This window comes from Terrimesophilobacter mesophilus (genome assembly GCF_014200375.1).
Lineage (GTDB): Bacteria > Actinomycetota > Actinomycetes > Actinomycetales > Microbacteriaceae > Terrimesophilobacter > Terrimesophilobacter mesophilus.
Genome location: NZ_JACHBP010000001.1, coordinates 1,136,025 through 1,190,037 on the forward strand (window position 1 = coordinate 1,136,025; position 54,013 = coordinate 1,190,037).

A 54,013-nucleotide genomic window follows, 5' to 3' on the forward strand; every position below is an offset into this window, starting at 1 on the left:
GGCGCAGCCGCAACGTACGGCTCGAACACGTACGGGGTTCCGTTGTAGGTGAGGCCCGAGACGACTGCAGCTGCACTCGCCTGCACGCCGAAGCCGAGCAGCCTCAAACTGCCCTGCGTATTGAGTGCCGCAATGATGTCCGAGAGCGGGGTCGCTACGTTCTTGGCGATGACCGGCGTTCCCGTGTTCGGGATGTTCGCACTCGACACCCAGTTGCTGCTCGTCGTCCAGGTGTTGGTCCCCGTGACCACATCCTGCGACCGCAGCGTCGTGTAATCCTGCGGGTTCCCCGCCCCGAACCACAACGGAATCTGGAATGTCGGTGTTCCGGACACGACGTCAACCGATGACGCTTCGATGATCGCCTGAAGTTCTGCCGCCGTGGCCGAAACCGGTGCAGTTCCGTTCAGGATCTGCGACGGGCTGTTCGTCCCGAAGTGCAAGCCGTCGCCTGCAACGTAGTACTGGCGGGTGGTGTTGTTATAGCCCTCATGCCAGCCTTCGTACACGGCTTCGCTGTTCCGGATGTCGTTCCCGGTAACCGTCATCGGCGCCACAGTGGCATTCGCCGGCGCGACCATGACGAGAGAGACACCGCTGAGCACGAGTGTCGCGGTCGCGATCGCGCTGACAAAACGGGTCGACGGAGAGATTGAAACGGACAAGAGTGTCCTCCTAGGTAAGCGACCGCACCGGAAATCCGGCGCAAGACGGGAGTCGAGGCATTTTCATACCTCCACTTGCCGCTCACTATAACCTCAGGACGCGACGGCGGATAAGGGGGCATCTCGACGGGGGCGTTGAGTTTTCCCCGGTAAATCGGGGTCTCGCACCCGCCCACCCCCCGAACTGGGGTCAAACAACGAGTCTGTGGATGACTACTTCGCGACGGTGATGTCGGGCGCTTCGAGGCGCACCCGGTCGGCCGACGCGTCATCCGGCTGCTCCTGGCTCGCGCGTTCCGCGGCGACCCGCTTGAGGTAGAACCGCACCTCCTGCTTCACCCGCGCATCGTCCCAGCCGAGGACGTCACCCATGAGGCGCGCGGCAACGGGCGCAGCGGATACACCGCGATCCCACGCCTCGATCGAGATTCGGGTGCGCCGGGCGAGCACGTCATCCAGGTGAAGCGCGCCCTCGTGCGTTGCCGCGTAGACGACCTCCGCCTCGAGATAGTCGTCGGCTCCGGGCAGGGGGTGGTTCAGCTCCGGCCGTTCCCGGATGAGATCGAGCAGTTCGTCGGTGAGCGTCCCGTAGCGATTCAGCAGGTGTTCGATGCGCACCCTGTGCACGCCGAACGCCCTCGCGATCTTCGACCGCTTGTTCCACGCCGCCTGGTAGCCCTCCGCCCCCAGCAGCGCGACATCCTCCGTCGTGCTCGGCGGCACCTTCCCGTCCAGGGCGGCGACGGCCTCGTCGATGGCGTCCTTCGCCATGATGCGGTACGTCGTCCATTTGCCACCGGCGACGACCACGAGCCCCGGAACGCTGTGCGCGACGATGTGCTCGCGTGACAGCTTCGACGTCTCGTCGCTCTCACCCGCGAGCAACGGGCGCAGTCCGGCGTAGACGCCCTCGACATCCTCCCGCGTCAGCGGAACGTTGATGACCTTGTTGACGTGCCCGAGCAGATAGTCGATGTCGGCCGCCGTGGCAGCGGGATGGGCCTTGTCGAGGTTCCAGTCGGTGTCCGTCGTGCCGATGAGCCAGTGCCGGCCCCACGGTATGACGAAGAGCACGCTCTTCTCCGTGCGCAGCAGCAACCCGATCTTGGACTGGAACCGGTCTCGCGGAACGACGAGGTGGATGCCCTTCGACGCGCGCACCTTGAATTGGCCGCGTTCTCCGACCATCGACTGCGTGTCATCCGTCCACACGCCCGTCGCGTTCACGACCTGGCGAGCCCGGATGTCGAACCGCTCGCCGGTCAGCAGGTCGTGAGCCTGCACTCCGACGACGCGTTCGCCCACCTTGAGGAAGCCCTCCACCCGCACCCGGCTCGCGACGTGCGCACCGTAGAAGGATGCCGTACGGGCGAGGCTCGACACGTACCTGGCATCGTCCACCTGGGCGTCATAGTAGGTGATCCCGCCCACGAGCGCGTCATCGCGCAGGCTCGGCATGATCTTGTGCACCTGCCGCTTGGTGAGGTGACGGTGGTGCGGGACGCCGGGCGGTCTGCCACCGCTGTAGCTGAACAGGTCGTAGAGCAGCATCCCCGCTCCGATGTAGAGGCGTTCGATGATCGGCGTCGTGAGCGGGTACAGGAACCGAACCGGCTTCACGAGGTGCGGCGCGAGACGCTGCAGCAGCAGTCCGCGCTCGATGAGCGCCTCCCGCACGAGGCGGAAGTTCAATTGCTCGAGATAGCGGATGCCGCCGTGCACGAGCTTCGACGACCGGCTCGACGTGCCGCTGCCCCAGTCGCGTGCTTCCACCATCCCGACGCGCAGGCCGCGGGTGACCGCATCCATGGCGCTGCCGGTACCGACGATGCCGCCACCGACCACGAGAATGTCGAGTTCCTTCTCCTTGAGCGCCGCGATCGCGGCCGCCCGTTCCTCCATGCCGAGCTTGGCTGAACGGGTGACTGTCTTCTTTGCCATGGTCTTCCCCTAGGCGTGGTACGGAGCGAGGACGACCTCGACCCGCTGGAATTCCTTGAGGTCCGAATAGCCGGTCGTCGCCATCGCGCGCTTGAGTGCGCCGATGAGGTTCACGGTGGCGCCGGGCACGCTGGAGGGGCCGAACAATATCTGCTCGAGCGGCGCGACGGATCCGACCTCCACACGGTTTCCGCGCGGCAGTTCCGGATGGTGCGCCTCAGCGCCCCAGTGCATGCCGCGGCCGGGCGCATCAGTGGCGCGAGCGAGCGCGCTGCCCAGCATGACGGCATCCGCCCCCACCGAGAACGCCTTCACGATGTCGCCCGAATTGCCGAGTCCTCCGTCGGCGATGACGTGGACGTACCGGCCACCGGACTCATCGAGGTAGTCGCGGCGAGCGCCGGCGACATCCGCCACCGCCGTGGCCATGGGAGCGTGGATACCGAGGCTCGCGCGCGTCGTCGACGCTGCCCCGCCGCCGAACCCGACAAGGACCCCCGCCGCGCCCGTACGCATGAGATGAAGCGCCGGCGTGTATCCGGCCGCCCCGCCCACGATCACCGGAACATCGAGTTCGTAGATGAACTCCTTGAGGTTGAGCGGCTCCTGGTTCTTCGACACGTGTTCTGCGCTCACGGTCGTGCCGCGGATGACGAACAGGTCGACGCCGGCCTCGACGACGGTCTTGTAGAGCTGCTGGGTGCGCTGCGGGGAGAGGGCGCCGGCGACGGTCACGCCGGCCGCGCGGATCTCCGCGAGCCTGCTCGTGACGAGTTCCGGCTTGATCGGCTCGGCGTAGATCGCCTGCATCCGCTTCGTCGCCTCATCCGCCGGCAGTTCGCTGATTTCCTTAAGGAGCGGTTCCGGGTCGTCGTAGCGCGTCCACAGGCCCTCGAGGTTCAGAACACCGAGGCCGCCGAGCTGGCCGATGCGGATCGCGGTCGCCGGCGAGACGACCGAATCCATGGGTGCGGCCAGCACAGGGATGTCGAACTGGTACGCGTCGATCGTCCAGCTCACGGAGACGTCTTCCGGGTCGCGCGTTCGCCGGTTCGGGACGATGGCGATGTCGTCGAATGCGTAGACGCGGCGTCCGCGCTTCGACCGGCCGATCTCGATGTCGCTCACGCCCTCAAGCCTAGCTTCACCCTCACGCTGGGCTCGGCAGAGATGGCATGCTGGGGTCATGGACGTGACGGCAGATCCGATCGACAGGCTCCGGCAGCGCACGAGCATGAAGTGGCGTGCGTTCCCGGATGACGTGCTCCCCCTCTTCGTGGCCGAGACCGACTACCCGCTGGCCCCGCCCATTGCGGAGGCGGTCGTCTCGGCCATCCGGAATTCGGACACGGGCTATGCCCCGCCGACATCCGAACTGCCGGAGGCGTTCGCGACCTTCGCCGCCTCCCGCTGGGGCTGGACCGTCGACCCCGCCCAGGTCTGGACGACGACGGATGTCGGTGTCGCCATCGTCGAAACGCTGCGGCGTGTCACGAAGCCGGGCGAGGGCGTCATCATCAACCCGCCCGTGTACTTCCCGTTCTTCGACCTCGTCGCCGAGTCCGGCGCGCGCGTCGTCGAGGTGCCGCTCGCCGGCGGCATCGACGACGGCTGGTCGCTCGACCTTGAGGGCATCGAGCGCGCATTCCGGGACGGCGCCACCGCCTACCTGCTCTGCAACCCGCACAACCCGGTCGGCCGCGCGCACTCCGCCGACGAGCTGCGCGCTGTCGCGGACCTCGCGGCGAAGTACGGTGCCACGGTCGTGAGCGATGAGATCCACGGGCCGCTCACCTACCCGGATGCCGTGTTCACCCCGTTCCTCTCCGTATCGGACGCCGCCCGCGAGGTCGGCGTGTGCGTCACCGCCGCGAGCAAGGCGTGGAACCTCGCGGGTCTCAAGTGCGCGATCATGGTGACGGCCGGCGGTCCGAACCAGCCGATCATCGGGACGATGCCGGACGAGGTGTACTGGCGCACGAGCATCCTCGGACTCAAGGCGAGCACGGTCGGGTATCGGGAGGGCGCGGGTTGGCTGGACGGCATCCTCACCTCGCTCGACGCGAACCGCCGCCTGATGTCGACTCTGCTGGCTGAACACCTGCCCACCGTGAAGTACCGGATGCCGGAGGCCACCTACCTGGCGTGGCTCGACTTCCGCGGGCTCGGCTGGGGCGACGATCCCGCCGCCCACGCGCTCGAACACGCGAAGGTCGCCCTGAGCAATGGGCCGCCGTTCGGGACGCCCGGCGTCGGCTTCGCGCGGCTCAACTTGGCCTGCTCGCCCGAAACGCTCACCGAGGCTGTCACTCGCCTGGCGCGCATCCGCTGACCGTTCCCCGAGGAGCGCGCCGCACATAGCGGCGAAGGGAACCGACGAGCTACCGCGGCCGGGCGACCCTGCCCTCGTCCCAGACCGGCGCATCCGACTCGTAGACCCTGCCATCTGCACCGAAGACGAGGAACCGGTCGAACGAGCGCGCGAACCACCGGTCGTGCGTGACCGCGATGACCGTCCCCTCGAACCGTTCGAGGGCGTCCTGCAGCGCCTCTGCCGACACGAGGTCGAGGTTGTCGGTCGGCTCATCCAGCAGCAGCAGCGTCGCGCCGGAGAGCTCGAGCAGCAGGATCTGCAACCGCGCCTGCTGCCCACCGGACAGCGACTCGAATACCTGCTCTGCAGCCCCCGCCAGCCCGTAGCGGTCGAGGGCACGGGATGCCGCCTCCCGCGCCATCCCGCTGCGATTGTCGTCACCGCGGTGCAGGATGTCGAGAAGCGTGCGCCCGTGGAGCGACGGATGCTCGTGCACCTGCGCGAACCATCCGGGCACGACGCGCGCTCCGAGCTTCGCGACGCCCGTATGGGCGACCGGTGAGAGCGTCGCGCCGACCGAGGTGAGGTGCCCGGCGCGCGGGTCGGGATCGGTCCCGCCGAGCGCGAGCAGTCGGAGGAAGTGCGACTTCCCGGAGCCGTTCGACCCGAGCGCAGCCACCCGGTCGCCGAACCACACCTCGAGATCGAACGGCGCCATGAGCCCCGTGAGCTCGAGCTGCTCGCACACCACGGCTCGTTTGCCGGTGCGATCCCCGCGCAGTCGCATCGAGAGATCCTGGTCCGCCGGTCGTTCGAGCGGAGGTCCGGCCTCCTCGAACTTCCGCAGCCGCGTCACGGCCGCGTGATAGCGGGAGGCGAACTCGTCGCTCGCCGCCGCCTTGACTTTCATCGCCTGCACGAGCTGGCGCAGCTTCGCCTGCTGCTCGTCCCAGCGGCGTCGCAGCTCGTCGAGTCGGTCCATGCGCGCCTTTCGCGCATCGTGGTAGGTCCCGAATCCGCCGCCGTGCGTCCACGTCGTCGCCCCGGCGCCGCCCAGCTCGAGGGTGATGATGCGGTCGGCCGCGCGCGCGAGGAGTTCGCGGTCGTGGCTCACGAGCAGCACGGTCTTCTTCGACGCACGCAGCGTCTCCTCGAGCCAGCGCTTCGCCGGCACGTCCAGGTAGTTGTCCGGCTCGTCGAGGAGGAGCAGGTCATCCGGCCCGCGGAACAGCGCCTCCAGAACGAGCCGCTTCTGCTCCCCGCCGGAGAGTGTCGTGACCTCGCGGTACTGGGCCCGCTCGAACGGGATGCCGAGCGCCGCGGTCGTGCACTCGTCCCACACCGTCTCCTGCTCGTAGCCGCCCGCCTCCGCGTACTCGGCGAGCGCGCTCGCGTAGGCCATCTGCGTCTCGAGCGCGTCGTTCTCGATGATCGCGAGCTCGCTGCGGTCGAGTGCGATCGCAGCCGCGCGGATGCGCGCCGGCGCCACCGACACGAGCAGGTCGCGCACCGTGGAGGCGTCCCGCAGGTGACCGACGAACTGGTCCATGATGCCGAGCGCCCCGTCGATCGAGACGGCCCCCGCATCCGCCTTCTGCTCGCCCCGGATGATGCGCAGCAGCGTCGACTTTCCCGCGCCGTTCGCGCCGATGAGTGCGCTCGTCGTGCCCTCGCCGACGCGGAAGCTCACGTCGTCGAGAAGGGGGCGGCCGTCGGGCAGCGACAGCGAGACGCTGTTGACGTCGATGTAGCCCATGTGTGTGGTCCTCGGTTTGCGACTCCGGATGCCGGAGGCCCACCACAGGCGAGCCGACCAGACTACAGGAATTGCGGACGCACCCCGCAGAACTAGTGCCGGTAGTTCGGCGCCTCCACCACCATCTGGATGTCGTGCGGGTGCGACTCCTTGAGGCCCGCGGCCGTGATCCGCACGAACCTGCCTTTCGCGCGAAGCTCATCGATCGTGTGCGCCCCGGTGTAGAACATGGACTGCCGCAGGCCGCCGAGCAGCTGGTACACGACGGAGGAGACCGGCCCGCGGTACGCGACCTTGCCCTCGATGCCTTCGGCGATGAGTTCGTCGTCGTTCGGCACGTCGGCCTGGAAGTACCGGTCGCGCGAATAGGAGGTGCGCTTGCCGCGGGTCTGCATCGCGCCGAGCGAACCCATTCCTCGGTACGACTTGAACTGCTTGCCGTTGATGAAGAGCATGTCGCCCGGACTTTCATCGGTTCCGGCGAGCAGCGACCCGAGCATGACCGACTCCGCACCGGCGACAAGCGCCTTCGCGATGTCGCCCGAATACTGCAGGCCGCCGTCCGCGATGACCGGGATGTTCGCCTCGCGCGCGGCGAGGGAGGCCTCGTACACCGCGGTCACCTGCGGCACCCCGACGCCGGCGACGACACGGGTCGTGCAGATCGATCCTGGCCCGACGCCCACCTTGACGGCATCCGCCCCTGCGTCGATGAGCGCCTGAGCGCCGGAGCGCGTGGCGACGTTGCCGCCGATGATGTCGACGTTCGCAAAGGCCGCATCGGCCTTGAGCCTGCGGATGATGCCGATCTCGCCCTCGGACTCCCCGTTCGCGGTGTCGACCACGATGAGGTCCACACCGGCGTCCGCGAGGGCCCCCGCACGCTGCCAGGCGTCACCGAAGAATCCGATCGCGGCTCCCACCCGCAGCCTGCCCTCGTCATCCTTCGTGGCGTTCGGGTACTTCTCCGTCTTGTCGAAGTCCTTGACCGTGATGAGTCCGGTCAGCCTGCCGTTCGCGTCGACGAGCGGCAGCTTCTCGATCTTGTGCTGCGCGAAGATCGCGATGGCGGCATCCGGGTCGATGCCCGTCGGTGCGGTGATGAGCGGCATCTTCGTCATGACGTCGCGCACGAGGGTGGTCTGCTTCTCGAACTGCGAGACGAACCTCATGTCACGGTTGGTGATGATGCCGACGAGTCTGCCGTCGCCTTCGACGACGGGAAGGCCGGAGACGCGGAACTGCCCGCACAGCGCATCCACTTCGGCGACAGTCGCGTCCGGGGTGGTCGTCACGGGGTTCGTGATCATGCCGGATTCACTGCGTTTGACCTTGTCGACGAATGTCGCCTGGTCTTCGATCGACAGGTTCCTGTGCAGGATGCCGAGGCCGCCGTGGCGCGCCATCGAGATGGCCATCCGCGCCTCGGTGACCGTGTCCATCGCCGCGGAGATGAGTGGGGTCGCCACCCGGATGTTGCGCGTGAGCCTCGACGACGTGTCGGCTTCGCTCGGGATGACATCCGTATGCCCGGGCAGGAGCATGACGTCGTCATAGGTGAGTCCGATGAAACCGAACGGGTCTGGCTGCTCCATGAATCTCCGAATCGTTATTCGCCGTAATGGGGAGGCCGGGCGCGACGCTGATTCCGGTAATTAATCGTAGCGTTTGTGGCTCCGGTTCGCCCGTCCTCAGGGGCCTGTGTGGAACTGAGCCCCCGATTACGACATAATCGGCAAGTACTGTCAACGATGACGGCAGCCAGAACCCGAGAGCCTCCCATTCTCCACCTGGTCCGTCTTGGAGGTCTCGTGGTTCCTGCTCACCGGTCTCGCTCCCTGTCGAAGCGACCCATAGTCCTCCTGTTCGCAGCGCTCTTCGCGGCCCTCGCCTTCTCCATGACGGCGGTTGTTCCGGCCCACGCCGATGAGACGAACACCGACAAGTACCAATACATCTTCAGTGGCAACGTCAAGTACAACGACAAGCCGCTGGACGCGGTCAAGATCACGGTGTCCGGGGGCGGATACTCCGCCGACGTCCTCACCGATGAGAAGGGCCAGTGGAAGGTCGGCGTCCCCGACAAGAAGAAGTACGACATCACGCTCGACGAGTCGACCCTTCCCAAGGGTGTCATCGTCACCGAGGGCAACACGATCGAGGCCGAGTTCGGACTGACGAACAACAAGACGGTCAACTTCTTCCTCGGCGAAGGCGTCCGCCAGACCGTGAGCTTCTTCGACCAGTTCGTCAGCCGCGTCATGAGCGGGTTGAACTTCGGGCTCATGCTCGCCCTCGCCTCGATCGGCCTGACCCTCGTGTTCGGAACGACCGGCATCGCCAACTTCGCGCACGCCGAAATGGTGACATTCGGGGCGCTCATGGCACTCACGTTCGGTGTCGTCCTGAGCTGGCCGCTCTGGATCGCCTTCCCGCTGGCGGTGGTTCTCACCGGAGCACTCGGCTGGGCGCAGGACGTCGGACTCTGGAAACCATTGCGAATAAAGGGCTTGAGCACAGTCCAGCTCATGATCGTGAGCATCGGGTTGTCGCTCGGCCTTCGCTACATCTTCCAGTACTTCTATGGCGGCAAGACCTACCAGCTGCCGGACTCCGGATCCACCAAGATCACTCTCCTCGGGCCGATTGCCCTGTCGGCCACCGACATGGTCAGCATGGCGATCAGCATCGTGGTGCTCGTCGGCGTCGCGTACTGGCTGCAGAAGACGAAGACCGGCAAGGCGACCAGGGCGATCGCGGACAACGCGACCCTCGCATCCGCATCCGGCATCGACGTCGACCGCGTCGTCCGGTTCGTCTGGATCTTCGGTTCGGCTCTCGCCGGCCTCTCCGGCATCCTGTGGGCGTACTTCCGTCCAGGGATCAAGTGGGACATGGGATGGCAGATCCTGCTCCTGATCTTCGCGGCGGTCGTGCTCGGCGGACTCGGCACCGCCTACGGGGCACTCGTCGGTTCGATCATCGTCGGACTCCTCGTCGAGCTCTCCACGCTGTGGATCCCCTCCGACCTCAAGTACGTCGGAGCGTTCGTCGTTCTCATCGTGGTCCTGCTGTTCCGACCGCAGGGTCTCCTCGGTCGACGCGAGAGAATAGGTTAGGAGTTTTCATGGACTGGGGCGCAATCTTCTCCAACACCGTCGTCTGGATCATCAGCCCGGAGACCATCGCCTATGCGCTGGCAACGGTCGGCCTCGCGGTGCATTTCGGCTACGCCGGACTCCTCAACTTCGGGCAGGCCGGGTTCATGGCTCTCGGCGCCTACGGCTACGCCATCTCGATCCTGAGCTTCGGCTTCCCCTGGTGGGCAGGCATCCTCGTCGGGATGGCCGCCTCGGTCGTCTTCGCATTGATCCTCGGTATCCCGACGCTTCGTCTCCGCGCCGACTATCTCGCCATCGCGACGATCGCGGCAGCGGAAGTCGTCCGTCTGCTGTTCCAGACAACGGTGTTCGATGCGTTCACGAACTCCGCGGATGGCCTCGGCGGCTACCACGAGGGCTTCCGCGCGGCGAACCCGATCCCCAAGGGGGTCTACGGCTTCGGCCCGTTCACCTACAACGAGACCGACTGGTGGGTACGGATCTTCGGTATCCTGCTGCTGGCCGTCGTCATCCTGCTCACCTGGCTTCTCATGCGCAGCCCGTGGGGCCGCGTCGTCAAGGGAATCCGTGAGGACGAGGATGCCGTGCGCGCGCTCGGCAAGAACGTCTTCTCCTACAAGATGCAGGCGCTCATCCTCGGTGGCGTGTTCGGCTCCCTGGGCGGTGTCGTCTTCGCGCTCCCCTCCGCGGTCGTCCCCGGAGCCTACGTGCCGTCGCTCACGTTCTTCCTCTGGACGGTGCTCCTCCTCGGCGGCGCCGCGACGATCTTCGGGCCGGTCGTCGGGTCCGTCCTGTTCTGGATCATCATGTCGTTCCTCGCGAACGTGCTCCCCCGCATGGCGGACGCCGGCTGGCTGCCGTTCATGACGAACGCGCAGGCGAGCATCGCGCGCTACATCCTCGTGGGCATCGCACTCATGCTCATCGTGGTATTCAGACCGCAGGGAATCCTCGGCAACAAGAAGGAGTTGACCTTCAATGCCCGCTGACACCAACACCACGCGATCGACAGGGCTCCACGTCGGAGAGATCCGACCCGGTGTCCCCAAGGTGGATCCGATCATCGTCGCCGACAACATCACCCGCAGTTTCGGTGGCCTGAAGGCCGTCGACGTCGAACACCTCGAGATCCCGCGCAACGCGATCACTGCCCTCATCGGCCCGAACGGCGCAGGCAAGACGACGCTGTTCAACCTGCTCACCGGCTTCGACAAGCCGGACACGGGCAGCTGGAGCTTCGACGGGAAGGCGCTGGCCGGCGTGCCGGCCTTCAAGACGAGCCGCATGGGCCAGGTGCGCACATTCCAGCTCACGAAGGCCCTCGCGATGCTCACGGTGCTCGAGAACATGAAGCTCGGCGCGAAGGGCCAGGCCGGCGAGAACTTCTGGGTGTCGCTCCTGCCGTGGCTGTGGCGCAAACAGGATGACGAGATCGAGCAGAAGGCGCTGAAGCTCCTCGAGCGGTTCAAGCTCGACGCGAAACAGGATGACTTCGCGGCGGAGCTCTCCGGCGGCCAGCGGAAACTCCTGGAGATGGCCCGCGCGCTCATGAGCGATCCGACGCTCGTCATGCTCGACGAGCCCATGGCCGGTGTCAACCCCGCGCTCACGCAGTCGCTCCTGGACCACATCCTCGGACTCAAGGCGGAGGGCATGACCGTGCTCTTCGTCGAACACGACATGCACATGGTGCGCCACATCTCGGACTGGGTCATCGTGATGGCCGAGGGTCGGGTCGTCGCCGAGGGGCCACCGGATGTCGTCATGAAGAACCCCGCCGTCATCGATGCCTACCTGGGCAGCCACCTCGACAGCGACATCGGAGTCGTCACGGGCCGCGTAGGGGTCGTCAAGGAGAAGAAGAAGTGAACGCAGCGGACAACGCCCAACTCGTCGTCAGCGTCGAGGATCTGACCGCGGGCTACCTCCCGGGGGTCAACATCCTGAACAACTGCTCGCTCACCGCGAAGCAGGGCGAACTCATCGGCATCATCGGACCGAACGGCGCCGGAAAGTCGACGCTGCTCAAGGCGATCTTCGGCCAGGTGAAGATCCGCGGAGGACGAATCGTCCTGAACGGCGAGGACATCACCGGCCTGCGGGCGAACAAGCTCGTCGCGCGCGGAGTGGGCTATGTCCCGCAGAACGACAACGTGTTCCCGAGCCTCACGATCGAAGAGAACCTTCAGATGGGGCTCTATCAGAACCCGAAGATCTACGACGAGCGCCTCGAGTTCGTCAGCTCGATCTTCTCGGAGCTCACCACCCGCCTGAAGCAGCGTGCAGGCTCGCTCTCCGGCGGTGAGCGCCAGATGGTGGCGATGTCGCGCGCTCTCATGATGGAACCGCACGTGCTGCTCCTCGACGAGCCGTCTGCCGGCCTGTCACCCGTGCGCCAGGACGAGGCCTTCATCCGCGTCTCCGACATCAACAAGGCTGGAGTGACCACGATCATGGTCGAGCAGAACGCACGGCGCTGCCTGCAGCTCTGCGACCGCGCGTACGTCCTCGACCAGGGCACGGATGCCTACACGGGCACGGGGCGCGATCTGCTGCACGATCCGAAGGTCATCAGCCTCTACCTCGGTACGCTCGGCGAGGACGCCGCGTAACCGGACCTGAACAGTCGAAAGGCCCCGACCTTGCGGTCGGGGCCTTCCTCACTTCAGTGCGTCAACTCAGTTGATGCGCTTGTGGTGGTTGGTTGCGTCGTACTGGAAGATACCAATGGTCGCTTCCGTCGGGTCGCCGGCGTCGTCGAACTTGACGCCACCGGAGTAGCCGTCGTAGTCCACGACTCCGCCACCGTTGATGATCGTGGCCGCCGACTTGAAGTCGGTCGCCTTCTCACCGTTGCCCGAGCCGCCGGAGACTTCCTGCAGCTTGGTCGCGATGTCTGCACCCTTGACCGACTTGGCCGCGAGAGCAGCCAGTGCGAGGAGCACGACGGCGTCGTACGACTCAGCTGCATAGCTGAAGTCATCGCCCATGTCCTTGCCGTTGTTGGCCTCGGAGTACGCAGCCTTGACGCGCTGCTGGAAGTCGTCAGTCAGCACGGGACCAGGGGTCGTACCCTTGGCACCGGTCATGACGCCTGCCGGGAGCTGGTCGCCGTACTGCTTGAGGTTTCCATCAACCAGGTACAGCTTGCTGGTGTCGAATCCGGCATCCTTCAGCGCGGGGATGATCGTGAGCGCCTCATCGAAGGTGATGAGAGCGATCGCGTCCGGCTTCTGCGCCATGATCGTCGAGATCTGCGACGTGAAGGTGGTGTCACCCGTGTTGTAGAACTCGGTGGCCACAACCTTGCCGCCCGCTTCCGTGAACGTCTTGTCGGTGACCTTCTGGAGGCCGGTGCCGTAGGCGTCGTTGATGGCGAGGATGCCCAGCGTGCTGGCGCCGTCGGCAGCAATCAGGTTACCCAGAACCTCACCCTGGAGGAGGTCGGACGGAGCTGTACGCCAGTACAGGTTGTTGTCATCCCACGTCGTGAAGTCCGGGGATGTGTTGGCCGGCGAGAACTCGATGACGCCCGCACCGGTGATCTGGTCGATCACGAGCTTGGACACACCGGATGCCGCTGCGCCGACGATGGCCGAAACACCCTCGCTGAGGAGGTTCGGAACCGTCGTGGCATATGCCTTGTTGTCGGGGTCGCCCGAGTCACCATACGTGACGTCGATGGTGATACCCATCTTCGCCTCGTTGATCTCCTTGACGGCGAGGGCGACGCCACCTTCCTCGGGCGGGCCGAGGAATGCGAGGTTACCGGTCTGCGGAAGCAGGGTGCCGATCTTCAGAGTGAGGTCCTGCGTGGGGCCCTTGTCTCCACCGGTGTCTGCCGGCGTGCAGCCACTGAGAACCAGTGCTCCAACTCCGACAACAGCGATGCTTCCGAGAACCGACTTCAGTCCCTTCGGGCGGGAGGCCGAGGCCTTCGCGAATACGCTCATGTTGCTCCTTGCGTTTCGAATGTGCTGACACGACAGAATCTCTCTGGCGTTCCTGTAAGGGTATTGACTATCGGAGTCCAACTCCACCACTGGGGGTTACAGGCGGGTAACACAGCCGAATCGTTACCTTTCGTGACCTGAATCACCCCCGACCGGGGGTAGAGCAATCAGTCGACGATCGCGCGATTCAACCGGCGATGACGGTCGAGACGAACGAGAACTTGTTGTTCGATCCGTAGCGGTAGATCCCGTAGGTCGCCGGATGCGGGTCGCCGGCCGTGTCGAAACCGATCGGTCCCGAAATGCCGTCGTAGTCGATGTCGGTTCTCGTCTTGAGGACGTCGAGGCACTCACCGTAACTCGTGCACTTGATCCCGCCGGACGACACCGCGGTCAGCGCGGCGGCGACGGATCGCCCGCTGTCGTCGCCGGCCACGGTCGCAGCGAGCGCGGCGAGGATCGTGGCGTCATACGCCTCCGCGGCGTAGCGGAAGTCCTTCACCGCGGGGTCTGCGCTCTTCACCCGCTTCTGGAACGCGGCATCCGGGATGGCACCCTCCAGGATCCCGTTGACGTTCTCGAGCGTCCCCTTCGGCAGCGCCTGGGAGTAGTCGGCCAGATTCTGGCTCGTCAGCCACAGCTTCGCTCCACCCAGTTCCGCCTTGGTCAATGCCAGAAGGATCGCCTTGTTCTTGGTCATGGCACTGAACGGACTGACGAGCACGATGACATCCGGCTCGGCCGCGTTGACCACCGAGATGATCTTGTCCGCGTCGTTCGTCGTCTCGGAGAACCCGACCTTGGCCACGAGCGTGCCGCCGACTTCGGTGAGACCCTGCGCGAGCTGGTCGCGGACGGCGCGACCGACGTCATCCGTGTAGTAGATGATCGCGACCTTGTGATCCTTCCCCGCCACCTCGGCAAGGGCGGCCCCCTCGAGGGCTTCGGAGGGGATCGTGCGGAACAGCAGCCCGTTGTCCTGCAGCCCGGTGAGGGCCGGACTCGTCGCCGACGGGGAGATCATCGCGACCCCGGCGGCCACCGCCCTGGGCAGCAGCCTCTCCGCGAGCACGGATGACGATGGGCCGATGATGACGTCGGCCTTCTTGGCCATGAGATCGTCGAAGGACTTCTCCGCCTTCGTGGAGGATGCGTCGCCGGAGTCGCGGTGATAGGCCACGACCGGCTTCCCGTTGACCCCACCCGCTTCGTTGATCTCCCGGACGGCCAGTTCGACGCCCGCGTCCTGGGCGCGGGCGAGGAAACTCGTACTCCCGGTCGTGGGAAACAGCGTGCCGATCCTGAGAACCCCGTCGCCGCGGGGCGTCGCGGACGGGCTCGGGCTGGCCGTGGTCGGAACCGGCATGGGCTCAGGCGCGCACGCCGCAAGTCCCGCGCACAGCGAGCCGATGGCGACCGCGATGAGCGCGCGCATCCGCAGGGTGGAGGCGGAAGTACGGTGCGGCACGCGTGAAGACTACCGAAGCATCAGCCCGGCAGCGGTGAGGCGCGTCGGACCGAGCGGGTGTGGTGGACCATATCGGTGCTCAGGATGACGAGGGCCAGCCACACGAGCGAGAATCCGATCCACCGCTCGAGCGGCATCGCCTCGTGCAGGATGAACGTCCCGATGAGGAACTGGAGTATCGGCGTGAGGTACTGGACGAAACCGATGACGATGAGCGGAAGACGTCTGGCCGCCGCCGCGAAGAGCAGGAGCGGAACCGAGGTGACAATGCCTGCAGCCGCCAGGAGGACGGTGTTCGCCACCCCCGCGGTTCCGAACACGACTCCGGTCGTCGCCCCGACGAAGACGAGTTGCACGATGGCTATGGGAGTAAGCCAGGCGGTCTCGACGGCGAGGCCGGTCACGGCATCCACTCTCGGGCCGACCCGCTTCTTCGCGAGGCCGTACAGGCCGAAGGAGAACGCCAGGGCGAGTGAGATCCAGGGGAACGAGCCGTAGTTCACGGCGAGGACGATGACCGCGACTCCACTCACACCGACGGCGACCCACTGGGTCACCCGCAGCCTCTCGTGCAGCACGATCACTCCGAGCAGGACGGTCACGATCGGGTTGATGAAGTATCCGAGCGCCGCCTCGTTCACCCGCCCCGACACGACCGCGATGACGTACACCTGCCAGTTGATGAACACGAGCACGCCGGCCAGACCGAGAGTCAGCATGGTCCTGCGATCGCGCAGGAGCCTGCGCAGCGCCCCCCAGCTTCGCATCACCAGGATGATGAGTGCGCAGAAGATGACCGAGAACAGCACCCGCCAGGCGACGATCTCGAACGGACCCGCGGGCGCCAGCACGAGGAAGTAGATGGGCATGAAGCCCCAGAACCCGTATGCGGCGAATGCGAACAGCATGCCGCCTCGCTGCTCGAAGGCAGGGGCCGTCGTGGGCTGTGATTGGGACATCGGGTTCACTCTACGGCCATGACGAAGGCCCGCCGAACCAGTCGACGGGCCTTCGTTGGAGCGTTTGGCTAGCGGACGACCACCGCGAGGACGTCGCGCGCGGAGAGGACGAGAAGGTCGTCTCCACCGAACTTGACCTCGGTGCCGCCGTACTTCGAGTAGATGACCTTGTCACCCACAGCGATGTCGAGCGGGACGCGGTTGCCGTTGTCATCGATGCGTCCGGGACCGACGGCGATGACCTCGCCCTCCTGCGGCTTCTCTTTCGCGGTGTCAGGAATGACGAGACCGGATGCTGTGACCTGTTCTGCATCGACCTGCTTGATGACAATGCGATCCTCGAGCGGCTTGATGGACACCGACACGGTTGACCTCTTCTTTCTTACACGTGAAAAATTCGTGGGTTAGCACTCTCACTGCGAGTGTGCCAGAACAACTGTACTCGTGACGCTGGCACTCATGCAACGTGAGTGCCAATTCGACCGCGATGCGAGAATGGGGCGATGGACGCCGCAGAGCTCGTCACGCTCCTCTCCCCGGAGGGGCTCCGCCTGCTCGACTCGCTCCCGCACTACGACTCCACCGCGGATGTCGTGCACACGGTGAGCGTCCTCCGCGCCGCAGGGCACTCTCCCGAGCTCGTCGCCGCTGTTCTCACCCAGTCTCGTCTGAGGCGACGCGCAGCGACCAAGTTCGATGACTTCGCCGACCGGATGCTGTTCACCGAGGCGGGCCTCGAACAGGCCACCCGGCTCTCGGTCGCCGCGCTGCACGCCCAGCGGTTCCGCTCCAACGGCCTCCGGCGCATCGTGGACCTCGGCTGCGGAATCGGCGGGGACGCGCTCGCCATGGCGGCCCTCGATCTCGAGGTCACCGGGGTCGAGCGCGACGAGGTCACGGCGGCGCTCGCCGCATACAACCTCGCACCATGGGCGAACGCCGAGGTCGTCAACGCGAGCGCCGACTCGATCCGCGTCGAGGAATACGACGGGGCGTGGCTCGACCCGGCCAGGAGGGTGACCGCGAGCGGGCACACCATCCGGAGGTCGCGGAATCCGGAGGACTGGTCCCCGTCCCTCGATGACGCCTTCGCGATCGCGGGCCGTGTTCCGACCGGCATCAAGCTCGGGCCGGGCATCGACCGTGATCTCATTCCGGCAGGCTGTGAGGCGCAGTGGATCTCCGTCGACGGAGACGTCGTCGAGCTCGTCCTCTGGTTCGGCGCACTCGCCCGGCCCGGCATCCGGAGGGTGGCGACCGTCATCGCGGGGACCACGCGCGCCGAGCTCGCCGCGGCCGAGGACAGCGTGGATGCCGACGTGGGCCCGCTCGGGGAGTACCTCTACGAACCGGACGGGGCCGTCATCCGCGCGCGACTCATCGGGCAGCTCGTGCGGGACCTCGGCGGACGGATGGCGAGCGACGGCATCGCCTGGTTCACGGCCGACACCGCGTCCGCCACCCCGTTCGCGACGTGCTTCCGAGTCACCGACTCCCTGCCCTTCGATGTGAAGAGGCTTGCGAAGCTCGTGGCGGCGCGGCGCATCGGAACCCTGGAGATCAAGAAGCGGGGGGTGGATGTAGACCCGGCAGCCCTGCGAAAGACGCTGTCGCCGAAGGGGCCGAATGCCGCGACACTCATCCTCACGCGGGTGGCCGGGAAGCGCATGGCGCTCCTGGCCGAGCGGTCATGACGGCCCGGCATCCCCGGGGGCGGCGCCGGGCCTGCGCGCTGAGGCCGATCGGGATGCCGAGTGGACTTTCCGGCGCGGGAATTCCGGCGTAGGTTGGCTCCCATGCGGTTGCACGGTGCAGTGGATTGGACGCGACGTCACGTCGTCTCTCTGAGTGTCGGGGCCGGCGTCGTCGCCCTGCACGCGGGTGCGTATGCGTTCTTCGCCGGTCGCGACCCGTACAGCCAGACGATCTTCCCGGCCTGCCCGCTGCTCCACTATTTCGGCATCCAGTGCCCCGGCTGCGGCGGGACCCGCGCCATGTACTCGCTCCTCCACGGCGATATAGCCACGTCCATCGCGATGAACCCGCTCGTCGTCGCGGGCTACCTTTCGGTCGCGATAGCCCTCGTCGGCATCCTGATCGGAAAGCGGGGAGCCGAGCGGACCTCCCGCTGGCTGTACTGGGCTGCCGCGGCGATCGCGATCGGTGCGACCCTGTGGAGCGCGGTCATCCGGAACCTGCTCCTGCCGCACTGAGCCGGCTGCGCCGACCCTGCAGGACGGGCCCGGTCAGGCGGGCCCGAAGAGTCAGCTCCCCGAGCTCGCGATGAACGGCAGGGCCAGCAGCGGCGACAGCGCGAGGGCGAAGAGCAGAATCCAGAAGATGATGGATGCGCCCGCCCCCACATAGCCGGTGATCGTTCCTGCGAGGGCCATCCCCCGGGCGGACTCGCGCTTGAGGCCGAGGTGCCCGAGCACGATCCCTGCGACCGAGAACAGGAACCCCGCACCGTAGCAACACGACAGCACGACCCCCACGATCCCGAAGATCATCGCCAGGAGGCTCAGGATGGTCGGCGGCTTCTGGGCTCCCATGGGATACGGGACCGCGGCGTATGGCGTCGGGGCAGGAGGTGGCGGCGGGGTTGCGGCCGGCGGGACGGGAGTGTACGGCGTGGGCGGAACCGGCACGTCGCTTTCTGGATCTGTCGGCATGGCTCTCTGGGTGTTGTGCGGCGCATCCGGCCGGAGGTCTGGCGCGTTGGCAACGCGCGCATCCCGTCAACCGAGTGGCGACGGGATGCGCGCGGACGCGTAGTCGATTACGGGTAGGTGAGTGAGCTCGTGTAGGAGGTCCACGGGAGGAAGGACAGCATCGCCGGCGCGGCGAGCAGCAGGATCCACATGAGGATCGCGAGCGCGGCGCCGATGTAGCCGGTGATCATACCGGTCGTCGCCATGCCCTTGGCGTTCTCCTTCTTCTTGCCGATGTGCCCGAGGACGATGCCGGCGACGGCGAAGAGGAATCCGGCCCCGAAGCAGCAGGACAGTACGAGACCGACGATGCCGCCGATCATCGACAGGAGGCTGAGGATCGTCGAAGGCTTCGCTGGGCCCGCGTTGTAAGGAGCAGCCGGCGGCGTAGGCGGAACCGGAGTCTGGTCTGGCACTGTGGGGTCGGTCATGATTCTCCCGAAATCTCGAGTTGTGGCGCGATTCGCCGTCCGGTCGTAGTTCCGAACGTGCCCATAGTGGCATTGAGTATGGGTCGTGTCAACGCGAGAACCCTGTGCTCACCTCAGATACGTGGCCGACCGTTGCGGGTCAGACCTGGATCTCGGTGACCGGCATCGTGGAGTCAGCCCCGAAGTCCATGCCGGATGGCGCATGCCCTGCCAGGATCAACTGGGAGCCGAGCGCGGCGATCATCGCGCCGTTGTCCGTGCACAGCGAGAGGGGCGGGATGCGCAGCTCGATGCCCTCCTCGGCGCACCGCTCTGTCGCGACCTGGCGCAGCCGCGCATTGGCGACCACTCCCCCGCCGAGGAGCAGTCTGGGCACGCCGAGATCGCCGCATGCCGCGAGTGCTTTCCTGAGCAGAACGTCGACGACCGCTTCGCGGAAACTCGCGGCGATGTCCGGGGTCGGTACGTCCTCGCCCGCGTCGCGCAACCGTTCGACGTGCCGGGCGACGGCGGTCTTGAGCCCGGAGAAGGAGAAGTCGTAACGGTGCTTCTCGAGATCCTTGGGAAGGCTGAGCCCTCGCGGGAACCGGATGGCGTTCGGGTCGCCACCGGCCGCTGCACGGTCGATCTCGGGCCCACCGGGATACGGGAGTCCGAGTAGTCGCGCGACCTTGTCGAAGGCCTCGCCCGCCGCGTCGTCGATCGTCTCGCCGAGCAGTTCGACATCCGAGACCAGGTCGCGCACGAGGAGGAGTGAGGTGTGACCGCCGGACACGAGGAGGGCGATGGTGGGGTACTCGAGTGGGCCGGACGTCGCGACCGGGAGCGCTGAGGGTTGCAGCGTGACGGGAGCGTCGCCGACGGGACTTCGCAGGACATCCGCCCCCACGTGGCCGACGAGGTGGTTCACGGCGTAGAGCGGCTTGTCGAGCGAGATCGCGAGGGCCTTCGCCGCAGCGATTCCGACCATGAGCGCACCGGAGAGGCCGGGGCCGCTCGTGACGGCGATCGCGTCGAGCTCCTCGAGCGTGACGCCCGCCTCCGCGAGCGCCGCGGCAAGAGCGGGCTGGAACGCTTCGAGGTGGGCGCGCGCGGCGATCTCCGGGACGACCCCTCCGTATCGCGCATGCTCGTCCATCGACGATGCGATGACATTGGCCAGCAGGGTATCCCCGCGCACGATGCCGATGCCGGTCTCGTCGCAGCTGGTCTCGATTCCGAGCACGAGGGGTGCTGTCATGATCGCTCCCCTCCCCGGTTCCCGTCTCCCGGCTCCGGTTGTTCCGGATGCGGCGATCCGACTTCTGGCGCGGCGAGCGTTGCGCCGCGCGGAACGGGCGCGAGGCGCATGACGATCGCGTCGACGCCATCCGGCTGGTAGTACCGCGCCCGCACGGCCAGTTCCTCGAAGCCGAGCGACTGGTAGAGGGCCCGAGCTCCGGGGTTGTCCGCGCGCACCTCGAGGAAGACCTCGTCAGCACCGCGCTTCACCGCCTCGTTGATGAGCGTGAGCATGACGGTTCGACCGAGCCCGCCGCGCCTGGCCGCCTCCGCGACGGCGATGGTCTGGATGTCGGCCTCCTTCGCTCCACGCGGCGCGAGCACCCCGGCGTAGGCGTCGATGCCTCCCGGAGTCTCCGGCCGGAAGGCGACGAGGTACCACGCGTTCGGGTTCGACAGCTCCTCGCGCATGATCGCCCTCGACCATGCGTCGTTCGCGAAGATGGAGGTCTCCAGCTGCATGATCGCCTCGAGGTCCCCAGCGTCCGCGTGACGCAGTTGCCAGGTCACGCCGTCACCCTCCTCGGACCGGAGGAGGGTGTCACGTCGGGCGAGCGGAGGTAGAGCGGTTCGGCGCCGGCGAACGCGCGGCGGTGCAGGTACAGGCTCTCGGCGAGCAGGCCGACGGATGCCGCGGAGACCCAGTCGGCATCCCACCGCTGATAACCGTCATAGCCGGTTACCACCTCGGGCAACTCGTCCGGTCGCTGGAGTCCCGGCCCCTGGACTCGGATCGGCAGGGCGAACTCGTCGGCGCCGCTGTACGCGCTCCAGTAGCGCTCATGGCGGCGCGCATCCGTCGTCACGAGCAGCGGGGTGGCGTCGGCACCGCCACCCGTCACGATGCCGGAGGCGCTCGCGGCAGCCGCGACGTAGTGGGCGTATGCGACAGCGTCGTGGCTCACCACGCGAACGACCGGCTTGCCGGCGCCGAAGGCGAACGCATTCGCCGCTGCGATCCCCACTCTCAGGCCGGTGAATGGGCCCGGTCCCATGCCGACGGCGATGCCGGAGAGCGTCTCGACCGCGACACTGGACGCCTCCAGGCACTCGAGGATGAGCGTTCCGATGACCTCGGCGTGGCGACGGGTGTCCTCCACCGAGCGCTCGGCGAGAACACCGCGGTCCCGGTCGACGACGGCCACGCTCGTCCCGGCCGACGTGTCGATCGCGAGAAGCATGGTTACAGCTTAAAGTCTGCGAATCGCGGGCCGTGCCCCGTGATGGTGACCCTGCGAGGCTCGGCCTCGTCCGTGCCTCCCATGGCGGGTCGCACGATCTCGACTTCCAGCCACGAGTCGGTCATGCCGTCGACCATTCCTGCAGCCCATTCGACGACGACGATCGAACCCTCGAAGTCGAGGTCGAGGTCGTCGAGCTCCGCCGGATTCGACAGCCGGTATGCGTCGACGTGGACGAGCGGAGCATCCGTGCCTCTCGCATGCGTTCGCGCGATCACGAAGGTGGGGCTCGCGACGGTCCCGGCGACGCCCAGTGCCGCGCCGAGACCTCGGACGAGCGTCGTCTTGCCCGCCCCGAGTTCGCCGTTGAGCGCCACGAGGTCGCCTGGTCGCAGTCGCCCTGCGATGGCAGCACCGAGCTTCTCCATCTCCTCGGGGGTGGCGACGGAGATCCTCACGCGACACCGCCGACGTATCGGCGTTCGACCCGGTGCCCCAGTCGGGAGACGATCTCATAGTTGATGGTTCCCGCGGCCCCCGCCCACTCGTCGGCCGACGGTGCGCCGAGCTCGGGGTCCCCGAAGACGACCGCGCGATCGCCTGCAGACACGTCAGCGTCGCCGACGTCGACGATGATCTGGTCCATCGCGACGACCCCCGCGACGGTGAATCGGCTCTGGTTGATCGTTACAGGGCCCATCCCGGATGCCTGGCGCGGGATCCCATCCGCGTAGCCGAGCGGGATGAGCGCGAGAGTGGTGTCCCGGTCCGTCCGGTAGCGGTGGCCGTAGGAGACGCCCGCTCCGGCCGGGACCCGCTTCACGGAGACGACCTCGGCACTCAGTTCCATCGCCGGCGTGAGACCGAGCGAGTGCGCTGAGACGCCGTCCAGCGGCGACAGGCCGTAACACCCGAGCCCGACGCGCACGAGGTTGCAGCGGGCGTCGGGGCCGGCGAGAGCGCCGAGTGTCGCCGACAGGTGCACGACCTCCGGCGCGATGCCGACGGATGCGGCGATCGTGACCGCACGGTCGAACGCTGAACGCTGGGCATCATCCGATTCGGTGCCGGCATTCGCGAGGTGGCTGAAAATACCCCGGATGTGCGCACCCGCCGTGCGTTCGAGACTTCTCGCCCGCGAGAAGAGTTCCTCCCAGGTTCCCTCTACCGCCCCATTGCGACTCAGTCCGGTGTCGACCTTCACCTGGATGTTGCGCACGCCCGCGCTCACGGCGCGCTCGAGTTCTGCGAGTGAATTCACTCCGACGTCGATCCCGTCCTCCACTGCAGTCGCGAAATCCTCGAGGGGGCCGTGAAGCCAGGTCAGGATCGGCGAACCGATCCCGGCAGAGCGAAGCACTCGCGCCTCCGCGGAGTCGATCACGCCGAGCCAGTCCGCACCCCCTTCCACCGCGGCACGGGCGGCGGGCACGGCTCCGTGCCCGTACCCGTCCGCCTTCACGACGGCGAGGAAGTGCGCTGTGCCGGCCGAACGACGCAGGGTTTCGACGTTGGAGGAGATGGCGTCGAGATCGATCGTCGCCTCACGCAGTGGCCGGGAGGTCATCGCGCCTCGGCGATGACGTAGGCGATGGCGACCCCCGCGTCATGGGTCATGGAGAGGTGGATGTCCGTGATGCCCCGCTCCTGCGCGATCGCCGCAACGCCTCCGCGAAGCGAGAAGGCCGGATTCCGCTCCCCGTCGGAGACGACGGACATGTCGTGCCAGCGGACGCCGGTGGAGTCGCCGAGAGCCTTGATGAGCGCCTCCTTCGCCGCGAACCGCGCCGCGAGGGACGAGAGGGCAAGCCTTCGGGGACCCTGCACCTGTTCGCTCTCGGCGAACAGTCGCGCGAGGAGTCTCGGCGTGCGGGCGGTCGCGCGCTCGAAACGTGCGAGGTCCACGACGTCGACGCCGATTCCGATGATCATGTGGACGTGCCTTCGCCGAGGTCCATGAGCGACCCGCGCTACTCGACCGTCACCGATTTGGCGAGGTTGCGCGGCTGGTCCACATCGAGCCCCTTCGCGGCGGCGAGCTCCATCGCGAAGATCTGCAGCGGCGCGAAGGCCAGGAGCGGCTCGAAGAATGTCGAGGCGAGCGGGATCGTGAACACCTTGTCCGCGTACGGCAGCACGGCGGCGTCACCGGCTTCGGCGATCGCGAGAACGCGGGCGCCGCGCGCTCGGATCTCCTGGATGTTCGACACGACTTTGGGGTGAAGCGACTCCTTGCCCCGAGGGCTCGGCACGATCACGAACACCGGTTGGCCCGGCTCGATGAGCGCGATCGGCCCGTGCTTGAGTTCGCCCGCCGCGAAACCCTCCGCATGGATGTAGGCGAGCTCCTTGAGTTTGAGGGCTCCTTCGAGCGCGACCGGGTAGCCGACATGTCGCCCGAGGAACAGCACGGAACGGGTGTCCGACATCCAGTGGGCCAGCTCGCGGATCTCAGCGTGCTGTTCGAGGACCGTCGCAAGCTTTTCCGGCACCGCCTGCAGCTCGGTGAGAAGAACGAATGCCTCCTCCGCACTGAGTGTTCCCCGCAGTCCCGCGAGGTGCAGTCCGAACAGGTAGATGGCAGTGACCTGCGCCACGAGCGCCTTCGTCGAGGCGACGGCGACCTCGGGGCCGGCGTGCGTGTAGATCACGGCATCCGACTCTCGGGCGATCGTGGCGCCCTGGGTGTTGCAGATCGAAATCGTCTTCGCGCCGGCCTCGATCGCGTACTTGACTGCCATGAGGGTGTCCATGGTCTCGCCCGACTGGCTGATCGAGATGACGAGGGTCCGGTCGTCGATGACCGGTTCCCGGTACCGGAACTCGTGCGACAGGTCGACCTCAACCGGGATCTTCGCCCACTTCTCGATCGCGTACTTGCCGATCATGCCCGCGTAGGCCGCCGTTCCGCAGCCGAGGATGACGACGCGCTCGACGCCGCGCAGGGTGTTGTCGAAGCCGTCGAGCTCTGGAATGTGAACTGCACCGTCGGCCACGCGCCCGAGGAGCGTGTTCGCGACCGCCTCCGGCTGTTCGCTGATCTCCTTCGCCATGAAGCTCGACCAGCCACCCTTCTCGGCCGCGGAGGCATCCCAGGTGACCTCGAACTCCTCGGTCTCGACCGGGTTGCCTTCGAAGTCGGTCACCGACACGGATTCCGCGGTGATCGTCACCACCTGGTCCTGGCCGATCGCGAGCGCCCTTCGGGTGTACTCGACGAAGGCCGCGACATCCGATCCGAGGAAGTTCTCGCCATCGCCGAGCCCGATGACGAGCGGCGAGTTGCGGCGCGCGCCGACGACCACGCCAGGCTGGTCCCGGTGCAACACGAGGAGGGTGAATGCGCCGTGCAGCTGGGCGACCACGCGGCGCAGCGCCTCGGTGACATCCCCCGTCTCGCGGAACGCATAACCGACGAGATGCGCCGCGACCTCGCTGTCGGTCTCGCTCGTGAAGACGGTCTCCGGATGCGCGGTGAGCAGCTCGGCCTTGAGTTCGGCGAAGTTCTCGATGATGCCGTTGTGGATGAGAGCGAGCCTGCCGTCATCGCCGAGATGCGGATGAGCGTTCGCGTCGGTCGGGCCGCCGTGCGTCGCCCAGCGCGTGTGCCCGATGCCGGTAGGGCCATCCTGGACGGGGTTCGCCTCGACGTCGTCGACGAGAACCTGCAGCTTTCCGGCGTGCTTGCGAAGTCCGAGGTCGCCGTCCGCCCCGATCACAGCGATGCCGGCGGAGTCATAACCGCGATACTCGAGGCGACGAAGGCCGCCCAGCAGCACCTCCACGCTGCGGTTGCCTCCGACGTAGCCCACAATTCCACACATGATCTGAATTTTAGGGCACCCGGTTGGAAGATCGCGCCGCGGCCGATCCTTCCCGGCACGGGTAGTCTGTTCTGGATGCCTGAGCCCGCCGCCGCAAACGGACACCTGAGTCCGTTCCTCGAGATCGATCGCTCGGCCTGGGCGGAACTCGCCCCCACAACGCAGCAGCCTCTCACCGCACAGGAACTGGTCGAACTCCAGGGCCTCGGCGATGTCCTCAACCTCAACGAGGTCGCCGAGGTCTACCTTCCGCTCAGCAAGCTCGTGAGCCTCTACGCGGTGGGCGCGAAACGACTGCACGCCGCGACGAGCAGCTTCCTTCGCCAACGCAGCCAGAGCACACCGTTCGTGATCGGCATCGCCGGGTCGGTCGCGGTGGGAAAGTCGACGATCGCGCGGGTGCTGCGCGAACTGCTTGCCCGCTGGGAGGACACACCCCGCGTCGAACTCGTGACGACAGACGGCTTCCTCTGGCCCAATGCAGAACTCGAACGCCGCGGACTCATGGAGCGCAAGGGCTTCCCGGAGGCCTACGACCGACGGGCGCTCTTGCGCTTCGTCACGATGGTCAAAAGTGGTGCGGACGAGGTGCGCGCTCCTCTCTACTCTCATCTCACCTACGACATCGTGCGGGACGAGGAGGTCATCGTCCACCGCCCCGACATCCTCATCGTCGAGGGCCTCAACGTGCTGCAGCCCCCCGCACCCGGCCGCAAACTCGCCGTGAGCGACCTCTTCGATTTCACGATCTACGTGGATGCCCGCACCGCGGACATCGCACGCTGGTACGAGGAGCGGTTCCTCAAGCTGCAACAGGGCGCCTTCGCCGACCCCCAGTCGTTCTTCCACCGATTCGCGAATCTGAGCGAGGCGGAGGCGCGGGCGAAGGCCAGGGACATCTGGAGCCGTATCAACGAGCCGAACCTCGTGCAGAACATCCTGCCGACGCGCGGGCGTGCGACGCTCGTGCTACGGAAGGAGACGCAGCACGCGGTCAGCACCGTGCTTCTCCGCAAGACGTAGCCCGGCGCGCTGCGGGAACGGTCAGCGGGAGAGACGCTTGCGCACCACCGTGGCGAGGGAGTGTGCGATCTCGTCGGCGAGCGCCTGGTCGGATGCCTCCACCATGACGCGCACGAGAGGCTCCGTCCCTGAAGGGCGCAGCAGCACGCGTCCGCGGTCGCCGAGCTTCTGCTGTGCGACGACGACGGCCGCCGCAATCGTGTCGTCATCACCGAGAGACTCGTGGTCGACATCCTTCACGTTGACCATGATCTGCGGGTACACGGTCATGATCGCGGCCAGTTCGGCGAGGGACTTTCCGGTGCGTGCCATCTCGGCGACGAGGTGCAGGCCGGTCAGTATGCCATCGCCGGTCGTCGCATGGGCGGTCATGATGACGTGGCCGGACTGTTCGCCGCCGAGGCTCAACCGGTGCTCGTTGAGCGCCTCGAGCACGTACCGGTCGCCGACCTTCGTCTCGATCATGGCGATTCCGGATTCCTCCATCGCCAGGCGAAGCCCCAGGTTGCTCATGACGGTGGCGACGAGGGTGTCCTGTGCGAGCATGCCGCGCTCCTTGAGCGACACGGCAAGGATCGCCATGATCTGGTCGCCGTCGACGATATTGCCGTCGGCGTCCACCGCAAGGCACCGGTCGGCGTCGCCATCGTGCGCGATGCCGATGTCCGCTCCGTGTTCGACAACGGCCCGGGCGAGCTGCTCGAGGTGGGTCGAGCCGACGCCGTCGTTGATGTTGACGCCGTCCGGGTCCGCACCGATGAGGGTGAGCGTCGCGCCCGCACCGCGGAACGCATCCGGAGACACTCCCGACGCCGCACCGTTCGCGCAGTCGAGCACGACGTGCAGGCCGTCGAGGCGCGACGGAAGCGTGCCGAGCAGGTGGACGAGGTAGCGGTCCTCCGCGTCGGCGAACCGGCGGATGCGCCCGACCTCCGCGCCCTTCGGCGCGATGGGCGGCTCGGCGAGAGCGGCCTCGATGCGGTCCTCGACCTCATCGGGGAGCTTTGTCCCACCGGAGGCGAAGAACTTGATCCCGTTGTCCGGCGCAGGGTTGTGCGATGCGGACACCATGACGCCGAAGTCGGCGTTGAAGTCGGCGACCAGGAACGCGAGCGCCGGCGTCGGGATGACCCCTGCGTCGTAGACGTCCACTCCCGAACTCGCGAGGCCCGCCGCAACCGATGCGGAGATGAACTCCCCAGAGATGCGCGGGTCTCGCGCGAGGACGGCGACCGGCCTCCTGCCGGAGGCGCGACGTCCGTCAGCGTAACGACCTTTGCCGAGAACCACCGCGGCGGCCTGGGCGAGTCGGAGCGACAACTCCACCGTCAGGGTCTCGTTGGCGAGACCCCGGACTCCATCCGTGCCGAAAAGCCGGGGCATGACCGTGCGGCCCGTACCGACTAGCGCTTCGAGAACTGAGGGGCCTTGCGGGCCTTCTTGAGTCCAGCCTTCTTCCGCTCGATCACGCGAGCATCGCGACTGAGGAATCCGGCCTTCTTGAGCTCCGGGCGGTTGTTCTCACGGTCGATCTCGTTGAGCGCGCGGGCGATACCGAGGCGCAGCGCACCGGCCTGGCCGGAGGGGCCACCGCCCGTGATGCGCGCGATGACGTCGTAGCTGCCGATCAGGTCGAGAACCTTGAACGGGTCATTGATGAGCTGCTGGTGCAGCTTGTTGGGGAAGTAGTTCGCGAGCTCGCGACCGTTCACCGTGATCGTGCCGGTGCCGGGGACGAGGCGCACGCGGGCGATCGCCTGCTTGCGACGGCCGACCGCTGCGCCGGGGACGTTGAGGACCGCGCGCGGCGCGCGCGGTGCCGACGCCGCCGGGGTCTCGGTCGTGAAGCTCTCCGGTGCATCGTCGATGACACCGTCCACCGCTGCCTCAGCGGCCTCGGTGTCGATGGAGTCTGAAATCTTCGCCATGAAAAGGTCCTTTGCTATTCAGCCGGCGCTACTGCGCGACCTGGGTCAGTGAGTAGGGCTTGGGCTGCTGTGCAGCGTGGGGGTGCTCAGCACCGGCGTAGACCTTGAGCTTGCTGAGCTGGGCGCGACCGATCGAGTTCTTCGGGAGCATGCCGCGGACGGCCTTCTCGACGGCGCGGGTGGGGTGCTTCGCGAGCATCTGCGAGTACGTGGTGGCGGACAGTCCGCCCGGATAACCGGAGTGCGTGTACGACTTCTTCTGCTCCAGCTTCGCGCCGGTGAGCGCGACCTTGTCCGCATTGATGACGATGACGAAATCCCCCGTGTCGACGTGCGGGGCGAAGGTCGGCTTGTGCTTGCCGCGGAGGAGGACGGCGACGTGGCTGGCGAGTCGGCCGAGCACGACATCCGTGGCATCGATCACGAGCCACTCGCGAGTGACGGTGTCGGGCTTCGGCGTGTATGTACGCATGATTCGGTACTGCTCTCTGTTCGAAGGGAGTTGTTCGTGAATCCCACTCCGTGGCCGTTGACGGCGAAGACACGTCGTGAACGAATCCGGTGGAGGGCTCAACTTCGGGCGCCCGCTGGCGCGGACACCAAGGATCAAGAATAGCCGACGCGACGGGCCCGGTCAAACGAGGAGGTCAGCTCCGCTCGCCGATCGGGTCCCTCTTCGCGCGGGTCTGCTCCGCTCGCGCGGCGAGGTCCTCGTCATCCGGATACCCGACCTCCATGAGCGTCAGGCCTTTCGCCGGCACGACCTTGAACTCACTCGTCCTGGCGAGCGCCTCGCGGAGCTCGAGGAGCCTCGTCGCGGTCAGTCGTCCCTGCCCGACGGCGATCGTCGCGCCGACCAGCGCGCGGACCATGCTGTGACAGAACGCGTCGGCTTTCACCCTGGCCACCAGGACACCGGCGTCGTTCCGGGACCACGAGAACTCCTGGAGGGTTCGGATGCTCGTCGATCCCTCCCTGGACTTGCAGAAGGATGCCCAGTCGTGGAGGCCGAGGAGCCCGCCTGCCGCCTCGTCCATGGCCCCGACATCCAGTCGGCCGGGGAACCAGAGCGTTCCCGCCCGCTCGAGCGGGTTGCGGGGAGCGTCGGCGTCCGCAATCCGGTACTCGTATCGGCGCCAGACGGCTGAGAATCGGGCGTCGAAACCGGGCGGGGCGATGCTCGAGCTCGCGACCCACACGTCGGTGTCGAGGCCTGCGATGCCGTTGAGGCGATCTGCGAGGGCGGATGCGCCGCTTCGCGGTCGACTGCGGCTGAGTCCTGCGCGCTGGTCCGGCGAGAGATCGAGGTGCGCAACCTGCCCGAGAGCGTGCACCCCGGCATCCGTACGTCCGGCGACAGTGAGCGTTGGCGGTTCTCCCAGGCGCCCGAACACGGTGGCGAGAGTATCTTCGAGCACGCCCTGCACCGTGCGTAAACCCGGCTGGCGACCCCAGCCCCTGAATGCGGTGCCGTCGTATGCGATGTCGAGCCTCAGGCGGATCGACCCGTCATCCTGGCCGTCATGCCCGCGTTCGGATGCCAATGCCACACGCCGAGTCTACTGAGGGCGGGGCATGCCTCTTCCAGCAATTGACCCTCGCCGCCGCGCGGGGGAAGCTTGGACGGAGATGCCACAGAAGACGCAGCCCGCCACGAAGAGCCGGCCTTCCCCGCCCGCGCGATTCGCGGGACTCGACGGCCTGCGCGCCATCGCGGTCACCACCGTGATCCTGTTCCACCTCACCCCTGGTGCGCTGCCGGGGGGCTACCTCGGCGTCGACATCTTCTTCGTCATCAGCGGGTTCCTGATCACGGCCCTGCTCATCAGGGAGCACGACAAGAACGGGAGGATCCGTCTTGCCGACTTCTGGCGCCGTCGGGCGCGGCGGCTGCTTCCCGCGCTCGTCGTCCTCGTTCTCGCGTGCTGCTCACTCGCCCTCGTGGCGGGGGGCAATGTCCTCGTCGGCCTGGGACGCCAGGTGCTCGGCGCCGCGACCTTCAGCAGCAACTGGCTGTCCATCGCGAGCGGTTCGAGCTACTTCACGGAGGCGAATCCCGAACTGTTCCGCAACCTGTGGTCGCTCGCGGTCGAGGAGCAGTTCTACCTCGTGTGGCCGCTCGCGCTTCTCGCCCTGCTGCTCGTCCGCAGCACGGCCATCCGCTGCGCCGTGCTCGGGGTGCTCGCCGCAGTCTCGATCGCCGCCATGTGGTTCCTCTACTCGCCGGGCGGCGACGCCACGCGCGTGTATTACGGCACCGACACGCACAGTTTCGGCCTCGCGATCGGCGCCATCCTCGCGTTCGCCAACGCCCGCTGGTGGCCGTGGCCGCTCGCCTGGCCGCGCTGGTCGAGAATCGCGCTGCCCACCGTGGGCGCGATCGCGGTGGCGGGTCTCCTCGTGGCCTCCGTCATCCTGCCCGCCGATGCCGACGTGACCTACCAGGGCGGGCTCGCAGTCGTCGCGCTGCTCACGGCCGTCGCGATCGGCGGGGCGACGATGCCGGCGTCCGCGCTGGGGAGGGTCCTGGATGTCGCGCCCCTGAGGTGGGTGGGCGAGCGCTCCTACGGCCTGTACCTGTGGCACTGGCCCGCGTTCGTCCTCGCGGCGGCATTCCTTCCCTCCCTCTCACTCGATGGGGGCGGGGGGTGGATTCTCGGCGGAATCGCTCTTATCGCGACCCTGCTCGCGGCGACCCTGTCCTACCGCTACATCGAGCAGCCGATCCGGAGGAATGGATTCCGGCACACCCTGCGCCACTGGTTCTGGTCACGCCGGCGGGAAGCGAGAGCTCCCGCGCCCGGCTGGCGCGCCACGGTGACACGCGTCGTCGCGAGCGCCCTGGCTGCCTGCCTCGTGCTGCTGGCGGGTGCCGCATCCGTGATGGCCATCACGCTCGACCCGGGTGAAACGGATGCCGAGACGATCATCGACGCCGGCAGTGCGATCGCCTCGCCCCCGGCCCCCATTCCGACGCCTGCCACGCCGATCGAATCCGCCCCCGTCGCGATTCCGGCCGGGGACCAGATCACCGCGATCGGGGACTCTGTCATGCTCGCCTCCGCGCCGGAGTTGGCCCAGGCATTCCCCGGCATCTCGATCAACGCCGTCGTCTCACGCCAACTGGTTCAGGCGCCGGCGATCCTTTCTTCGCTCAAGAAGAAGGGAAAGCTGCGACCGACCATCCTCCTCGGGCTCGGCACCAACGGCCCGATCGAGCCCAAGGTCCTCGACCAGATTCGAATGCTCGCCGGCACGGATCACCACATCGTCGTCGTGAACGTCCAGGCACCTCGCGGGTGGACCCCGGGGGTGAACGCCGCGCTCGCGGCCTTCGCGCTCCGGTATCGCAACGTCGAACTGGCCAATTGGCACAATGCCATCGCGGGGAAGCTCAGTCTGCTCGCTCGCGACCAGATCCATCCCGGTCCCAGTGGAGGCGCCCTCTACGCCAAGACGGTGAAGGATGCCCTGCAACGGTTGGCGGAACTGCCACCGCTCCTGAGCGCCAACGACTACGGCCTCGCGCCGCGACCGTCCTGAGGCTCGGTTCAGAACTCCTTGTTGAGCTGCAGACTGCGGTTGGCTTCGGTGAAACCCACCCCGGTGTAAAGGCCGAGAGCGCCGGTCGGATTCTCGGCATCGACGTCGAGCACGGCCATCTCGAGTCCTGCGGCGGCGACCGCTTCGAGCGTGCGGGTGAGAAGGGCAGGGGCGATGCCTCGTCCGCGGTGTGCGCGGCGCACGCCCACGAGGTTGATGTAGGCCGAACTGAACCCCTGCGGCGCGAAGTCCTCCTGGTTGACCTCGCTGATCACGAACCCGGCGACCTCGCCATCCGGCGCGATGGCGAGGAAGGAGAGGTCGGGGCGGAACACCGAGCGCGCGACCATCTCGTTCCAGTTCTCCTCCGAGGTCGGCTGGCTGCCCCAGTGGTCTCGGAAGGAGTCGTTCCGCGCGAGTCGTGCTGCCTCAGATCCTGCAGCGTCGAACGGCACGATCTCGAACCCGTCAAGCGGTCGAGTGCGGATGGGTTCCGAGAGATCCCGCCGCAGTTCGAGGAAGTATCGGGCAATCCGAAACCCTGCGCGCTCGGCGAGATGGATCGTCGCGCTGGCCCTCTCGTCGGTCCACACGATCATCCAGCCGGGCAGTTCCTTGTCCGAACCTGCGAACTGCTGCAGTGCGCGGGCCTCCTGCCAGGCCAGCATCTTCCGGCCGATGCCTTTGCCGCGTTCCGACGGCCGCACGCCGCCCTCCAGGATCGAGCGCACGAGGGTTTCCTGGCCGGGGCCGAGCACCGCCATACCGAAGGCGAGCACCCCGCCGGTGCGACTGACCGCGAGGAGGGAGTCATGCTCCAGGGAGACGTAGGAGTGGCCGAGCTCCTCCTCGATCTCCTCCCTCGTCGTCACGAAGTGCGGATGATCGACGGCATCGATGGCCCGCGCGCAGTCCAGGAGCGCGTCGACGTCGTCAGCGGTCGCCGGCCGCCACCTGATGTCGTCCGTGGATTCAGGGACCGGGAGGACGCGGGGCGCCTCGACGCGGTCTCGAAGCCGGGTCATGCTCTTCATGGATGACGACACTACGGCCAGACCAGCCGTTCGCCAAACGAAAGGGGGGCCGGGCTCTTTCGAGCCCGACCCCCCTTCGAACGGGTTGTCGATGTTGTCGGGACTACTTGTCCGAGTCGCCGGCTACCTCAGAGTCGGCGTCGGCGGCCTCGTCGGCGGCCTCCGCCTCCTCTGCGCGCTCGATCTCGACGACATCCGCCTCGACGGGCGCCTCTTCGGTCTCGACCGCCTCTGCAGAAGCCTCAGCAGCGGCATCTGCCACGGGCACGTCCTCGGCGGGCGCGTCCTCGGCAGGCACCTCCGCGGACTCCTCGACGACATCCTCGACCGGAGCAGCCTTCGGCTTCTTCGTCTCCGCCTTGGCGCGGGGCTTGGCGTTGACCGGCTCGAGAACGAGCTCGATCTGTACCATCGGTGCGTTGTCGCCCTTGCGGAAACCCAGCTTCGTGATGCGCGTGTAGCCGCCATCGCGCTCCGCGACGAGTGGTGCGATCTGGGTGAACAGCTCGTGGACGACTCCCTTGTCACCGATCACCGCGAGGACGCGGCGACGCGCGTGCAGGTCGCCCCGCTTCGCGAACGTGATGAGGCGCTCGGCAACCGGGCGAAGGCGCTTCGCCTTCGTCTCGGTGGTCTTGATGCTCTTGTGGGTGAACAGCGCGGCGGCGAGGTTCGCAAGCAGGAGTCGCTCGTGAGCCGGTCCGCCGCCGAGACGCGGGCCCTTGGTTGGCTTAGGCATTGTTGGTTTTCTCCAGGATCAGATTGGTCAGGGCCGAGCTCAGTTGCTCTCGTCGTCGTCGTACCCGCTGTAGAAGTGGGCGCCGTCGAATCCGGGAACCGTGTCCTTGAGGGAGAGGCCGAGTTCGACGAGCTTGTCCTTGACCTCCTCGACGGACTTCGAACCGAAGTTCCGGATGTTCATGAGCTGCGTCTCCGAGAGCGCGACGAGCTCGCTCACCGAGTTGATGCCCTCGCGCTTCAGGCAGTTGTAGCTGCGCACGGACAGGTCGAGGTCCTCGATCGGCATGCTCAGCTCGCTCGACAGGACGGCATCCACCGGCGCCGGGCCGATCTCGATGCCCTCTGCGGCGGAGTTCAGTTCGCGCGCGAGTCCGAACAGCTCGGTCAGCGTGCGACCGGCCGACGCGATCGCGTCGCGAGGGGTGATCGCATTCTTGGTCTCGACATCCACGACCAACCGGTCGAAGTCGGTGCGCTCACCGGCACGCGTCGCCTCGACGCGGTAGGTGACCTTGAGAACGGGAGAGTAGATCGAGTCGATCGGGATCTGGCCCGCCTCGCTGAACTCGTTGCGGTTCTGCGTCGCGGACACGTATCCGCGGCCGCGCTCGATCGTCAGCTCGAGTTCGAACCGCGCCTTGTCGTTGAGGGTGGCGATGACGAGTTCCGGGTTGTGGATCTCGACACCGGCCGGCGCGGAGATGTCCGCCGCCGTGACCTCCCCAGAACCCTGCTTGCGCAGGTACGCGGTGATGGGCTCATCGTGCTCGCTCGAGACGACGAGCCCCTTGATGTTCAGGATGATCTCGGTGACGTCTTCCTTCACGCCGGGGATGGTGCTGAACTCGTGGAGCACACCGTCGAGACGGATGCTCGTGACCGCTGCCCCCGGGATGGATGACAGGAGGGTACGACGGAGTGAGTTCCCCAGGGTGTAGCCGAAGCCGGGTTCGAGCGGTTCGATGATGAACCGCGAACGGAACTCGGAGATGTTCTCTTCGGTGAGGGTCGGTCGCTGTGCAATGAGCACGGTTGATTCCTTTCGGCGAAGTGTCCGCTATTTGACACTTGTGCTTTCGACGAGGTGGCTGGCCCGTCGGTCTGTTGAGTTGTGCGCTGGAGCTTGGAGCGAAGGCCATTTCCGGCCTTCGCGGCGACGCCAGCACCGACCGGCTCTGCCCGTCGGATCTGACGCTTAGTTCTGGTTAGACACGGCGCCGTTTGGGCGGGCGGCATCCGTTGTGCGCCTGCGGAGTGACGTCATTGATCGAGCCCACCTCGAGGCCGGCGGCCTGAAGCGAACGGATCGCCGTCTCGCGACCCGAACCCGGGCCCTTCACGAAGACATCGACCTTCTTGACACCGTGCTCCTGCGCCTGGCGCGCAGCCGACTCTGCCGACATCTGTGCGGCGTACGGGGTCGACTTGCGCGAGCCCTTGAATCCGACGACGCCAGACGAGGACCAGCTGAGCACGGCCCCGCTGGGGTCCGTGATCGTGACGATCGTGTTGTTGAAGGTCGACTTGATGTGGGCCTGGCCCACGGCGACGTTCTTCTTTTCCTTGCGACGCGGCTTGCGTGCCGCGGTCTTCGGTGTAGCCATGTGTGGTCTCCTGTCGAAATCTCTGGGCGGCCGCGCTTAGCGGGCCTTCTTCTTACCGGCGACGGTGCGCTTCGGGCCCTTGCGGGTACGGGCGTTGGTCTTGGTGCGCTGTCCGTGGACCGGAAGGCCCTTGCGGTGACGGATACCCTGGTAGCTTCCGATCTCGACCTTGCGGCGGATGTCGGCTGCGACCTCACGGCGGAGGTCGCCCTCTACCTTGAAGTTTCCTTCGATGTAGTCGCGGAGCGCGATGAGCTGGTCATCGCTGAGGTCCTTGACGCGGATCTCTCCGCTGATGTCGGTGGCGGCGAGGGCCTTGAGGGCACTCGTACGGCCGACTCCGTAGATGTAGGTCAATGCGACCTCCACGCGCTTGTCGCGCGGGATGTCGACTCCTGCTAAACGAGCCATTCTGGCTACTCCTGTGAGTGTGTGGAGGTCTGACGAAGCGAAGTACACCGGCCTCCAACCGGTGGTGTCGGCTCCGAGAGGAGCTTCTTACGCCACGATGTGGTGTTTTCAGTTATGTAGTCCACGGGACCGTGCGAGCGGGACGCTCGCCAGCATCGAGGCTGCGAAGGTCAGAAATGACCTTCGCTGTCAGCCCTGACGCTGCTTGTGACGCGGGTTCTCGCAAATGACCATGACCCGGCCATTACGGCGGATCACCTTGCACTTGTCACAGATCTTCTTGACGCTGGGGTTGACCTTCATGAGTGTTGCCTTTTCGCTGTCGTCGTGCTCGCGGAGTGCCGCGGGCCGTTACTTTCCAGCAGCCGGTTCTACTTGTAGCGGTAGACGATACGTCCCCGCGTCAGGTCGTATGGGCTGAGCTCTACGATCACCTTGTCCTCCGGGAGGATTCGGATGTAGTGCTGGCGCATCTTGCCTGAGATGTGCGCGAGAACGCGATGGCCGTTGGTCAACTCAACGCGAAACATCGCGTTGGGAAGAGCCTCGACTACTGAGCCCTCGATCTCGATGACGCCGTCTTTTTTTGCCATAACTCGCTAACGTGAGTAGTACTGGATGCTGGTCGTGCGGATGATTGTCGGTGGCGTGGGCATGCGGAAACGCAGCCCCCAGACACCAAGGATCAATCTTATGTTAATTCTGCCCGCCGCGCCAACCCGGGCGGAGCGAGGATTCAGCGGACGGCGACATCCGGTTCGTCGTCGGGGATCTCGATCCCCCGCTCGGCGAGACCGGTGATGATCCGCTCGGCGACCGCATCCACATCGCCGATGCCATCGACCGTGACGAGCATCCCGCGCTCGCCGTAGGTTTCGATGAGCGGAGCCGTCTCACGACGGAACACGTCCTGGCGGTGCCGGATGGCATCCTCGGAGTCGTCGACCCGCCCCTGCTCGATCGCGCGCTTGCGCAGCCGCGCCACGACGACCTCGACATCCGCGACCAGCCGGATCACGGCATCCAGTCCCTGATGCTTCTCGGCGAGGATCTCATCCAGGAACTGCACCTGGGATGTCGTGCGCGGATAGCCGTCGAGCAGGAATCCATTGGCGGCATCCGGCTCCTCGAGACGGGAGCGGACGAGCTCGTTGGTGAGCGAGTCGGGAACGTAGTCGCCGGCATCCACGATGCTCTTGACCTCGATGCCGAGCGGCGTCTCGTTCTTGATGTTGTAGCGGAAGATGTCGCCCGTGGCGATGGCAGGGATGCCGAACAGCTCGGACAACCGTGCCGCCTGCGTTCCCTTCCCCGCCCCCGGAGGTCCGATGATGAGAAAGCGGCCGGTCATCGCAGCAGGCCCTCATAGTGTCGCTGCTGCAGCTGCGCGTCGATCTGCTTCACCGTTTCGAGGCCGACGCCCACGATGATGAGGATGCTCGCGCCGCCGAACGGGAAGTTCTGGTTCGCCCCGAACCAACTCAGGGCGAACAGCGGTATGAGCGCGACGATGCCGAGATAGAGCGACCCGGGGAGGGTGATCCTCGTCAGCACATAGTCGAGGTACTCGGCCGTCGGCCGACCTGCCCGGATGCCGGGGATGAATCCGCCGTACTTCTTCATGTTGTCGGCGACCTCTTCGGGGTTGAAGGTGATCGCGACGTAGAAGTAGGTGAAGCCGATGTTGAGCAGGAAGTACACGAGCATGTAGAGCGCGCTGTCACCGGAGCGCAGGTTGTCCGTGATCCACGACACCCACGCTGCCGGCGCCTCTCCCGGCTGCGGCTGGTTGAACTGCGCGACGAGTGCGGGAAGGTACAGCAGGCTCGAGGCGAAGATCACCGGGATCACGCCCGCCATGTTGACCTTGATCGGAATGTAGGTGTTGTTGCCGCCGTAGGTGCGGCGCCCGACCATCCGTTTCGCGTACTGCACCGGCACACGTCTCTGCGACTGCTCGACGAACACGACGAGCGTCATGATGATCAACCCGATCACGAGGACCAGCAGGAACGCCTCGAAGCCCTTCGCGACCTGGATGCCCCACAGGGCGGTCGGGAACTGGGCGGCGATCGAGATGAAGATGAGGAGCGACATCCCGTTGCCGATGCCGCGCTCGGTGATGAGCTCGCCCATCCACATGATGAGGCCCGTACCTGCCGTCATGGTGATGACCATGAGCAGGATGGCGTACCAGGAGTCGTTGCTGATGAGTTGGCTGCACTCGGGGGTGCCGGTCGAGCTCGGGAAGAGCGCTCCGCTGCGGGCGACCGTGATGAGTGTCGTCGACTGCAGGATCGCGAGGCCGATCGTGAGGTACCGCGTGTACTGTGTGAGCTTGGCCTGGCCGGCCTGGCCCTCCTTGTACAGGGTGTCGAAGTGTGGGATGACGACGCGCAGGAGCTGCACGATGATCGACGCGGTGATGTACGGCATGATGCCGAGCGCGAAGATCGAGAGCTGCAGGAGCGCCCCGCCACTGAACAGGTTGACGAGGTCGTAGAGCCCGGTCGTACCGGAGTTCTGTCCAAGACACGTCTGCACGTTCACATAGTCGATGAACGGGGTCGGGATGAACGACCCGAGCCGGAACAGCGCGATGATGCCCAGCGTGAAACCGATCTTCCTGCGAAGATCGGGCGTGCGGAAGATCCGCATGATTGCGCCGAACACGAGGCCTCCTGAATTTACGGGTAGTGCAGTGCCGCGGTCCCCTGATGGGAACCGTGGCGGCTACAGCTCATACGTGGGCATGTCCGGATGGCGAGCCATCCGTCCAGCTCACTTGACGGAGCCGCCTGCGGCCAGGATCTTCTGCTCGGCTGAGCCGGAGATCTTGTCGACCGCAACATTCAGCTTAACGTCAATCTCACCCGCCCCGAGAACCTTGACCTTCTCGTTCTTGCGGACAGCGCCCTTCGCGACGAGGTCGCTCACGGTCACGTCGCCACCCTTGGGGTACAGCTCGGCGAGGCGTTCGAGGTTCACGACCTGGTACTCGACGCGGAACGGGTTCTTGAACCCGCGCAGCTTCGGGGTGCGCATGACACTGTTCAGGTTTCCACCCTCGAGTCCAACACGAACCTGGTAGCGGGCCTTCGTGCCCTTGGTACCACGCCCCGCGGTCTTACCCTTGGACGCTTCACCACGACCGACTCGGGTCTTCGCCGTCTTCGCTCCTGGAGCGGGGCGGAGGTGGTGCATCTTCAGCACCTGCGGGCGGGACACGACATCCTTCGAGGCCGCCTTCGCGGCCGGAGCCTTGGCAGCAGCGGCCTTGGCGGCGGGCGCCTTGCCTGCAGCACTCTTCGAGGCAGCGGCCTTGGGCTCGGCCTTGGCGGCAGCAGTCTTCGACGCGGCGGCCTTGGCGGCCGGCTTTGCAGCGGCATCCTTCGCCGTCGTGCTCTTGGCGGCGGCCGGCTTCGCGGCAGCCTTGGGCGCAGCAGCCTTGGATGCGGCGGCCTTGGGCGCTGCATCCTTCGAGGCTGCCGTCTTCGGCGCGGCCTTGGCGGCGGGCTTCTTCTTCTCGGCTTCGTCAGCCATTAGTCAATCTCCTCGACTTTGACCAGGTGCGCCACGGTACGGACGTATCCGCGGTTCTGCGAGTTGTCCTCGCGCACCACGACATCGCCGATGCGCTTGAGCCCGAGGCTCCGCAGGGTGTCGCGCTGGTTCTGCTTTTCACTGATCCTGGACTTGATCTGCGTCACTTTGAGGCGAGCCATCAGACACCTGCCTTCTCTGACGTGGCTTTCGCCTTGGACGTCTCCGCCTGGATCCGCAGGATCTGCGCAGGGACGACGTGCTCGATCGAAAGTCCGCGACGCCCGGCGACCGCACTCGGCTCTTCGAGCTGCTGCAGTGCTGCGACGGTCGCGTGGACGATGTTGATGGTGTTCGACGAACCGAGCGACTTGCTCAGGACGTCGTGGATGCCCGCACACTCGAGAACGGCGCGCACCGGGCCGCCGGCGATGACACCGGTACCTGCGGCGGCCGGACGCAGGAGGACGACCCCTGCGGCCGCCTCGCCCTGAACCGGGTGCGGGATGCTGTTGCCGACGCGCGGGACGCGGAAGAAGTTCTTCTTCGCCTCCTCGACGCCCTTAGAGATCGCGGTGGGAACCTCGCGGGCCTTGCCGTAGCCGACCCCGACGAGACCGTTTCCGTCGCCGACGACGACGAGTGCGGTGAAGCTGAAGCGACGACCGCCCTTGACGACCTTCGACACGCGGTTGATCGTGACGACGCGCTCGAGGAACTGGCTCTTCTCGGAGTCGCGGCTTCCGCGCTGCTGGTTCGGGTTGCGTTCGCGGCCACCGCGACGCGCCTCACGGGGCTCGTTCGCGACATCCGCTTCCGGCGTCTCGGCAGTCACAGCGGCGGCCTGAGCGGTCGTGTCGACCTCGGTCGCTTCTGCAGTCACTGTCTGCTCCTTCTCATTAGTACTCTCCGTGCTCACAGGTTCAATCCACCCTCTCGAGCTCCCTCGGCGATCGCGGCGACGCGACCGGCGTAGCGGCTTCCGCCACGGTCGAAGACGACCGCGTCGATGCCGGCTTTCTTGGCACGCTCCGCGACGAGCTCTCCGACCTTCCGCGCCTTGGCGGTCTTGTCGGCGGAGAGTCCGCGCAATTCGGTTTCCATGGTCGACGCCGAGGCGAGGGTACGACCCTTGCTGTCATCGACGACCTGGACGAAGACGTGGCGGGCGGAACGGGTGACGACCAGACGCGGACGCGACTCGGTGCCGACGACCTTCTTGCGAAGGCGTGCGTGACGCCGGTCGCGTGCAGCCGACTTGCTCTTTCCTCGTGTACCTGTAGCCATGGTTTACTTACCAGCCTTTCCGGCCTTGCGGCGGACAACCTCGCCCGCATACCGCACGCCTTTGCCCTTGTAGGGCTCGGGCTTGCGCAGCTTGCGGATGTTGGCCGCGACTTCGCCGACCTGCTGCTTGTCGATCCCGTGGACGGCGAGCTTCGTGTTGCCCTCCACGGAGAAGGTGATGCCGGCCGGCGGTTCGACGGTGATGGAGTGTGAGAAGCCGAGCGCGAACTCGAGCCCGTTGCCCTTCTGGGCGACCCGGTAACCGGTCCCCACGATCTCGAGCCCCTTGGTGTATCCCTCGGTGACGCCGATGATCTGGTTGTGGATGAGGGTCCGCGTGAGGCCGTGGAGCGAACGCGACTCGCGCTCGTCATCCGGACGGCTGACCAGGACCTGGCCATCCTCGAGCTTGACCTCGATGGGGCTGGCGACGGTGAGGCTGAGCTCGCCCTTCGGGCCCTTGACCGTGACGGCCGAGCCGTCGACAGTGACATTGACGCCGGACGGCACGTCGATGGGAAGTCTTCCGATTCGTGACATTGTCGGCTACCACACGTAGGCGAGGACTTCCCCACCCACGCCCTTCTCTGTCGCCTGGCGGTCCGTGAGGAGGCCGGAGGAGGTGGACAGGATCGCCACACCGAGGCCACCGAGAACACGGGGGATCTCGGTCGACTTGGCGTAGACGCGCAATCCGGGCTTGGACACGCGCTTGATGCCCGCAATGGAGCGTTCGCGGTTGGGCCCGTACTTGAGGTCGATGGTGAGCGTCGAACCGACGCGAGCCGGCTCGACCTTCCACGCGGTGATGTAACCCTCGGTCTTGAGGATCTCCGAGATGTGCGTCTTGAGCTTGCTGCTCGGCATCGACACGGTCTCGTGGTACGCGGAATTGGCGTTACGCAGTCTGGTGAGCAGGTCTGCTACCGGATCTGTCATTGTCATGATGGTGTTCCTGTTTCTCGTCCTGGTTTCGACATCCGTTACGCGAATGCCGACCTGAGTCGATCGTTTACTGCTGGTCGGTTGTCTCGTTGCTGCGGAACGGGAAGCCGAGCGCCTTGAGAAGCGCACGACCCTCGTCGTCGTTCTTCGCCGTCGTCACGACGGTGATGTCGAACCCGCGAACGCGGTCGATCTTGTCCTGATCGATCTCGTGGAACATCGCCTGCTCGTTGAGACCGAAGGTGTAGTTGCCGTTGCCGTCGAACTGCCGGTCGGACAGGCCGCGGAAGTCACGGATGCGGGGAAGCGCGAGCGTCAGCAGACGGTCGAGGAACTCCCATGCACGGTCGCCACGAAGGGTGACGTGGGCGCCGATCGGCTGACCCTCGCGCAGCTTGAACTGCGCGATCGACTTGCGAGCGGCCGTGACCTGGGGCTTCTGGCCGGTGATGGCAGCGAGGTCCTTGACGGCGCCGTCGATGATCTTTCCATCGCGGGCGGCCTCCCCGACCCCGGTGTTGACCACGATCTTCACGAGCCCGGGCACCTGGTGCACGTTCGTGAAGCCGAAGTCCTTCTTCAGCTGGGCCGAGATCTCGGCCTGGTACTTCTGCTTGAGGCGCGGCTGCACCTTGACAGCCGGCGCGGCAGTAGTCGTGTCAGTCATTACAGGTCCTCACCTGAGCTCTTCGAAATGCGCACGCGCACGGTCTTGCCCTCGGCGTTCTTCTCGACGCGGTAGCCGACTCGCGTCGGCTTCTTCGTCTTCGGGTCGACAAGGGCGACGTTGGAAATGTGGATGGGGGACTCGAACGTCTCGAGACCGCCGGTCTTCGTGCCGCGCTGGGTCTGGCCGACGCGGGTGTGCTTCGTGACGAAGTTGATGCCCTCGACGATCACACGGTTCCTCTCGACGAGGACCTCCTTGACGCGGCCCTGCTTGCCACGGTCGCCACCACGGGCCTGGCTCGGCCCGCTGATGACCTGCACGAGGTCGCCCTTCTTGATCTTCGCCATGACTAAATGACCTCCGGTGCCAGCGAGATGATCTTCATGAACTTCTTGTCGCGAAGTTCACGACCGACCGGCCCGAAGATGCGGGTGCCACGAGGGTCACCATCCGCCTTCAACAGCACTGCGGCATTCTCATCGAACTTGATGTAGGAGCCGTCCGGGCGACGGGTCTCCTTCTTGGTGCGGACGATGACGGCCTTGACGACCTCGCCCTTCTTCACGTTTCCGCCCGGGATCGCGTCCTTGACGGTCGCCACGATCACATCGCCGAGGCCGGCGTAGCGCCGCCCCGAGCCGCCGAGAACGCGAATCGTGAGCAACTCCTTGGCGCCGGTGTTATCGGCGACCTTTACTCTGGATTCCTGCTGAAGCATTGTCTGTTCCTCTTCACGAGCAAGCCCGGGGGCTTACTTGGCCTTCTCGACGATCTCGACCAGTCGCCAGCGCTTGGTGGCGCTCAGCGGACGGGTCTCACTGATCACGACGAGGTCGCCGATACCGGCGGAGTTGGTCTCGTCGTGGACCTTCACCTTGGACGTACGGCGGATGACCTTGCCGTACAGCGGGTGCTTCACGCGGTCCTCGACCTCGACGACGATGGTCTTGTCCATCTTGTCGCTCGAGACGTACCCACGCCTGGTCTTGCGGTAGCCGCGCTCGAGGGTTGCCTCAGCGTCGACCTTCTCTGTGGTCTTGGCCATCAGCTGTCCTCCCCTGTCGTCTGTGCATCTGCCGACTCTGCGGTCTCGGATGTCGCGGGTGCGTCATCCTTCTTCGTCGCCTTCTTCTTCGGCTTCGGCTCGCCCTTCGCCGGCAGCTCGACCCCGACGGGGGTCGCGCGGATGCCGAGCTCGCGCTCACGAATCACCGTGTAGATGCGCGCGATGTCGCGCTTCACCGCACGGAGACGGCCGTGGCTCTCGAGCTGGCCGGTCGCCGACTGGAATCGCAGGTTGAACAGCTCTTCCTTGGCCTTCTTGAGTTCGTCGACGAGCTTCTCGTCTTCGAAGGTGTCGAGCTCGTCTGGGCGAAGCTCTTTGGATCCGATCGCCATTATGCGTCGCCCTCCTCGCGCTTGATGATGCGTGCCTTGAGCGGCAGCTTGTGGATGGCACGCGTGAGTGCTTCGCGCGCGATGGTCTCATTGACACCGCTCAGCTCGAACAGCACGCGACCCGGCTTGATGTTCGCGACCCACCACTCGGGGGAACCCTTACCGGAACCCATGCGGGTCTCGGCGGGCTTCTTCGTGATCGGGCGGTCGGGGAAGACGTTGATCCAGACCTTGCCGCCACGCTTGATGTGACGGGTCATCGCGATACGGGCGGCCTCGATCTGGCGGTTCGTGACGTACGCAGGCGTGATGGCCTGGATGCCGAATTCGCCGAACGACACCTTCGTGCCACCGGTCGCCTGGCCGCTTCGGCCGGGGTGGTGCTGCTTGCGGTGCTTGACCTTACGGGGAATCAACATGTCAGGCCTCTGCTCCTACGGCCGCCGGGGCGGCATCCGTGCGAGCGCCACGGCGGGGACGGTCTGCGCCGTCGCGACGCTCAGGGCGCTGGGACTTCTGGGTGGCCTGCTCGCGGGCGAGCTCACGGTTCGTGATGTCGCCCTTGTAGATCCAGACCTTCACTCCGATGCGGCCGAACGTCGTCCGGGCCTCGTAGAAGCCGTAGTCGATGTTGGCACGGAGCGTGTGCAGCGGCACACGGCCCTCGCGGTAGAACTCGGAGCGGCTCATTTCAGCGCCGCCGAGTCGACCGGAGACCTGGATGCGAACACCCTTCGCTCCCGCGCGCTGGGCGCCCTGCAGCCCCTTGCGCATCGCGCGGCGGAACGCGACACGCGCGCTCAGCTGCTCCGCGATGCCCTGGGCGACGAGCTGTGCCTCCGCCTCGGGGTTCTTGACCTCGAGGATGTTCAGCTGGATCTGCTTGGCCGTGAGCTTCTCGAGGTCGGCGCGGATGCGCTCTGCCTCTGCTCCACGACGTCCGATCACGATGCCGGGGCGCGCCGTGTGGATGTCCACGCGGACACGGTCACGGGTGCGCTCGATCTCGATACGGGCGACGCCGGCGCGGTCGAGGCTCGTCTTGAGCAGGTTGCGGATCTTCACGTCCTCTGCGACGAAGTCGCTGTAACGCTGCCCGGCCTTCGTCGAGTCGGAGAACCAACGCGACACGTGATCGGTCGTGATCCCGAGACGGAATCCGTACGGATTGACTTTCTGTCCCATTACTTCTTCCCTGCCTTCTTCGAGGCCTGCTCGACGTGGGCATCGGTTGGTGTCGACAGCACGATGGTGATGTGGCTCGTGCGCTTCAGGATCTGGAATGCCCGGCCCTGCGCGCGCGGCTGGAAACGCTTGAGCGTCGCACCGTCGTCGACGAACGCCTGCGCGACGAACAGGTCCTGCTCGTCGAGGTAGCTGTTCTCGTTGTCGGCCTTGACCCTCGCGTTCGCCATGGCGGATGCCACGAGCTTGTACACCGGCTCGCTCGCACCCTGTGGGGCGAACTTCAGGATGGCCAGGGCCTCTGCAGCCTGCTTGCCGCGAATCATGTTGACGACACGACGAGCCTTCTGAGGGGTAACGCGGATGTGTCGCACGCGTGCGATCGACTCCACCATTTCTCTTCCTCCTTCACGCCCCCGCGTCAGCGGCGGCGGCCCTTCTTGTCGTCCTTCTCGTGGCCGCGGAAGGTGCGGGTCGGGGCGAATTCCCCAAGTTTGTGGCCGACCATCGTCTCGGTGACGAACACCGGGATGTGCTTGCGCCCGTCGTGGACGGCGATCGTGTGGCCGAGCATCGCCGGAACGATCATCGAGCGGCGTGACCAGGTCTTGATCACGTTCTTGCTCTTGGCCGTATTCTGCGTGATCACCTTGCGAAGCAGGTGATCGTCGACGAAGGGGCCCTTCTTAAGACTGCGTGGCATCTTCCTGTCTCCTACTTACGCTTCTTGCCGACGGTGCGGCGGCGAACGATGAGCTTGTCGCTCTCGAGGTTGGGCTTGCGGGTGCGGCCTTCCTTCTGGCCCCATGGGCTCACCGGATGACGTCCACCGGAGGTCTTGCCCTCACCACCACCGTGCGGGTGGTCGACCGGGTTCATGGCGACACCGCGGACGGTCGGGCGAACACCCTTCCACCGCATCCGGCCTGCCTTGCCCCAGTTGATGTTCGACTGCTCGGCGTTGCCGACCTCGCCGATCGTGGCGCGGCAGCGCGCATCCACGTTGCGGATCTCGCCCGAGGGGAGACGCAGCTGGGCGTACGGGCCATCCTTCGCGACGAGTCGAACGCTCGAACCGGCCGAACGCGCCAGCTTGGCACCGCCGCCCGGCTTGAGCTCGATCGCGTGGATCACGGTACCGACCGGGATGTTGCGCAGCGGCAGGTTGTTGCCGGGCTTGATGTCAGCGGATGCGCCCGACTCGACGATGTCACCCTGCTTGAGCTTGTCGGGAGCGATGATGTAGCGCTTGGATCCGTCCACGAAGTGCAGGAGCGCGATGCGCGCCGTACGGTTCGGGTCGTACTCGATGTGCGCGACCTTCGCGTTGACGCCGTCCTTGTCGTTGCGCTTGAAGTCGATGACGCGGTACTGGCGCTTGTGACCTCCGCCGATGTGGCGGGTCGTGATGCGGCCGGCGTTGTTACGGCCACCCGTCTTCGGCAGCGGACGCAGCAGGGACTTCTCCGGGGTCGAGCGGGTGATCTCGGCGAAATCCGCGACCGACGATCCGCGACGACCAGGAGTCGTTGGCTTGTATTTACGAATTGACATGGGTTCTTTCCTCCGCGCCCTAGCCGACAGCCGTGAAGATATCGATGGAGCCGGACTTGAGCGTGACGATGGCGCGCTTGGTGTCTTTGCGCTTGCCGGTGCCGAAGCGCGTACGGCGCGTCTTGCCCTTCTTGTTCAGCGTGTTGATCGAGGCGACCTTCACGTTGAAGATCTTCTCGACCGCGAGCTTGATCTCGGTCTTGTTCGAACGAGGGTCGACCTCGAACGTGTACTTGCCCTGGTCGATGAGGCCGTAGCTCTTCTCGGAGACGACCGGCGACAGGATCACGTCGCGCGGGTCCTTGTATGTGGAGCTCATGCGCTGGCCTCCTCGGTGTTCTTGCTGTTGACGGTCGCACTCGCCTTCTCGGTCTCGGTCCTGCCAGTCTCTTTCTTGGCAGAGACGAAGGAGTCGAACGCGCCCTTCGTGAAGATGATGTCGTCGCTCACGAGAACGTCATAGGCGTTCAGCTGGTCGACTGGCAGCACGTGGACGGTCGGGATGTTGCGCACGCTCTTGTAGCTCAGCTCGTCGCTGCGCTCCAGGACGATGAGCACGTTCTTGCTCGAGGCGATATCCGAGAGGAGCGACACGACGGCCTTCGTCGAAGGGGCGTCTCCCACCGACAGCGAGTCGATGACGTGGATTCTGCCCCCGCGAGCGCGATCGGACAGTGCTCCGAGCAGTGCAGCGGCGATCATCTTCTTCGGGGTGCGCTGCGAGTAGTCGCGCGGGTGCGGCCCGTGGACGATGCCACCGCCGGTCATCTGGGGTGCGCGGATCGAGCCCTGGCGGGCGCGACCGGTCCCCTTCTGCTTGAACGGCTTGCGACCAGCACCGGAGACCTCGCCACGACGCAACGTGTTGTGCGTGCCCTGGCGAGCCGCCGCGCGCTGGGCGACGACGACCTGGTGGATGAGCGGGATGTTGGTCTGGACGTCGAACACGTCGGACGGGAGCTCGACCGAGCTCACCTTCTTGCCCTTCGTGTCGATCACGTCGAGTGTCATAGCGTCGGCCATGGTCCTACGCCTCCTTCACTGAAGTGCGGACGAAGACGATGCGGCCACGGGCTCCCGGGACGGCGCCCTTGACGAGCAGCAGGTTCTTCTCCAGGTCCACGGCGTGAACCGTGAGGCCGAGCACGGAGACGCGGTCCCCGCCCATCCGGCCGGCCATCCGCATGCCCTTGAACACGCGGCTCGGGGTCGAGGATGCGCCGATCGAGCCGGGCTTGCGGTGGTTGCGGTGCGAACCGTGACTCGAGCTGACGCCCTGGAAGTTGTGGCGCTTCATGACGCCGGCGAAGCCCTTGCCCTTGCTCGTGCCGACGACATCAACGCGCTTGCCGGCCTCGAAGGTGTCGACGCCGAGCTCCTGGCCGAGCGAGTAGTCAGCGGCATCCGCCGTGCGCACCTCGGTGAGGTGGCGGCGCGGCGTGACGCCGGCCTTGGCGAAGTGTCCGGTCGCCGGCTTGTTCGCCTTGCGCGGGTCGATCTGGCCGTAGGCGATCTGCACGGCGCTGTAGCCGTCGATCTCCGGCGTGCGCAGTTGCGTCACGACGTTCGGCGAGATCTCGATCACCGTGACCGGGATGAGCTTGTTATTGGCGTCCCACACCTGGGTCATGCCGAGCTTCGTGCCCAGCAGTCCCTTCGTGGTTCGCGTTGTCTCTGTTGCCATGATGTCCAATAGTCCTTATTCGCAGCTCGGTGTCGTCACAACTCAGAGTTTGATCTCGATGTTGACGTCGGCGGGCAGGTCGAGTCGCATGAGCGAGTCAACGGCCTTCGGAGTCGGGTCGATGATGTCGATCAGTCGTTTGTGGGTGCGCTTTTCGAAGTGCTCGCGGCTGTCCTTGTACTTGTGCGGGGAACGGATCACGGCGATCACGTTCTTCTCCGTCGGGAGCGGCACGGGGCCGACCACTGTCGCACCAGCGCGAGTGACCGTATCCACGATCTTGCGTGCCGAGCTGTCGATGACCTCGTGGTCATACGACTTAAGTCGGATGCGGATCTTCTGTCCCGCCATAGCCTGACTCTCTCTCTGTAGTACATGGTGGAACCTGGCGGCCCCACACTCTGCGATGAACACTGCTCGTGAAAGCACTGTCGCTTTCGCACCACTGTTGTTGTTTCACGTGTCAGCAGGTCTCCCTGCCGGCACTACGTTTTTGTACCGTGCCTCACCGGTCTCCGCGCGAGGGCATGCAGCCCGCCCGAGACACACGTGTCGCCACGGTCATCTCAGTGTCGGTTTTCAGTGTGCGCCCCGGCAATGGGCTTTCGCCCGGATGGCGCGTGTTCTGCTACCCGCGGCCTAGGTGCGAACCCGGAGATTCAGCCCTATGCACTGCCTGGAAGTGATCCGCCCGCTGGCACAGCGGCGAAGTATTGAACTAGAAGAGTCTGCCACACCCGGGCATTTGCTGCAACCCGGGCGTGTCGCTGGGAGCGGCGGCTCTTTCGGGCCGCCGCGCGACACGCCCGGAGCCCGTCCCGGGCGAGGATGTCGCCCCGCCGGTCCCTGATTGCGCCCGCACGCCACTTTTGCTCCTTGACGCGCGGGGGCAAAAGTGTCGTGCGGGCGCAATCGCATCCGTGCGTGTTCACTATCGGATCGGAAGCCCCGCGTCCCGCAGGTGTGCCCGGAGTGCTGCCGGCCGGATGGCGGTGCTCCAGTTCCACCGTGAAACCTCCAGTTTCAGAGCGCGAAGCCGATTTTCACGAACTCGCTCGTCGCGCATGACCTGCTCGGCGCTGCGCCCGCCGCGGTAGAGCTCATCCAGGTACTTGATGTCGCCATCCGCTTCACCAATCAGGTTGAACGAGGGCCAGTCGAAATCGGTCTCGCCAATGAATCCGCGGTAGTCCGAAAACGGGAACTGCAGTCGTGGGAGTGGACATCCGATCACGCGCATATTCACGCGACTCACCGATTCCAGCGGAGAGTCGGCGAGTTCCGTTGAAAACTCGATGACCTCCTTCGTGCGAGCGTGGGCACGGGCCGGCAGCGAACGCTCCCAGACGTCGAAGAGTGCGGCCTTCGTCGTCATGGGCGGGATTCGCCCGCGGCGGTCTACGTGCACGGCGCGATCTGCCATCGTCACGGCGACCAGAGGAGATGCCAGGGTCGCGACATCCAGAACGGTGCGGGCCACTGACGTGACAAACAGTCCACCGATCTCCACGACGTCAGAATCGTCGAGCCGAAGCGAGTGTTTCACGACCGAGTTGCGCGACCGGCCACCCGTCGTCGGCCCGACGATCGTGTGCACAGTGGATGGCCATGCTCCGACCATGGGAAGTCCGTGGATGGCAGCGGCAGAGAAGTGGGAGAGCACCGGTCGAAATTGCCGCGTCGTGGCCACAGCACGGATGAGAGTCAAATACTTCTTTCGATCGTCCAACTCGGTCCAGACATCCGCCGGGAGGTACGCACCCCTGGCGACGCGGTGCAGGCGGCCGGATGTCGCAGACCGTGCGAGATCCTCTCGCCGTCGAAAGGAATCACCAAGGTCACGCGCGTAACGAAGTCGGGTGTCGATGTCTGGCATCCCCAGAGACTGCTCTCGCGACAGCACTTGGCCCGTGCAACGCTGATGTTCTGTGAGTCTCGGCTCGCTGACATCACTGTGGAGGCGAGGAGTGTGCCAGGCACGGCGGATGCGGCCCGCGGTGTCTGCGCCGGCGCGACGCGTTTGCGCCTGCACGCACGGGCGCAACCGCGTCACGCGGGCGCAAACGACGGGATCGGGGTGGGGGCGACGGGAGCGGGGTGGGGGCGACGGGAGCGGGGAGGGGGCGACGGGAGCGGGGAGGGGGCGCGGCGGGCCGCAACGATGAAGGGCCGGGGCGTGCGCCCCGGCCCTTCACCACCACGCAAGCGACTACTCGTTGCCGATGTGCTTGTCGGCCTCGTCGCGAAAGCCGTCGACCTGGTCGGCGAACTTTCCGCCTGTGACCTTGTTCGCGAGGTCCTCAGCGCCGTCCAGCACCTTGTCACTGATGTCCTCGGCCTGCTCGCTCTTCAGCGCATCCTTGGCGCTGTCCGCGAAATCACCCAATCCAGCCATGAGACTCTCCTTCGTTCGTTGAGGCAGTCATCCTAGCCACCGGAACTGAATGATCGACGACACGACGAAGGGCCGCATCCGAAGATACGGCCCTTCGTGCAGACTCGACCCCCTCGTGAACCTCGGGGAGCGAGTGGTGTTACTTCAGAACCTTGACGACCTTGCCGGCGCCGACCGTGCGGCCACCCTCGCGGATCGCGAATCCGAGTCCCTCTTCCATGGCGATCGGCTGGATCAGCTCGACCGTCATCTCCGTGGTGTCGCCGGGCATGACCATCTCGGTGCCCTCGGGCAGCGTGATGACGCCGGTGACGTCCGTGGTGCGGAAGTAGAACTGCGGACGGTAGTTCGCGTAGAACGGGTTGTGACGGCCGCCCTCATCCTTCGAGAGGATGTAGGCCGTACCCTCGAACTGCGTGTGAGGGGTCACCGAGCCCGGCTTGACGACGACCTGGCCGCGCTCGACATCCTCGCGCTTCGTGCCACGAAGGAGCAGACCGCAGTTCTCGCCGGCCCAGGCCTCGTCGAGCTGCTTGTGGAACATCTCGATACCCGTGACGATGGTCTTCTGCGTGGGGCGGATGCCGACGATCTCGACCTCGGAGTTGATCGCGAGAGTACCGCGCTCTGCACGGCCGGTGACGACGGTTCCACGACCGGTGATCGTGAAGACGTCCTCGATCGGCATGAGGAACGGCTTGTCCTTGTCGCGCACCGGGTCCGGGATGTTGTCATCCGCGGCCTGGACGAGATCCAGAACAGACTGGACCCACTTCTCTTCGCCCTCGAGCGCTTTGAGCGCCGAGACCTGGACGACGGGGGCGTTGTCGCCATCGAAGCCCTGGCTGGAGAGCAGCTCGCGGACCTCGAGCTCGACGAGCTCCATGATCTCCGGGTCGTCGACCATGTCGGACTTGTTGAGTGCGACCATGAGGTACGGAACGCCGACCTGCTTGGCGAGCAGCACGTGCTCACGGGTCTGCGCCATCGGGCCGTCCGTGGCGGCAACCACGAGGATCGCACCGTCCATCTGGGCAGCACCCGTGATCATGTTCTTGATGTAGTCAGCGTGCCCTGGGGCGTCGACGTGCGCGTAGTGGCGCTTCGGGGTCTCGTACTCGACGTGCGAGATGTTGATCGTGATGCCGCGCTGGCGCTCTTCCGGCGCCGAGTCGATCGACGCGAAGTCACGCTGGACGTTGACTGCTGACGGGTACTTGTCAGCAAGCACCTTGGAAATTGCTGCGGTGAGCGTGGTCTTTCCGTGGTCAACGTGTCCGATCGTTCCGATGTTGACGTGCGGCTTAGTCCGCTCGAACTTGGCCTTAGCCACTGTGGTCCTCCTCAGGACTTCTCAAGTAGAAGCACCGGACGCGGGTTTGCGCCCGGGGTTCCTACGGGATGTTGTCTTATGTTACGGGATACTGCTTAGTACTACTCACCCTTGTTCTTCTGGATGATTTCATCGGCGACCGCGCGCGGCACCTCCGAATAACTGTCGAAACTCATCGAGTACACGGCACGGCCGGAGGTCTTCGACCTCAGGTCGCCGACGTATCCGAACATCTCGGACAGCGGGACGAGCGCTCGGATGACCTTCACACCTGTGGCGTCCTCCATCGACTGGATCTGGCCACGACGCGAGTTCAAGTCGCCGATGACGTCACCCATGTATTCCTCAGGGGTGCGCACCTCGACGGCCATGAGCGGCTCGAGCAGCACGGGGTTCGCCTTGCGAGCGGCCTCCTTGAAGGCCATCGACCCGGCGATCTTGAACGCCATCTCCGAGGAGTCGACGTCGTGGGCCGCACCATCCAGAAGGATGGCCTTCACGCCCACCATGGGGTAGCCGGCGAGCACGCCGACCTGCATGGCATCCTTCATTCCGGCATCGACCGACGGGATGTATTCCCGAGGAACACGACCACCGGTGACCTTGCTCTCGAACTCGTAGGGGTGCTCGGCGGCGAGGTCGAGCGGCTCGAGCGAGATCTGCACCTTCGCGAACTGGCCGGATCCACCCGTCTGCTTCTTGTGGGTGTAGTCGTGCTTGTCCACGATGCGCTTGATCGTCTCGCGGTACGCGACCTGGGGCTTGCCCACGTTCGCCTCGACGTTGAACTCGCGCTTCATCCGGTCGACGAGGATGTCGAGGTGAAGCTCGCCCATGCCCTTGATGACCGTCTGGCCGGTGTCCTGGTTCTGCTCGGTGCGGAACGTCGGGTCCTCTTCAGCGAGCTTCTGGATGGCGACACCCAGCTTCTCCTGGTCGGCCTTGGTCTTCGGCTCGATGGCGACCTCGATGACCGGCTCCGGGAACGTCATGGACTCCAGCACCACCTGGTTGTTCGGATCGCTCAGCGTGTCACCGGTCGTCGTGTCCTTGAGGCCGATGACCGCGTAGATGTGGCCGGCGGTGACCGACGGAACCGGGTTCTCCTTGTTCGCGTACATCTGGAAGATCTTCCCGATGCGCTCCTTCTTGCCCTTCGTCGAGTTGGCGACCTGGCCGCCGCTGTCGAGGTGTCCGGAGTATACGCGGATGTAGGTGAGCCGTCCGAAGAACGGGTGCACGGCCACCTTGAACGCGAGGGCGGCGAACGGGTCCTTCGGGTCGGGGTGGCGCTCGATGATCTTGTCCTCGTCGCGCGGGTCGCGCGCTTCGATCGCGCCGACGTCGAGCGGGTTCGGCAGGTAGTCGACGACCGCATCGAGCATCGGCTGCACGCCGCGGTTCTTGAACGCGGAACCGCACATGACGGGGTACATCGAGCTGGAGACGGTGAGCTTGCGGATGCCGGACTTGATCTCGGCGACCGTGAGCTCTTCGCCCGCGAAGAACTTCTCGAGGAGCGCGTCGTCGGTCTCTGCGACCGCCTCGAGCAGCTCCTGGTGGTACTGGGCCGCCTTCTCTTTGAGGTTCTCCGGGATCTCCTGGACCTCGTACTTGGCGCCGAGCGTGGTGTCGCCCTTGGCATCCGCGGGCCACACGAGCGCACGCATCTCGACCAGGTCGACGACTCCGATGAAGTCGCTCTCCGAGCCGATCGGCAACTGGATGACGAGCGGCTTGGCGCCGAGACGCTTCACGATCGTGTCGACGGTGAAGTAGAAGTCGGCGCCGAGCTTGTCCATCTTGTTGACGAAGCAGATGCGCGGGACGTCGTACTTGTCGGCCTGGCGCCACACGGTCTCGGACTGGGGCTCGACGCCCTCCTTGCCGTCGAAGACCGCGACGGCGCCATCGAGCACGCGCAGCGACCGCTCCACCTCGACGGTGAAGTCGACGTGACCGGGGGTGTCGATGATGTTGATCTGGTTCTTGTTCCAGAAACAGGTCACCGCGGCGGACGTGATCGTGATGCCGCGCTCCTGCTCCTGCTCCATCCAGTCCGTGGTCGACGCGCCGTCGTGGGTTTCACCGATCTTGTGGTTCATACCCGTGTAGAACAGGATGCGCTC

Annotated in this window: 64 protein-coding genes (2 of these 64 only partly in view); 9 read left to right on the forward strand and 55 right to left on the reverse strand. The window is 66.0% G+C overall.

The window, feature by feature from the left end; all coding sequences use genetic code 11:
• From BKA04_RS05570 to BKA04_RS05580, 3 genes are all read right to left on the reverse strand, one after another.
• Positions 1–665: the start of a cell wall-binding repeat-containing protein gene (locus tag BKA04_RS05570; RefSeq protein WP_104095518.1), read on the reverse strand. The gene continues 3,691 nt to the left of window position 1, outside the view; 665 of the gene's 4,356 nt are visible here — the first part of the coding sequence; the start codon lies at positions 663–665; its stop codon lies off the left edge, out of view.
• Positions 666–878: 213 nt separating this feature from the next.
• The gene (locus BKA04_RS05575; protein ID WP_104095519.1) at positions 879–2,606 is read right to left on the reverse strand and encodes a glycerol-3-phosphate dehydrogenase/oxidase; all 1,728 of its coding nucleotides are present in this window, start codon (positions 2,604–2,606) and stop codon (positions 879–881) included.
• A gap of 9 nt (positions 2,607–2,615) precedes the next feature.
• Positions 2,616–3,734 (reverse strand): GuaB3 family IMP dehydrogenase-related protein, encoded by a 1,119-nt coding sequence (locus BKA04_RS05580; RefSeq protein ID WP_232841981.1) that lies wholly within the window; start codon positions 3,732–3,734, stop codon positions 2,616–2,618.
• Between the two features lie 58 nt (positions 3,735–3,792).
• Between BKA04_RS05580 and BKA04_RS05585 the strand changes: the two genes are divergently transcribed.
• A complete protein-coding gene (locus BKA04_RS05585; protein ID WP_104095521.1) occupies positions 3,793–4,938 on the forward strand; it encodes a MalY/PatB family protein in 1,146 nt (381 codons plus the stop codon).
• A 49-nt stretch (positions 4,939–4,987) separates the two neighbouring features.
• Here BKA04_RS05585 and BKA04_RS05590 read toward each other — a convergent pair whose 3' ends face one another.
• Both BKA04_RS05590 and guaB read right to left on the reverse strand, forming a co-directional pair.
• Complete coding sequence (locus tag BKA04_RS05590) at positions 4,988–6,676, reverse strand: ATP-binding cassette domain-containing protein (protein ID WP_104095522.1); 1,689 nt, start codon at positions 6,674–6,676, stop codon at positions 4,988–4,990.
• A 92-nt stretch (positions 6,677–6,768) separates the two neighbouring features.
• The gene (gene guaB, locus BKA04_RS05595) at positions 6,769–8,271 is read right to left on the reverse strand and encodes an IMP dehydrogenase (RefSeq protein WP_104095523.1); all 1,503 of its coding nucleotides are present in this window, start codon (positions 8,269–8,271) and stop codon (positions 6,769–6,771) included.
• 267 nt (positions 8,272–8,538) lie between these two features.
• Between guaB and BKA04_RS05600 the strand changes: the two genes are divergently transcribed.
• From BKA04_RS05600 to BKA04_RS05615, 4 genes are read left to right on the forward strand one after another with little or no spacing between them, the layout of a single operon-like run.
• Positions 8,539–9,795, forward strand: a complete 1,257-nt coding sequence (locus BKA04_RS05600) for a branched-chain amino acid ABC transporter permease (protein WP_411757111.1) — start codon at positions 8,539–8,541, stop codon at positions 9,793–9,795.
• A gap of 8 nt (positions 9,796–9,803) precedes the next feature.
• Positions 9,804–10,787, forward strand: coding sequence for a branched-chain amino acid ABC transporter permease (locus BKA04_RS05605; RefSeq protein WP_104095525.1), 984 nt, complete (start codon positions 9,804–9,806; stop codon positions 10,785–10,787).
• The gene (locus BKA04_RS05610; protein WP_104095526.1) at positions 10,777–11,667 is read left to right on the forward strand and encodes an ABC transporter ATP-binding protein; all 891 of its coding nucleotides are present in this window, start codon (positions 10,777–10,779) and stop codon (positions 11,665–11,667) included. Before BKA04_RS05605 ends, BKA04_RS05610 begins: the two co-directional genes overlap by 11 nt.
• Complete coding sequence (locus tag BKA04_RS05615) at positions 11,664–12,410, forward strand: ABC transporter ATP-binding protein (protein ID WP_104095527.1); 747 nt, start codon at positions 11,664–11,666, stop codon at positions 12,408–12,410. Before BKA04_RS05610 ends, BKA04_RS05615 begins: the two co-directional genes overlap by 4 nt.
• Positions 12,411–12,476: 66 nt before the next feature.
• Here BKA04_RS05615 and BKA04_RS05620 read toward each other — a convergent pair whose 3' ends face one another.
• The 4 genes from BKA04_RS05620 to groES form a co-directional block, all read right to left on the reverse strand.
• Positions 12,477–13,751, reverse strand: a complete 1,275-nt coding sequence (locus tag BKA04_RS05620; RefSeq protein ID WP_104095528.1) for an ABC transporter substrate-binding protein — start codon at positions 13,749–13,751, stop codon at positions 12,477–12,479.
• A gap of 187 nt (positions 13,752–13,938) precedes the next feature.
• The gene (locus tag BKA04_RS05625; protein ID WP_104095529.1) at positions 13,939–15,219 is read right to left on the reverse strand and encodes an ABC transporter substrate-binding protein; all 1,281 of its coding nucleotides are present in this window, start codon (positions 15,217–15,219) and stop codon (positions 13,939–13,941) included.
• Between the two features lie 20 nt (positions 15,220–15,239).
• Positions 15,240–16,178 (reverse strand): EamA family transporter RarD, encoded by a 939-nt coding sequence (gene rarD / locus BKA04_RS05630; RefSeq protein WP_104095530.1) that lies wholly within the window; start codon positions 16,176–16,178, stop codon positions 15,240–15,242.
• A 68-nt stretch (positions 16,179–16,246) separates the two neighbouring features.
• On the reverse strand, positions 16,247–16,543 hold the full coding sequence (gene groES, locus BKA04_RS05635; protein ID WP_104095531.1) for a co-chaperone GroES: 297 nt from the start codon (positions 16,541–16,543) through the stop codon (positions 16,247–16,249).
• Positions 16,544–16,681: 138 nt separating this feature from the next.
• Here groES and BKA04_RS05640 point away from each other — a divergent pair, with 138 nt between their 5' ends.
• Together BKA04_RS05640 and BKA04_RS05645 are read left to right on the forward strand one after the other, a co-directional pair.
• The gene (locus BKA04_RS05640; RefSeq protein WP_104095532.1) at positions 16,682–17,872 is read left to right on the forward strand and encodes a class I SAM-dependent methyltransferase; all 1,191 of its coding nucleotides are present in this window, start codon (positions 16,682–16,684) and stop codon (positions 17,870–17,872) included.
• Between the two features lie 102 nt (positions 17,873–17,974).
• Entirely contained in the window at positions 17,975–18,391 is a 417-nt protein-coding gene (locus BKA04_RS05645; RefSeq protein WP_104095533.1) for a DUF2752 domain-containing protein, read from the forward strand.
• Between the two features lie 51 nt (positions 18,392–18,442).
• On the opposite strand, the gene BKA04_RS05650 is transcribed toward BKA04_RS05645, so the two are convergent.
• From BKA04_RS05650 to glmS, 9 genes are all read right to left on the reverse strand, one after another.
• A complete protein-coding gene (locus BKA04_RS05650; RefSeq protein WP_104095534.1) occupies positions 18,443–18,850 on the reverse strand; it encodes a DUF4190 domain-containing protein in 408 nt (135 codons plus the stop codon).
• Positions 18,851–18,957: 107 nt separating this feature from the next.
• Positions 18,958–19,320 carry a DUF4190 domain-containing protein gene (locus tag BKA04_RS05655; protein ID WP_134542243.1) on the reverse strand — a complete coding sequence of 121 codons (363 nt, stop codon included), beginning with the start codon at positions 19,318–19,320 and terminating at the stop codon, positions 18,958–18,960.
• Between the two features lie 139 nt (positions 19,321–19,459).
• Positions 19,460–20,560, reverse strand: a complete 1,101-nt coding sequence (tsaD, locus tag BKA04_RS05660; RefSeq protein WP_104095536.1) for a tRNA (adenosine(37)-N6)-threonylcarbamoyltransferase complex transferase subunit TsaD — start codon at positions 20,558–20,560, stop codon at positions 19,460–19,462.
• Complete coding sequence (gene rimI / locus BKA04_RS05665; RefSeq protein ID WP_167309680.1) at positions 20,557–21,111, reverse strand: ribosomal protein S18-alanine N-acetyltransferase; 555 nt, start codon at positions 21,109–21,111, stop codon at positions 20,557–20,559. The genes tsaD and rimI overlap by 4 nt, the downstream gene beginning before the upstream one ends.
• Entirely contained in the window at positions 21,108–21,782 is a 675-nt protein-coding gene (tsaB, locus tag BKA04_RS05670) for a tRNA (adenosine(37)-N6)-threonylcarbamoyltransferase complex dimerization subunit type 1 TsaB (protein WP_104095537.1), read from the reverse strand. Before tsaB ends, rimI begins: the two co-directional genes overlap by 4 nt.
• 2 nt (positions 21,783–21,784) lie before the next feature.
• On the reverse strand, positions 21,785–22,240 hold the full coding sequence (gene tsaE / locus BKA04_RS05675) for a tRNA (adenosine(37)-N6)-threonylcarbamoyltransferase complex ATPase subunit type 1 TsaE (protein ID WP_325052428.1): 456 nt from the start codon (positions 22,238–22,240) through the stop codon (positions 21,785–21,787).
• Positions 22,237–23,349, reverse strand: coding sequence for an alanine racemase (alr, locus tag BKA04_RS05680; RefSeq protein WP_104095538.1), 1,113 nt, complete (start codon positions 23,347–23,349; stop codon positions 22,237–22,239). The genes tsaE and alr overlap by 4 nt, the downstream gene beginning before the upstream one ends.
• Positions 23,346–23,714: a holo-ACP synthase gene (locus BKA04_RS05685; RefSeq protein ID WP_104095539.1), complete on the reverse strand. Its 369-nt coding sequence runs from the start codon at positions 23,712–23,714 to the stop codon at positions 23,346–23,348. The genes alr and BKA04_RS05685 overlap by 4 nt, the downstream gene beginning before the upstream one ends.
• 38 nt (positions 23,715–23,752) lie before the next feature.
• On the reverse strand, positions 23,753–25,606 hold the full coding sequence (gene glmS, locus BKA04_RS05690; protein ID WP_104095540.1) for a glutamine--fructose-6-phosphate transaminase (isomerizing): 1,854 nt from the start codon (positions 25,604–25,606) through the stop codon (positions 23,753–23,755).
• A gap of 75 nt (positions 25,607–25,681) precedes the next feature.
• On the opposite strand from glmS, the gene coaA reads away from it, so the two are divergent.
• On the forward strand, positions 25,682–26,629 hold the full coding sequence (gene coaA, locus BKA04_RS05695) for a type I pantothenate kinase (RefSeq protein WP_104095541.1): 948 nt from the start codon (positions 25,682–25,684) through the stop codon (positions 26,627–26,629).
• Between the two features lie 21 nt (positions 26,630–26,650).
• Here the strand turns inward: coaA and glmM are convergent, their stop codons facing one another.
• The 4 genes from glmM to BKA04_RS05715 form a co-directional block, all read right to left on the reverse strand.
• Complete coding sequence (gene glmM, locus BKA04_RS05700) at positions 26,651–28,012, reverse strand: phosphoglucosamine mutase (RefSeq protein ID WP_104095542.1); 1,362 nt, start codon at positions 28,010–28,012, stop codon at positions 26,651–26,653.
• Positions 28,013–28,032: 20 nt separating this feature from the next.
• Positions 28,033–28,557: a 30S ribosomal protein S9 gene (gene rpsI / locus BKA04_RS05705; RefSeq protein ID WP_104095543.1), complete on the reverse strand. Its 525-nt coding sequence runs from the start codon at positions 28,555–28,557 to the stop codon at positions 28,033–28,035.
• Between the two features lie 28 nt (positions 28,558–28,585).
• Positions 28,586–29,029 (reverse strand): 50S ribosomal protein L13, encoded by a 444-nt coding sequence (rplM, locus tag BKA04_RS05710; RefSeq protein WP_104095544.1) that lies wholly within the window; start codon positions 29,027–29,029, stop codon positions 28,586–28,588.
• Between the two features lie 175 nt (positions 29,030–29,204).
• A complete protein-coding gene (locus BKA04_RS05715; RefSeq protein WP_232841982.1) occupies positions 29,205–30,107 on the reverse strand; it encodes a tRNA pseudouridine synthase A in 903 nt (300 codons plus the stop codon).
• A gap of 79 nt (positions 30,108–30,186) precedes the next feature.
• Between BKA04_RS05715 and BKA04_RS05720 the strand changes: the two genes are divergently transcribed.
• Entirely contained in the window at positions 30,187–32,100 is a 1,914-nt protein-coding gene (locus BKA04_RS05720) for an acyltransferase family protein (protein ID WP_167309681.1), read from the forward strand.
• Positions 32,101–32,108: 8 nt separating this feature from the next.
• On the opposite strand, the gene BKA04_RS05725 is transcribed toward BKA04_RS05720, so the two are convergent.
• The 33 genes from BKA04_RS05725 to fusA form a co-directional block, all read right to left on the reverse strand.
• Entirely contained in the window at positions 32,109–33,134 is a 1,026-nt protein-coding gene (locus BKA04_RS05725; protein ID WP_104095546.1) for a GNAT family N-acetyltransferase, read from the reverse strand.
• A gap of 103 nt (positions 33,135–33,237) precedes the next feature.
• Complete coding sequence (rplQ, locus tag BKA04_RS05730) at positions 33,238–33,873, reverse strand: 50S ribosomal protein L17 (RefSeq protein ID WP_104095547.1); 636 nt, start codon at positions 33,871–33,873, stop codon at positions 33,238–33,240.
• A gap of 39 nt (positions 33,874–33,912) precedes the next feature.
• A complete protein-coding gene (locus BKA04_RS05735) occupies positions 33,913–34,905 on the reverse strand; it encodes a DNA-directed RNA polymerase subunit alpha (protein ID WP_104095548.1) in 993 nt (330 codons plus the stop codon).
• 175 nt (positions 34,906–35,080) lie between these two features.
• Entirely contained in the window at positions 35,081–35,479 is a 399-nt protein-coding gene (gene rpsK, locus BKA04_RS05740; protein WP_104095549.1) for a 30S ribosomal protein S11, read from the reverse strand.
• A gap of 36 nt (positions 35,480–35,515) precedes the next feature.
• Positions 35,516–35,890, reverse strand: coding sequence for a 30S ribosomal protein S13 (gene rpsM, locus BKA04_RS05745; RefSeq protein ID WP_104095550.1), 375 nt, complete (start codon positions 35,888–35,890; stop codon positions 35,516–35,518).
• A 189-nt stretch (positions 35,891–36,079) separates the two neighbouring features.
• Positions 36,080–36,193, reverse strand: a complete 114-nt coding sequence (gene rpmJ / locus BKA04_RS05750) for a 50S ribosomal protein L36 (RefSeq protein ID WP_011186712.1) — start codon at positions 36,191–36,193, stop codon at positions 36,080–36,082.
• Positions 36,194–36,261: 68 nt separating this feature from the next.
• Entirely contained in the window at positions 36,262–36,483 is a 222-nt protein-coding gene (gene infA, locus BKA04_RS05755; RefSeq protein WP_104095551.1) for a translation initiation factor IF-1, read from the reverse strand.
• A 143-nt stretch (positions 36,484–36,626) separates the two neighbouring features.
• Positions 36,627–37,241, reverse strand: a complete 615-nt coding sequence (locus BKA04_RS05760; protein ID WP_104095552.1) for an adenylate kinase — start codon at positions 37,239–37,241, stop codon at positions 36,627–36,629.
• Positions 37,238–38,563 carry a preprotein translocase subunit SecY gene (gene secY, locus BKA04_RS05765; protein ID WP_104095553.1) on the reverse strand — a complete coding sequence of 442 codons (1,326 nt, stop codon included), beginning with the start codon at positions 38,561–38,563 and terminating at the stop codon, positions 37,238–37,240. The genes BKA04_RS05760 and secY overlap by 4 nt, the downstream gene beginning before the upstream one ends.
• Positions 38,564–38,671: 108 nt before the next feature.
• Positions 38,672–39,433 carry a 50S ribosomal protein L15 gene (gene rplO, locus BKA04_RS05770; RefSeq protein ID WP_104095554.1) on the reverse strand — a complete coding sequence of 254 codons (762 nt, stop codon included), beginning with the start codon at positions 39,431–39,433 and terminating at the stop codon, positions 38,672–38,674.
• Positions 39,433–39,615 (reverse strand): 50S ribosomal protein L30, encoded by a 183-nt coding sequence (rpmD, locus tag BKA04_RS05775; protein ID WP_174719817.1) that lies wholly within the window; start codon positions 39,613–39,615, stop codon positions 39,433–39,435. Before rpmD ends, rplO begins: the two co-directional genes overlap by 1 nt.
• Positions 39,615–40,316 (reverse strand): 30S ribosomal protein S5, encoded by a 702-nt coding sequence (gene rpsE, locus BKA04_RS05780; RefSeq protein ID WP_104096659.1) that lies wholly within the window; start codon positions 40,314–40,316, stop codon positions 39,615–39,617. The genes rpmD and rpsE overlap by 1 nt, the downstream gene beginning before the upstream one ends.
• Positions 40,317–40,348: 32 nt before the next feature.
• On the reverse strand, positions 40,349–40,720 hold the full coding sequence (gene rplR / locus BKA04_RS05785) for a 50S ribosomal protein L18 (RefSeq protein WP_104095555.1): 372 nt from the start codon (positions 40,718–40,720) through the stop codon (positions 40,349–40,351).
• 3 nt (positions 40,721–40,723) lie between these two features.
• A complete protein-coding gene (gene rplF / locus BKA04_RS05790; RefSeq protein ID WP_104095556.1) occupies positions 40,724–41,260 on the reverse strand; it encodes a 50S ribosomal protein L6 in 537 nt (178 codons plus the stop codon).
• A 6-nt stretch (positions 41,261–41,266) separates the two neighbouring features.
• Complete coding sequence (rpsH, locus tag BKA04_RS05795; protein WP_104095557.1) at positions 41,267–41,665, reverse strand: 30S ribosomal protein S8; 399 nt, start codon at positions 41,663–41,665, stop codon at positions 41,267–41,269.
• Positions 41,666–41,732: 67 nt separating this feature from the next.
• Positions 41,733–42,332 carry a 50S ribosomal protein L5 gene (gene rplE / locus BKA04_RS05800; RefSeq protein WP_104095558.1) on the reverse strand — a complete coding sequence of 200 codons (600 nt, stop codon included), beginning with the start codon at positions 42,330–42,332 and terminating at the stop codon, positions 41,733–41,735.
• Positions 42,332–42,682, reverse strand: a complete 351-nt coding sequence (rplX, locus tag BKA04_RS05805) for a 50S ribosomal protein L24 (protein WP_104095559.1) — start codon at positions 42,680–42,682, stop codon at positions 42,332–42,334. The genes rplE and rplX overlap by 1 nt, the downstream gene beginning before the upstream one ends.
• Positions 42,683–42,684: 2 nt before the next feature.
• Entirely contained in the window at positions 42,685–43,053 is a 369-nt protein-coding gene (gene rplN / locus BKA04_RS05810; protein WP_104095560.1) for a 50S ribosomal protein L14, read from the reverse strand.
• Positions 43,054–43,086: 33 nt separating this feature from the next.
• Positions 43,087–43,380 (reverse strand): 30S ribosomal protein S17, encoded by a 294-nt coding sequence (rpsQ, locus tag BKA04_RS05815; protein WP_104095561.1) that lies wholly within the window; start codon positions 43,378–43,380, stop codon positions 43,087–43,089.
• On the reverse strand, positions 43,380–43,733 hold the full coding sequence (gene rpmC, locus BKA04_RS05820) for a 50S ribosomal protein L29 (RefSeq protein WP_104095562.1): 354 nt from the start codon (positions 43,731–43,733) through the stop codon (positions 43,380–43,382). The genes rpsQ and rpmC overlap by 1 nt, the downstream gene beginning before the upstream one ends.
• Positions 43,733–44,152 carry a 50S ribosomal protein L16 gene (gene rplP / locus BKA04_RS05825; RefSeq protein ID WP_104095563.1) on the reverse strand — a complete coding sequence of 140 codons (420 nt, stop codon included), beginning with the start codon at positions 44,150–44,152 and terminating at the stop codon, positions 43,733–43,735. Before rplP ends, rpmC begins: the two co-directional genes overlap by 1 nt.
• Position 44,153: 1 nt before the next feature.
• Positions 44,154–44,918, reverse strand: coding sequence for a 30S ribosomal protein S3 (gene rpsC, locus BKA04_RS05830; RefSeq protein WP_104095564.1), 765 nt, complete (start codon positions 44,916–44,918; stop codon positions 44,154–44,156).
• The gene (rplV, locus tag BKA04_RS05835) at positions 44,918–45,313 is read right to left on the reverse strand and encodes a 50S ribosomal protein L22 (RefSeq protein WP_104095565.1); all 396 of its coding nucleotides are present in this window, start codon (positions 45,311–45,313) and stop codon (positions 44,918–44,920) included. Before rplV ends, rpsC begins: the two co-directional genes overlap by 1 nt.
• 26 nt (positions 45,314–45,339) lie before the next feature.
• Positions 45,340–45,621, reverse strand: coding sequence for a 30S ribosomal protein S19 (gene rpsS, locus BKA04_RS05840; RefSeq protein ID WP_104095566.1), 282 nt, complete (start codon positions 45,619–45,621; stop codon positions 45,340–45,342).
• An 11-nt stretch (positions 45,622–45,632) separates the two neighbouring features.
• Positions 45,633–46,472, reverse strand: coding sequence for a 50S ribosomal protein L2 (gene rplB, locus BKA04_RS05845; protein WP_104095567.1), 840 nt, complete (start codon positions 46,470–46,472; stop codon positions 45,633–45,635).
• A gap of 19 nt (positions 46,473–46,491) precedes the next feature.
• Positions 46,492–46,791 carry a 50S ribosomal protein L23 gene (gene rplW / locus BKA04_RS05850; RefSeq protein ID WP_104095568.1) on the reverse strand — a complete coding sequence of 100 codons (300 nt, stop codon included), beginning with the start codon at positions 46,789–46,791 and terminating at the stop codon, positions 46,492–46,494.
• The gene (gene rplD, locus BKA04_RS05855) at positions 46,788–47,495 is read right to left on the reverse strand and encodes a 50S ribosomal protein L4 (RefSeq protein WP_104095569.1); all 708 of its coding nucleotides are present in this window, start codon (positions 47,493–47,495) and stop codon (positions 46,788–46,790) included. Before rplD ends, rplW begins: the two co-directional genes overlap by 4 nt.
• A gap of 4 nt (positions 47,496–47,499) precedes the next feature.
• Positions 47,500–48,156 carry a 50S ribosomal protein L3 gene (gene rplC / locus BKA04_RS05860; protein ID WP_104096660.1) on the reverse strand — a complete coding sequence of 219 codons (657 nt, stop codon included), beginning with the start codon at positions 48,154–48,156 and terminating at the stop codon, positions 47,500–47,502.
• A gap of 42 nt (positions 48,157–48,198) precedes the next feature.
• Positions 48,199–48,507 carry a 30S ribosomal protein S10 gene (gene rpsJ, locus BKA04_RS05865; RefSeq protein ID WP_009773132.1) on the reverse strand — a complete coding sequence of 103 codons (309 nt, stop codon included), beginning with the start codon at positions 48,505–48,507 and terminating at the stop codon, positions 48,199–48,201.
• Positions 48,508–49,087: 580 nt separating this feature from the next.
• Positions 49,088–50,032: a hypothetical protein gene (locus tag BKA04_RS05870; protein WP_134542244.1), complete on the reverse strand. Its 945-nt coding sequence runs from the start codon at positions 50,030–50,032 to the stop codon at positions 49,088–49,090.
• 333 nt (positions 50,033–50,365) lie between these two features.
• On the reverse strand, positions 50,366–50,551 hold the full coding sequence (locus tag BKA04_RS05875; protein WP_104095572.1) for an antitoxin: 186 nt from the start codon (positions 50,549–50,551) through the stop codon (positions 50,366–50,368).
• A gap of 139 nt (positions 50,552–50,690) precedes the next feature.
• Entirely contained in the window at positions 50,691–51,884 is a 1,194-nt protein-coding gene (gene tuf, locus BKA04_RS05880) for an elongation factor Tu (RefSeq protein ID WP_104095573.1), read from the reverse strand.
• A gap of 101 nt (positions 51,885–51,985) precedes the next feature.
• Positions 51,986–54,013, reverse strand: the 3' portion of a protein-coding gene (fusA, locus tag BKA04_RS05885; protein WP_104095574.1) for an elongation factor G. Its footprint extends 87 nt past the window's final position; the window shows 2,028 of its 2,115 coding nt (coding positions 88–2,115); its start codon lies off the right edge, out of view; the stop codon is at positions 51,986–51,988.

What these genes read in the sequence shown, in the direction of transcription:
- BKA04_RS05655 (WP_134542243.1), bottom strand. Translation starts at nt 19,320, where the DNA reads ATGACCGACCCCACAGTGCCAGACCAGACTCCGGTTCCGCCTACGCCG.
- rpsH (WP_104095557.1), bottom strand. Translation starts at nt 41,665, where the DNA reads ATGACAATGACAGATCCGGTAGCAGACCTGCTCACCAGACTGCGTAAC.
- rpsQ (WP_104095561.1), bottom strand. Translation starts at nt 43,380, where the DNA reads ATGGCCAAGACCACAGAGAAGGTCGACGCTGAGGCAACCCTCGAGCGC.
- BKA04_RS05620 (WP_104095528.1), bottom strand. Translation starts at nt 13,751, where the DNA reads ATGAGCGTATTCGCGAAGGCCTCGGCCTCCCGCCCGAAGGGACTGAAG.
- infA (WP_104095551.1), bottom strand. Translation starts at nt 36,483, where the DNA reads ATGGCAAAAAAAGACGGCGTCATCGAGATCGAGGGCTCAGTAGTCGAG.
- alr (WP_104095538.1), bottom strand. Translation starts at nt 23,349, where the DNA reads ATGACCTCCCGGCCACTGCGTGAGGCGACGATCGATCTCGACGCCATC.
- coaA (WP_104095541.1), top strand. Translation starts at nt 25,682, where the DNA reads ATGCCTGAGCCCGCCGCCGCAAACGGACACCTGAGTCCGTTCCTCGAG.
- BKA04_RS05610 (WP_104095526.1), top strand. Translation starts at nt 10,777, where the DNA reads ATGCCCGCTGACACCAACACCACGCGATCGACAGGGCTCCACGTCGGA.
- rplM (WP_104095544.1), bottom strand. Translation starts at nt 29,029, where the DNA reads ATGCGTACATACACGCCGAAGCCCGACACCGTCACTCGCGAGTGGCTC.
- rplR (WP_104095555.1), bottom strand. Translation starts at nt 40,720, where the DNA reads ATGGCTACAGGTACACGAGGAAAGAGCAAGTCGGCTGCACGCGACCGG.
- BKA04_RS05575 (WP_104095519.1), bottom strand. Translation starts at nt 2,606, where the DNA reads ATGGCAAAGAAGACAGTCACCCGTTCAGCCAAGCTCGGCATGGAGGAA.
- guaB (WP_104095523.1), bottom strand. Translation starts at nt 8,271, where the DNA reads ATGGAGCAGCCAGACCCGTTCGGTTTCATCGGACTCACCTATGACGAC.
- BKA04_RS05640 (WP_104095532.1), top strand. Translation starts at nt 16,682, where the DNA reads ATGGACGCCGCAGAGCTCGTCACGCTCCTCTCCCCGGAGGGGCTCCGC.
- glmM (WP_104095542.1), bottom strand. Translation starts at nt 28,012, where the DNA reads ATGCCCCGGCTTTTCGGCACGGATGGAGTCCGGGGTCTCGCCAACGAG.
- rplX (WP_104095559.1), bottom strand. Translation starts at nt 42,682, where the DNA reads ATGGCGAAGATCAAGAAGGGCGACCTCGTGCAGGTCATCAGCGGGCCG.
- rpsI (WP_104095543.1), bottom strand. Translation starts at nt 28,557, where the DNA reads ATGGCGAAGATTTCAGACTCCATCGACACCGAGGCCGCTGAGGCAGCG.
- BKA04_RS05585 (WP_104095521.1), top strand. Translation starts at nt 3,793, where the DNA reads ATGGACGTGACGGCAGATCCGATCGACAGGCTCCGGCAGCGCACGAGC.
- rplV (WP_104095565.1), bottom strand. Translation starts at nt 45,313, where the DNA reads ATGGTGGAGTCGATCGCACGCGTGCGACACATCCGCGTTACCCCTCAG.
- rpmD (WP_174719817.1), bottom strand. Translation starts at nt 39,615, where the DNA reads ATGGCTCGCCTCAAAGTGACGCAGATCAAGTCCAGGATCAGTGAAAAG.
- BKA04_RS05605 (WP_104095525.1), top strand. Translation starts at nt 9,804, where the DNA reads ATGGACTGGGGCGCAATCTTCTCCAACACCGTCGTCTGGATCATCAGC.
- tsaB (WP_104095537.1), bottom strand. Translation starts at nt 21,782, where the DNA reads ATGCTTCTCGCGATCGACACGTCGGCCGGGACGAGCGTGGCCGTCGTC.
- rplO (WP_104095554.1), bottom strand. Translation starts at nt 39,433, where the DNA reads ATGGCTGACGAAGCCGAGAAGAAGAAGCCCGCCGCCAAGGCCGCGCCG.
- BKA04_RS05725 (WP_104095546.1), bottom strand. Translation starts at nt 33,134, where the DNA reads ATGAAGAGCATGACCCGGCTTCGAGACCGCGTCGAGGCGCCCCGCGTC.
- rpsM (WP_104095550.1), bottom strand. Translation starts at nt 35,890, where the DNA reads ATGGCTCGTTTAGCAGGAGTCGACATCCCGCGCGACAAGCGCGTGGAG.
- rpsJ (WP_009773132.1), bottom strand. Translation starts at nt 48,507, where the DNA reads ATGGCGGGACAGAAGATCCGCATCCGACTTAAGTCGTATGACCACGAG.
- rpmC (WP_104095562.1), bottom strand. Translation starts at nt 43,733, where the DNA reads ATGGCGATCGGATCCAAAGAGCTTCGCCCAGACGAGCTCGACACCTTC.
- rplD (WP_104095569.1), bottom strand. Translation starts at nt 47,495, where the DNA reads ATGGCCGACGCTATGACACTCGACGTGATCGACACGAAGGGCAAGAAG.
- BKA04_RS05590 (WP_104095522.1), bottom strand. Translation starts at nt 6,676, where the DNA reads ATGGGCTACATCGACGTCAACAGCGTCTCGCTGTCGCTGCCCGACGGC.
- BKA04_RS05650 (WP_104095534.1), bottom strand. Translation starts at nt 18,850, where the DNA reads ATGCCGACAGATCCAGAAAGCGACGTGCCGGTTCCGCCCACGCCGTAC.
- rplF (WP_104095556.1), bottom strand. Translation starts at nt 41,260, where the DNA reads ATGTCACGAATCGGAAGACTTCCCATCGACGTGCCGTCCGGCGTCAAT.
- BKA04_RS05720 (WP_167309681.1), top strand. Translation starts at nt 30,187, where the DNA reads ATGCCACAGAAGACGCAGCCCGCCACGAAGAGCCGGCCTTCCCCGCCC.
- rpsK (WP_104095549.1), bottom strand. Translation starts at nt 35,479, where the DNA reads ATGGCTACACCGAAGACCGCGGCACGCAAGCCGCGTCGCAAGGAAAAG.
- rpsC (WP_104095564.1), bottom strand. Translation starts at nt 44,918, where the DNA reads ATGGGACAGAAAGTCAATCCGTACGGATTCCGTCTCGGGATCACGACC.
- rplN (WP_104095560.1), bottom strand. Translation starts at nt 43,053, where the DNA reads ATGCTTCAGCAGGAATCCAGAGTAAAGGTCGCCGATAACACCGGCGCC.
- rplP (WP_104095563.1), bottom strand. Translation starts at nt 44,152, where the DNA reads ATGTTGATTCCCCGTAAGGTCAAGCACCGCAAGCAGCACCACCCCGGC.
- BKA04_RS05645 (WP_104095533.1), top strand. Translation starts at nt 17,975, where the DNA reads ATGCGGTTGCACGGTGCAGTGGATTGGACGCGACGTCACGTCGTCTCT.
- BKA04_RS05875 (WP_104095572.1), bottom strand. Translation starts at nt 50,551, where the DNA reads ATGGCTGGATTGGGTGATTTCGCGGACAGCGCCAAGGATGCGCTGAAG.
- BKA04_RS05760 (WP_104095552.1), bottom strand. Translation starts at nt 37,241, where the DNA reads ATGACCGGCCGCTTTCTCATCATCGGACCTCCGGGGGCGGGGAAGGGA.
- rpsS (WP_104095566.1), bottom strand. Translation starts at nt 45,621, where the DNA reads ATGCCACGCAGTCTTAAGAAGGGCCCCTTCGTCGACGATCACCTGCTT.
- rplQ (WP_104095547.1), bottom strand. Translation starts at nt 33,873, where the DNA reads ATGCCTAAGCCAACCAAGGGCCCGCGTCTCGGCGGCGGACCGGCTCAC.
- rarD (WP_104095530.1), bottom strand. Translation starts at nt 16,178, where the DNA reads ATGTCCCAATCACAGCCCACGACGGCCCCTGCCTTCGAGCAGCGAGGC.
- rplC (WP_104096660.1), bottom strand. Translation starts at nt 48,156, where the DNA reads ATGGCAACAGAGACAACGCGAACCACGAAGGGACTGCTGGGCACGAAG.
- glmS (WP_104095540.1), bottom strand. Translation starts at nt 25,606, where the DNA reads ATGTGTGGAATTGTGGGCTACGTCGGAGGCAACCGCAGCGTGGAGGTG.
- tsaD (WP_104095536.1), bottom strand. Translation starts at nt 20,560, where the DNA reads ATGACAGCACCCCTCGTGCTCGGAATCGAGACCAGCTGCGACGAGACC.
- rplB (WP_104095567.1), bottom strand. Translation starts at nt 46,472, where the DNA reads ATGTCAATTCGTAAATACAAGCCAACGACTCCTGGTCGTCGCGGATCG.
- rplE (WP_104095558.1), bottom strand. Translation starts at nt 42,332, where the DNA reads ATGACTGACACGACTACTGCCGCGCCGGCTGTCAAGGTGCAGCCGCGC.
- BKA04_RS05870 (WP_134542244.1), bottom strand. Translation starts at nt 50,032, where the DNA reads ATGCCAGACATCGACACCCGACTTCGTTACGCGCGTGACCTTGGTGAT.
- BKA04_RS05685 (WP_104095539.1), bottom strand. Translation starts at nt 23,714, where the DNA reads ATGATCATCGGAATCGGCGTCGACGTCGTGGACCTCGCACGTTTCGAG.
- rplW (WP_104095568.1), bottom strand. Translation starts at nt 46,791, where the DNA reads ATGAGCTCCACATACAAGGACCCGCGCGACGTGATCCTGTCGCCGGTC.
- rpmJ (WP_011186712.1), bottom strand. Translation starts at nt 36,193, where the DNA reads ATGAAGGTCAACCCCAGCGTCAAGAAGATCTGTGACAAGTGCAAGGTG.